Genomic DNA, 55,288 nt, shown 5'->3' with positions numbered 1-55,288 from the left:
CCGGTGCCGTTGAACTTCTCGCCGTCGCCGGTCTGCGCCATGAAGCCGTCCATCACGCGGTGGAACGGCACGTTGTTGTAATAACCCTCGCGCGCGAGCTGCTTGAGGCGCTCGGCGTGCTGCGGCGCCAGATCGGTGCGCAGCTTGATGACGATGCGGCCCTTGGTGGTGTCGATGACGAGCGCGTTGGCCTTGTCGAGGTTCGCCGGCAGTTGCTGCGCCACCGCCGGGACCGCACTGAAGAGCGCGGCAAAAATCGTGGCAAGAATTGCGAGACGACGGATCATGAGAACTCCGGATCAGGTGAGATTGAGGAAGCGCGCCGTTATCCGGCGAATTTGGCCTTGAGCAGGCTTGCTACGAGCGGCGGCACGAAGGTCGAAACATCTCCGCCCATCCCTGCGATCTGGCGCACCAAAGTGGCGGTGATCGGGCGGACCATTGGAGAGGCCGGCAAAAAGACCGTGTGCACCTCCGGCGCCATGGCCTCGTTCATGCCGGCAAGCTGCATCTCGTAGTCGAGGTCGGTGCCGTCGCGCAGGCCCCGAATCATGATGGTCGCGCCAGCTTTGCGCGCCGCAGCCACGGATAGATCGTCAAACGTCACGGCTTCGAGTACGCAGCCGGCCTGGGCCGCTATCGGCCCGCAGACGTCCAGAAGCATCTTCAGCCGCTCCTCGGTCGAGAACAGCGGCTTCTTGCCGGGATGGACACCGACCGCGACCACCAGCCTGTCGCACAGGGGAACGGCATGCCGGACGACGTCCAGATGGCCGTTGGTAATGGGGTCGAAGGAACCCGGATAAAAGGCAATGCGCGGCATAGCCTCCTCCTACCGCGCCCGGCCCGGCCCGGCAAGCCGGGCAGGTTCCTTGTCAGTTTCCTGGTCAGTTTCTTGCCGGTTTTTCCGCCAATCCCTGTCGGAGGGCCCCGAATTGTTTCGTCCTTAGGGCAGCCACGAAACAAACCGGACCGCGAACGAAACCATTTCCCGTATCCGCGAAGACGTCCGGAAACTGGCCATGGTTACTAATCTGCCCAACGAACGACGGGCCGCACACTGGGCGTAGCGGCCGCATCACAGGGGACCGTCAATGATCAAGGCTCTTTCAGCGATCGCAATTGCTGCGTGTGTTGCTGCTGCCCTCACCCTCCTGCCGGGCTTTGCACCGACCGTCGAAGCCAGCGTGCCGCAGCCGCTCGCCAAGGCAGACCGGCTCGACATTCGCACCATCGGCAAGGACTGCTCGCAGCAGGCCTGGCCGAATTTCGAGGCGTCGTGCCTGCGCCGTGCCGGCACCAAGACCAGCACTGTCCGCGAGGCTCGCCTCGTGACCGCCGACCGCACGCCGTAGGCTCTGTCAGTTTCGCGTCAGGTACTTCCCGATATAAACCGCAAGACAGAACCCCAAGACAAACCCCAAGACAAAACCGATGGATATTTGCGACGTCTCGTCGCAGACTGCGTGATGCTCGCGCCCGTCGGAATGGCCCGGCGGGCGCGATCCCATCGGGGGGTTGCCTTTGTCCAGTACGCCCGCAGTCGCTTCCGGCCATCACCCCGATCCGCTGCCGATTGCAATGACCATGGGCGCCCTCGGGGTGGTCTATGGCGATATCGGCACTAGCCCCCTCTACGCCCTGAAGGAAGCCGCCAAGGCGGCCGCCCATGGTGCGACAGTCTCTCCCGAAGCTGTCCTGGGCGTTGCCTCGCTGATCCTCTGGGCCCTGCTGCTGATCATCTCGTTGAAGTACGCGCTGCTGATCCTGCGCGCGGACAACCGCGGCGAAGGCGGCATCGTCGCCCTTCTGGCCCTGCTGCATGCCCGCCACGCCCAGTCCGGCACCTGGCGCGCGCATCTTCTGGTCGTCGGCCTCGTCGGTGCCGCACTGCTTTATGGCGACGGCGCGATCACGCCGGCGATCTCGGTCCTCTCAGCCATCGAAGGTCTCAAGGTCGATGCGCCCTCGCTGGCACCGGTGGTGGTACCGATCACCGTCGCCATCTTGATCGGCCTCTTCATGATGCAGAAGCAGGGCACCGGCTTCATCGGCCGCATCTTCGGACCGGTGATGCTGGCCTGGTTCGGCGTACTGGCCGCGCTCGGCATCCACGGCATCGTCAAGGCGCCGGCAGTGCTCGCGGCGCTCAGTCCGCTCTATGCCTTCGACTTCCTGATCCACCAGGATTTTCACGTCTCCTTCGCGATCCTCGGCGCGGCCTTCCTCGCCGTGACCGGGGGCGAAGCGATGTATGCCGACATGGGTCATTTCGGCCGCTTCCCTATCCGGCTGGCCTGGTTCGCCATCTGCCTGCCCGCGCTGGTGCTGAACTATTTCGGCCAGGCCGCACTCCTGATCACCGATCCCACGATGATCGAAAATCCGTTCTTCCAGCTTTGCCCCGACGCCCTGCACTATCCGCTGGTCGCCTTCTCCGCGGTCGCAACCGTTATCGCCTCGCAGGCGATCATCTCCGGCGTGTTCTCGCTGACCCAGCAATCGATCCAGCTCGGCTTCCTGCCGCGCATGCAGATCCGCCACACCACCAGCGATGCGATCGGCCAGATCTACGTGCCGCTGGTGAACTGGCTGCTGGCTGCCGCAACGCTCGGCGCCGTCCTCAGCTTCGGCACCTCGGAGGCGCTGGCCGGCGCCTATGGCATTGCGGTGTCGCTTCTGATGGCGATCACCACATTGCTGGCGGCCCTCGTCGCGATCCAGTGGGGCTATTCGCCGTGGCTCGTGGTCACCGTGAACGGCTTCTTCTTCGTCATCGACGTCATCTTCTTCTCCGCCAATTCGATCAAGCTGTTCGAGGGCGGCTGGTTTCCGCTCTTGCTGGCAGCCCTCGTCGCCTTCCTGATGCTGACCTGGCGCAGCGGCGTGAAGCTGGTCGAGGCCGCGCGCGGCAAGCTGCGGCAGCCCGAGGAGGATCTGATCGAGACCGCGGTGAACAAGTGCAGCGCCAGGCTGCCGGGCACCGCCGTGTTCCTGGCGTCGGCGCCGAACGGCGTGCCGCTGGCACTGACGCAGTTCGTCAAGCACAACCACGTCCTGCACGAGCGCATCATCCTCGTCACCGTGCTGATCGAGGAATCCCCGCACATCACCGAGACGGACCGCGCCGAGGTGATCGAGATCATCACCGGCATCACCCGCGTGGTCCTGCATTACGGTTTCATGCAGAACCCGACGATCTATGAGGGACTGACGCTCGCCTGCCGCCAGGGCAAGCTGCCCGGCATCGACCTCTCCGACATCACCTATTATGTCGGCCGCGAGACCATCATCCCGCGCGAGGACATCCCGGGCATGTGGGTCTGGCGCGAAGGCCTGTTCGCCTTCCTCCAGCGCAACGCCGAACGCTCCGCCGCGTTCTTCGGCGTGCCGACCAAGCAGGTGGTGGAGTTCGGCACGGAGCTGGAGATTTAGTTCGGCTCCGCCGTGCTATCCGGAGGCGAGCGCCGATGTCGAGCGAAGCGCCGTTGCAACTCAAACCTCGGCTGGCGATCTCGGTCGATCAGGCGCAAGCGATGGTGCGCCGGATATCTCCTAATGCCTCGGTGCTCGGTGTCACCGAGCTGCGCGGCGGCGAGATCAGCACCGTCGTCGAGATCGCGCTCGCGGACGGGCCGACTTGCATCCTTAAGGCCTACCCTGAAGCGCTTCAATGGAAGATGGCGAAGGAGGTCCTCGTGCTGGGTCTGCTGCAGAACCTGGGCACGGCCATTCCAAAAATCCTGCTCGCCGACGACACGCGATCGGTGATCGACCTGAACTATGTGCTCATGACGAGGCTCGACGGCACGGTGCTCGGCCGGCGCGAGGCGGCGCTGTCGGAGGCGGAACTGCTTGCGATCTACGCCGAGATGGGCGCGGCGTTGCGCCGGATCAACGACGTCACCCTCGACAGTTTTGGCTATATCGGCCTCAACGGGGTCTGGACGGCGCATCCGAGCAACCATGCCTACATGTCCGCGCAGCTCGACAGGAAGCTGACGGAGTTTGGCACGCGCGGCGGCGATTCCGTGCTCGCCGCACGCCTCCGCGACCGCGTCACGGCGCAGCAGCATCTGTTTGAGGCAGCCACCGTCCCCCGCCTCTGCCACTACGATTTTCATGCCGGCAATGTTCTGGTGACGTCGCAGGGCGAGCCGCACCTGACGGGCATCGTCGACTTCGAGAACGCGACATCAGGCGATCCGCTGATGGATATCGCGAAGGCGCTGTACTACTTCACTGAAAAGGACGCGCCCAAGCGCGAGGGCTTGCTCGCTGGCTATGGCCCGATCGCGCGCCCCGACTGGCAGCAGACGCTCGACCTTTACCGCATGTATTGCACGCTCGAGCTCTGGTGCTGGATGGCGCAGATCGGCAAGCATGATGCGCTTGCCGATCTGACCCGTGAGCTGGCGAACGGCGTTTAAACGGGGCGTTACTCCCCGTTTGCCTCGCCATTCGCGCCATTCCCGCTCTCGGCCTCTTCCGTGATGTGCTCGACCGAGACCACATGCTCGTCCTCGGCGGTGTCGAATACGATCACGCCCTGGGTCGAGCGGCCGGCGACGCGGATGCCCTCGACCGGGCAGCGGATCAGCTGGCCCTTGTCGGTGACCAGCATGATTTGATCGGCATCCTCCACGGGGAAGGACGCGACCAGGTTGCCATTGCGGTTGTTGACGCTCATGGCGACGATGCCTTTGCCGCCGCGGCCCGTGGTGCGATACTCGTAGGACGAGGTCCGCTTGCCGTAGCCGTTGACGGAGACTGTGAGCACGACCTGCTCGGCCGCCGACATCTCGACATAGCGCTCCGGCGGGAGCTGGAAGCTGCCGGAGCCCTCCTCGCCCTCGGCATCCACCGCGGGTTCTTCGGCCGCGGCTTCGCCGGCGACCGCGCGCCGCATCTTCAGGTAAGCCGAGCGTTCGTCCGAGGTGGTCTCGACATGGCGCAGGATCGCCAGCGAGATCACCTTGTCGCCCGCGCCAAGCGCGATGCCGCGCACGCCCATCGAGGTGCGCCCGGTGAACACGCGCACGTCGGGGACAGGGAAGCGGATGCACTGGCCGGCGGCGCCGGTCAGCAGCACGTCGTCGCGCTCGGTGCAGATCTGCACGTCGACGATCGCTTCATTCTCGTCCAGCTTCATGGCGATGATGCCGGAGCGGCGGACGTCGACGAAATCGGACAGCTTGTTGCGCCGGACGTTGCCGCCCGTCGTGGCGAACATCACGTCGAGGTTGCCCCAGGTGGATTCATCCTCGGGCAGCGGCATGATGGTGGTGATGCGTTCGCCCTGCTCCAGCGGCAGGATGTTGATCAGCGCCTTGCCGCGCGCGTTCGGCGCGGCCATCGGCAGGCGCCAGACCTTTTCCTTGTAGACCTGGCCGCGCGACGAGAAGAACAGCACCGGCGTGTGCGTGGAGGCCACGAACAGGCGCGAGACAAAATCCTCGTCGCGGGTCTGCATGCCGGCGCGGCCCTTGCCGCCGCGGCGCTGCGCCCGATAGGCCGACAGCGGCACGCGCTTGACGTAGCCGGCGTGGGAGACGGTGACGACCATGTCCTCGCGCTGGATCAGGTCCTCGTCCTCGACCTCGCCTTCCTGCTCGATGATGACGGTGCGGCGCGGCGTGGCGAATTCTTCCTTCACCTCGGCGAGCTCGGTCTTGATGATTGTCAGCACACGCTCGCGCGAGCGCAGGATGTCGAGATAATCGGCGATCTCGCCGGCGAGCTTGTCGAGCTCCTCGCGGATTTCGTCGCGGCCGAGTGCGGTGAGGCGCTGCAAACGCAGGTCGAGAATGGCCCTCGCCTGCTCCATCGACAGCCGGATCGTGCCGTCCTCGCTGATGCGGTGGCGCGGATCGTCGATCAGCGTCAGCATATCCTCGACGTCCCGGGCCGGCCAGTCGCGCGACATCAGGGTGTCGCGGGCGGTGGTCGGGTCGGGCGAGGTCCTGATCACGCGGATCATCTCGTCGATATTGGCGACAGCGATGGCGAGACCGACCAAAATATGCGCCCGGTCGCGCGCCTTGGCGAGCAAGTACTTGGTGCGACGCGTGACCACCCGCTCACGGAAGTCGACGAAGATCGCCAGCAGGTCCTTCAGATGCATGATCCGCGGACGGCCGCTGTCGAGCGCCACCATGTTGACGCCGAAACTCGTCTGCAACGGCGTGAATCTGTACAGCTGGTTTAGCACCACGTCCGGCACGGCGTCGCGCTTCAATTCGATGACGACGCGGTAACCGTCGCGATCCGATTCATCGCGCAGGTCGCCGATGCCTTCGATCTTCTTTTCCTTGACCAGCTCGGCGATGCGCTCGACCATCGTCGCCTTGTTCACCTGGTAGGGAATCTCGCTGATGATGATCGCCTCGCGCTCCTTGCGGATGGTCTCGATCACGACCTTGCCGCGCATCACGATCGAGCCGCGGCCGAGGTGATAGGCGGCGCGGATGCCTGCGCGACCGAGAATCACGCCGCCGGTCGGGAAATCCGGTCCCGGCACGATGTTGATGAGCTCCTCGATGGTGAGCGCCGGGTTGTCGATCAACGCGACGCAGGCGTCGATGACCTCGCCGAGATTGTGCGGCGGGATGTTGGTCGCCATGCCGACCGCGATGCCGCCCGCGCCGTTGACGAGAAGGTTCGGGAACTTGGCCGGCAAGACCGACGGTTCGGTCTCGTTGTTGTCGTAGTTCGGCTGGAAATCGACGGTGTCCTTGTCGATGTCGGCTAGCAGCGCCAGCGCCGCCTTCGTCAGCCGCGCTTCGGTGTAACGATAGGCGGCCGGGGGATCGCCGTCGACCGAGCCGAAATTGCCCTGACCGTCGATCAGCGGCACGCGCATCGAGAAGTCCTGCGCCATGCGAACCATGGCGTCGTAGATCGACTGGTCGCCGTGCGGGTGATACTTACCGATGACGTCACCGACCACGCGGGCGGATTTGACGTACTTCTTGTCAGGCGTGTGCCCCTGCTCGTTCATCGAGAACAGGATGCGGCGATGCACCGGCTTCAACCCGTCGCGCGCATCGGGCAGCGCACGCGCCACGATCACGCTCATGGCGTAATCGAGGTACGACTTCTTCATCTCCTCGTAGATGGAAACGGGGCGAATGTCGGAGGGTTGCGCCGGCTGGTCGCCGGGCTTGTCGTCGTCGTCAGCCAAGGGGGAATCCGGTGAGTTTTTGTCTGGGAATCATATAGCGCATCACCCCCCTGATAACCACCCTTGCAAGCCCTAGGGAAGCGCTTTTTCCGACTGTTTTTCCAGAGACTTACGCACTCCGCGCCGCCATCGGGAGCGACCTCGAAATAGCTTGCCGGAAACCGCCCGTCAGGCCCCGAAAATCACCCGGTGCATGATGCGCCCGGGCACCAGTGTGAACAGCCCCGCCACCACCAGCGCGCCGGTGAACAGCAGGATCATGATCCGCCGGTGGTCGGTGACGCGATGGCTGTGCGCCCGCCACACCGCGAGCGGCAGCATCACCAGGGTGAAGATCGACAGCAGATGGATCGGGCTGAACGGGCCGACCAGGCGGATCTGGTGAATCCAGAATGACGATGCAGCCACGATCGCCATCAGCGTCACCCAGATCCAGCCGATCGTCCGGTGCGGCATCGTGCCCTTGGGGGCGGAAAACTGGACGAGACCGAGCACGAAGGCGGCCATGGCGGCAAAGGCATGCAGCGGGATCACTGGAGCGGCGTCAAGCAACGGCGCGAGGCTCATTTGGCGCATTCTCCAGACGGGAACATGTGAATAGGATTAACATAAAGTTAATATCATTCACATCGCGGCCCGTCAAAGGCTTGAGGCGCCACATGAGGCCAGCCCGGAAAAACCAATCCTGCCCGCCAATTGGTAAGAAATCCTGCCGCTTCACGCGAGCAAACAGCCCGACCGGGTTGCCGGTGGCCATTGTTAGAGACGCCCGCCTGCGGCGGGCCCTCAGGATGAGGTCGGTTCCTGCAGCGAGATATCAGACCCTCAGGGTAAGGAGCCCGGCAAAGCGGGCGTCTCGAACCATGCAGGCCGAGCTCATCCGGCAGAACGGGATGTCGAAGACTTCGTCGACTACCAAATGCCGTGGACCTAGAGATTGATCGGACTATTCCACGCCCCTTCCTCTGGAGCAGTCAAGTGACCAACGTCCTCTTCGTCTGCAGTGCCGATCGCCTCCGCAGCCCGACAGCCGAACAAGTCTTTTCGACCTGGCCGGGCATCGAGACCGACTCGGCCGGCATCTCGAACGATGCGGACGTGCTGTTGTCCACCGAACAGGTCGAATGGGCCGATATCGTCTTCGTCATGGAGAAGATCCACCGCAACAAGCTGAACCGGAAATTCCGATCCAGCTTGAACAACAAGCGGGTCATCTGCCTCGACATTCCCGACGACTACGAATTCATGGATCCGGTCTTGATCCGGATGCTCGAAAGCCGCGCGGGCCGCTTTCTGTCCCGACCCGCGCCAGATCGTCCCACCCCGTAGAAGGCCTCGCCTCAGAACGGGATGTCGTCGTCCATGTCGTTGTTGCGGCCACCACCGCCGCCAGCGGCCACGGCGCGGCGCGGCGCGCTGCTGCCGGGACCGGAGGAGCCGAAATCGCCGCCGGGCTCGTCGCCGAAGCTGCCGCCTGCCCCGCCGCCGGCGCGGCCATCGAGCATCGTCAGGGTCGAGTTGAAGCCCTGGAGCACGACCTCGGTGGAATATTTCTCGACGCCGGCCTGGTCGGTCCATTTGCGGGTCTGGAGCGCACCCTCGATGTAAACCTTGGCGCCCTTCTTCAGGTACTGCTCGGCGACCTTGCAGAGCCCTTCATTGAAGATCACGACGCGATGCCACTCGGTCTTTTCCTTGCGCTCGCCACTGTTCTTGTCGCGCCAGGTCTCGGACGTCGCGATGCTCAAATTCGCGATCGGCCGCCCGTCCTGGGTGCGGCGGATTTCCGGATCCTTGCCGAGATTTCCAACCAGAATGACCTTGTTGACGCTTCCCGCCATCGCCGCTCTCCACTCCAAATGCCACTGAATTCACAAGGCCGGGCCCGCTCCCCGCGTTCCTGTGCGACCTCTGTTGAGGCGACCCTATACGCTTGCGGCCGCCGAGCAGCCCGTCACCCCTCAACTTATCCCCATATATAGCATCGACCTCCCGCGTGTTCCAGATTTGTTCTTGCAGGCAAGGGCATCAAATGTGTGAGCCCGATCGGGCTCCTGTCCTCAACAAAGGCTCGCGTCGGACGGACCCCGGCCGGTTCCCGCGGAGGAGAAAAACCGCATAACATTCATCAAGTTGCAACTGCATCAGTCGGCGACCGAGTGTTGCATTTCGGAGACGGACTCCGGCCTTTTGTTCGGCTACGGTCGAGTCGGAGTTAATTTATATGGGCGTCGCGCCTGATCACCGCTTCGGGGACATCAAGAAGCGGACGAAACTGGGGAGACTGCAATGAATAAGATTTTGATTGGTGCAATCGGCGCAGCGGCGCTGGCTCTGTCGGCTCCGGCAAGCGCGGCGGATCTCGCGGCGCGTCCCTACACCAAGGCGCCGCCGCCAATGATCGCCGCCATCTACGACTGGAGCGGCTTCTACATCGGCATCAACGGCGGCGGCGGTTCGAGCCACAAGTGCTGGGACTTCGTCTCGCCGACCCTCGGTACACTCGTCGCTGATGGCTGCCACAACGCGGTCGGCGGCACGGTCGGTGGTCAGGTCGGCTACCGCTGGCAGTCCGCCAATTGGGTGTTCGGCCTCGAAGGCCAGGGCAACTGGGCCGATTTTTCGGGCGACAACATCGGCACGTTCATCGGCGCCCGGCGCGACCGCTCCAAGATCGACGCCTTCGGCCTGATCACGGGCCAGATCGGCTACGCCTGGAACAACGTGCTGTTTTATGTGAAGGGCGGCGGTGCCGTCGTCGCCGACAAGTACAGTGTCTTCATTGCACCCGGCTTCGCCGGTGCCGACACCCTGCTCGCTTCGACCGACGAAACGCGCTGGGGCGGTACGGTCGGCGCCGGCTTCGAGTTCGGATTCGCACCAAACTGGTCGGTCGGCGTCGAGTACGACCACATCTTCCTGGGCCACCGGACCCTGACGTTCAATACGCCAACCGGCGCTACCTTCCAGAGCTACCGCATCGGCCAGGACGTCGATATCGGCTTGGTCCGCGTGAACTATCGCTGGGGCGGTCCGGTGATCGCGAAATACTGATATCTCTCTGATATCATTTGGAGATCAAAGGCCGGCCTCGCGCCGGCCTTTTGCTTTGGTGCCTGGTTTGGAACAATCGGTCAGCGACCATTACGTTTTGTCATTGTTGTGGCTTTTCAGAGACACAACTTGCGGCTTTGCTGGTGTAGGTACGACATCAGTTGGACCACAGCGTCCGATGCCCTTCCCGACCGTGGAAGGCACAACAGAAACTGGGACTGGGATTAGGTTGAAAATGAAGAAGGTTTTGTTGGCTTCGGCCTGTTTGTTCGCACTCGCTGCTCCGGCTTCGGCCGCTGATCTCGCGGCCCGCCCCTACACCAAGGCGCCGGTGGCGGTGGCCTCGGTCTACAACTGGACCGGCTTCTACCTCGGTATCGTCGGGGGCGGCGCTTGGGAGGCTGATTCCGATCCGAAGATGAAGGGCGGCTTCGTCGGCGGCACCGCCGGCTACAACTGGCAGACCGGCAACGTCGTGTTCGGCCTCGAGGCGGATGCCGCCTGGGCTGACGTCAGCGCCTCCGTCGCAGGCGCCGTTCCCGGCCTTGGTCTCGTGAGCGCGAGCTCGAAGACCGACGCGATGGGCACCGTGCGTGGTCGCATCGGCTGGGCCGTCAACAACGTGCTGTTCTACGGCACCGGTGGTTACGCCTGGATCGACAACAAGATCAGCGGCAGCGCGCTCGGCGTGACTGTGTCCGACACCAAGTTCCACTCGGGCTGGACCGTCGGCGCTGGCGTCGAAGCGTTCTTCGCGCCGCAGTGGTCGGTCAAGGGCGAGTACCTCTATCGCAGCCTCGGCAGCGAGACCTACTTCAGCGGTATCGCCCCCGCTTCGTCCGGCACGCTCAACTTCCACACCGTGCAGGTCGGCGTGAACTATCACTTCGGCGCCCCCGTGGTCGCCAAGTACTAAGCTACACTTCAACGCCTAGCGTTACGAAGGGCCGGCCTCGCGCCGGCCTTTTTGTTTGCACGGAACGTTTCAACGCAGTTCCGCCCTCCCTCCTGCTGCCAGATGCCGCCAGCGCGCCAACAATCCGTTGACGATTCGCAAGTCGCACTGGAAATCTGTCCTCGTTCTTCCTACGTTCGCTGACAACCCCATCGGCGCCGATCCCGGTTCCGGACGAAGCGCGCCTCCAGCGCTGGCGCGATCGCGCACCTTTGGGATTCCTTGAGGGCAACCCGGATGGATGAAGTGATCAAGGCGAAGCGCCAACAGCAGAACGCAGGCTCCAGCCGGCACGCAATTACGATCCGCGGCGCGCGCGAGCACAACCTCAAGAACGTCGACGTCGAGATTCCCCGCGACAAGCTCGTGGTGTTCACCGGGCTCTCAGGCTCCGGTAAGTCCTCGCTCGCCTTCGACACCATCTACGCCGAGGGCCAGCGCCGCTACGTCGAGTCGCTGTCGGCGTATGCGCGCCAATTCCTGGAGATGATGCAGAAGCCCGACGTCGACCAGATCGACGGCCTGTCGCCGGCGATCTCGATCGAGCAGAAGACGACCTCGAAGAACCCGCGCTCGACCGTCGGCACCGTCACCGAGATCTACGACTACATGCGCCTCTTGTGGGCGCGCGTCGGCGTGCCCTATTCGCCAGCGACGGGCCTGCCGATCGAGAGCCAGACCGTTTCGCAGATGGTCGACCGCGTGCTCGCGCTGCCCGAAGGCACCCGCCTCTATCTGCTCGCGCCCGTCGTTCGCGGCCGCAAGGGCGAATACAGGAAAGAGCTCGCCGAATGGCTGAAGAAGGGCTTTCAGCGCGTCAAGATCGACGGCAGCTTCCATGAACTGGCGGAAGCGCCTGTTCTCGACAAGAAATTCCCGCACGACATCGACGTCGTCGTCGATCGCATCGTGGTGCGCGCCGATATCGGCCAGCGCCTCGCCGAAAGCTTTGAGACCGCGCTGAAGCTCGCCGAAGGCCTCGCCGTCGTCGAGTTCGCCGACGCGCCCGCGGCGGCACCCGCCGAAGAAAAGAAGAAGACCGCAAAGATCCACGACAAGAGCGGCCCCGAGCGCATCCTGTTCTCGGAAAAATTCGCCTGCCCGGTGTCCGGCTTCACCATCCCCGAGGTCGAGCCGCGCCTGTTCTCGTTCAACAATCCCTATGGCGCCTGCCCCGCGTGCGGCGGTCTCGGCGTCGAGCAGCATGTCGACGAGGACCTCGTCATTCCCGACAAGGAGCTTGCGATCGGCAAGGGCGCGATCGCGCCCTGGGCCAAGTCGTCGTCGCCCTACTACGTGCAGACGCTGACCGCGCTCGGCAAGCACTACAAGTTCACGCTGACCACCAAATGGAAGGATCTGCCGAAGAAGACGCAGAACGCGATCCTCCATGGCTCCGGCGAGGACGAGATCAAGTTCTCCTACGAGGACGGCGTCCGCTCCTACGACACCAAAAAACCGTTCGAAGGCGTCATCACCAACATCAACCGCCGCTATCGCGAGACCGAGAGCGAGTGGGCGCGCGAGGAACTCGCAAAGTATTTCCACGACGTGCCGTGCGGCGGCTGTAACGGTTTCCGGCTGAAGCCGGAGGCGCTCTGCGTCAAGGTCGGCACCAAGCATATCGGCGAGATCTCGGAGCTGTCGGTGAAGAATGCCGGCACCTGGTTCGAGACCGTGCCGGATTCCCTGAACGCGCAGCAGAACGAAATCGCCGGACGCATCCTCAAGGAGATCCGCGAGCGCCTCACCTTCCTGCTGGACGTTGGCCTCAACTATCTCACCCTGTCCCGCTCCTCCGGCACGCTGTCCGGCGGCGAGAGCCAGCGCATCCGCCTGGCCTCGCAGATCGGCTCGGGCCTGACGGGCGTGCTCTACGTGCTCGACGAGCCCTCGATCGGCCTGCACCAGCGCGACAATGCCCGCCTGCTCGACACCCTCAAGCGGCTGCGCGACCTCGGCAACACCGTGATCGTGGTCGAGCATGACGAGGACGCCATTCTCCTCGCCGACTACGTCCTCGACATCGGCCCCGGCGCCGGCATGCATGGCGGCAACATCGTCGCCGAGGGCACGCCCGCCGAGATCATGCGCAACCCGAAATCGCTGACCGGCAAATACCTGACCGGCGAGCTCGAGGTCGAGGTGCCGGAGCGGCGTCCGCCGAACCATCGCCGCACCATCAAGGTGGTCAACGCGCGCGGCAATAACCTCAAGAACGTCACGGCCGAGATTCCGCTCGGCCTGTTCACGGCCGTCACCGGCGTCTCCGGCGGCGGCAAGTCGACGCTGCTGATCGACACGCTCTACAAGGCCATCGCGCGCAAGCTGAACAATGCCAGCGAGGGCGCCGCGCCGCACGACCGCATCGAGGGCCTCGAGCATATCGACAAGATCATCGACATCGACCAGTCACCGATCGGCCGCACCCCGCGCTCGAACCCCGCGACCTATACCGGCGCCTTCACGCCGATCCGGGAATGGTTCGCAGGGCTCCCCGAAGCGAAAGCGCGCGGCTACGAGCCCGGCCGCTTCTCCTTCAACGTCAAGGGCGGCCGCTGCGAGGCCTGCCAGGGCGACGGCGTCATCAAGATCGAGATGCACTTTTTGCCCGACGTCTACGTCACCTGCGACGTCTGCAAGGGCAAGCGCTACAACCGCGAGACGCTCGAAGTCCTGTTCAAGGGCAAGTCCATCGCCGACGTGCTCGACATGACCGTGGAAGAAGCCGCCGAATTCTTCAAGGCCGTCCCGCGTGTGCGCGAGACCTTCCAGACGCTCCATCGCGTCGGCCTCGACTACATCCATGTCGGCCAGCAGGCGACGACCCTGTCAGGCGGCGAAGCCCAGCGCGTCAAGCTCGCAAAAGAACTGTCAAAGCGCGCCACCGGCCGCACGCTCTACATCCTGGACGAGCCGACCACCGGTCTTCACTTTCACGACGTCAAGAAGCTGCTCGAGGTGCTGCACGAGCTGGTCGCGCAGGGCAACACCGTCGTCGTCATCGAGCACAACCTCGAAGTCATCAAGACCGCAGACTGGGTCATCGACCTCGGCCCCGAAGGCGGCGACGGCGGCGGCGAGATCGTCGCCTGGGGTCCGCCCGAGGACATCGCCAAGGCGCCGCGGAGCTATACCGGCAAATTCCTGGAGCCGGTGCTGAAGAAGGCGAGGAAGCCGAAACGGCGGAGCACGAGCGAGGCGGCGGAGTAGAAGCTTTGGATCGAAGCCGTACGGCGGATTAGCGAAGCGTAATCCGCCACTGTTCTTGTCGTAAGACCGGTGGGCCACGCTTTGCTATTCTCGCCCGGCGAACCACGCAGGATCCGGGAAGAACCGACATGTCCGCTGGACTTGTGCAAACCTATCGCGCCTTCGCCCACAATAATGCTTGGGCGAACCATCGCCTGCTCACGGCTTGCGCCGCGCTATCCCAGCCGGAATTCGAGGCCCACCGCACCGGCTTCTTTCCGAGCCTGCAACGTACGCTGAACCACATCTACATCATCGACCTCTTCTACATCGACGCGCTCGAGGGTGGCTGGCTCGGACCGGCGGCCTGGAAGAACGAAGTGCCCTTTCCTTCCCTCACCGCGCTGAAGCCTGCGCAAGCGGCGATGGACAGGCGCCTGATTGCGATCTGCGATGCACTGACGCCCGCGCGGCTTGAGGACGTCGTCAAGATCAACCGCGATACGCGCGTCCAGACGGAACGCCGCGACCGGCTGCTGATGCATCTGTTTCAGCACCAGATCCATCACCGCGGACAGGCGCACGCCATGCTGTCCGAGACGAGCGTCGCACCGCCGCAGCTCGACGAGTTCTTCGCCGAGGGGGAAGCCCCTCTTCGGGCTGCCGAGTTCGCCGAGCTCGGCTGGACCGAGGAGACGGTGTGGAAGTCCTAGCCAAACACGATCAGCCGCCGACCTCGGGTTCTCATGAGTCCGCAATGCCCAGCCGAACCTACACACTCTTCCGCAACGCCATCCTCGCCCAGCAGCAGGTAACCTGCGTCTACGAAGGCCGCTACCGTGAGCTCTGCCCGCACATCATCGGCACCAACAAAACCGGTGAAGAAGCCGTGCTGGCCTGGCAATTTGCCGGCGAGAGCAGCGGGCCGCTGCCGCAATGGCGATGCCTGAAGCTGGCCAATGTCAGTGGCGCCCGGGCGCGCGATGGCCGCTGGCGTGAGGGCGGCTCGCATCGGACGGCACAGACCTGCATCAAGAACATCGATCTCGATATCAATGTTCACGTGCGCAAACTGCGGTAGTCCTCTCCCGATGCGAGGCGACGCTACAAGCGACGGGATCGAAAACGAATCTCGTCAATCACGACATAACGGCCGAAGAGTGCCTGACCGAATTGGTCAACGGCCTCTCGAAGCCGCGCCCGCACCAGTTCCCCGCTCTCCGGATCGATGCGCAGCAAGACCAGGCCTGGAACGACTTGGTTGCGACGAAAGACAAGCTCGCCAAAATCCTTGTCAGCCGTGAGGAGAAGACGTCCTTCCCGGGACGCCACAGCCATGACCTCCCACGTCACTCAGGCTCGCGGCAAACTCAGCGATATAGAGGACGTCATGACCGGCGCCCCGCAGTTCTCGCACCAGGGAGGCTGTGACGCACTCGTCGGCGAGCCAGAGCACGATTCAGCGATAAATGATGTCTTCGTCGGCCAAATAATCGGCCGCGAAGGCCTGCGCCGCCCGAATATCATCCGGCGTAAGCCGCGGATGCTCCAAGATGACGGCCTCGGTGCTCATGCCCGCGCCCAGCTCGCGTAACACCAATTCGACCGGCACACGCGTCCCGCGGATCACAGGCTTGCCGTCCATGATCGCCGGGTTGATTTCAATCCGCTCGTGCCGCATGGCTGTCTCCTAAGTCCGCCCAACATTAGCACGCCGCATCCCGCCTGTCAGCGAACTCGAAAATCCCTTCCATGCCCTATTCCCTCGCCATCTTCGACCTCGACGGCACGCTGGCCGACAGCTTCCCGTGGTTTCTGCGCACCATCAACGATGTCGCCGATCGCTTCGATTTCCGCCGCGTTACGCGTGAGGAGATCGAAGAGCTGCGGCATGCGTCGAGCCGCGAGATCCTCGCCCGGCTTGAGGTGCCCTTGTGGAAGCTGCCGGCGATCGCGCGGCATGCGCGGCGGTTGAAGGCGGAGGCGGCCGGCGAGATCCCGCTGTTTGCGGGCGTCGAGGCGATGCTGCAGACACTGGCTGAAAACGGCGTTCAGCTTGCGCTGGTGTCGTCCGACAGCGAAGCCAATGCGCGTGAGAAGCTCGGCGAGGCAGCGGCGCTGTTTTCACATTACGCCTGCTCGGCATCGCTGTTCGGCAAATCCGCGAAATTCCGCCGGGTCATCCGCCGTGCGGGCGCGGAGCCGGGCAAGGTCATCGCGATCGGCGACGAGGTCCGCGATATCGAGGCGGCGCGGGCTGCGGGCATCGCCTGCGGTGCGGTGTGCTGGGGCTATGCGGCACCGGCGGCGCTACGGGCGCTGGGGCCCGATCTCGTCTTCGAGCGGATCGAGGACATTGCGCCGGCCTTGCTGCCCGGCGCCGTCAATTTGCGCGATCCGACGCCGGCCTAGCGCGGCGGTTCGTGCTTCTCCATCGACAGCGCGATCCGCTCCAGAAAGCCATTCATGCGCCGGGTCTCGGCGACCTGCTGTTCATAGAGCTCGATCAGGGTCACGCCCGACTTGCCGCGCGCCTGCATGCCCTGCCGCCGCGAAAACCAGATCCACAGCACGACCAGCGCGACGAACGGCAACCAGGACATCGCAAGCTCGACCATCCACTTTTCCATCAGCCACGTCTCCATTTCCGCCGCTCGCTGGTCGGCGCATGACAACAATCCTGGATAGCATCTGTCGGGTCGGCGCGACATCCGGTTCGATGGTGGGGCAAACAACGAGTCCGGTGCCGGAGCCCCCTACTCCGTCCTGCGCAAGAACGCCCCGAACGCGCGCGGGCCGTCGCCGGTCTTGACCTCGCCCACGACCTTCAGCTCGGCCGCGTCGATGATATCCAGCGTGTTGCTTTCCCAGCAGGCGACGACGATGCGCTTGCCGTCGGCGGTGGCGGCGATGCCTTCGGGATAGTCGCCGACATTGATGCGCTTGACGGGCTGCAGCGTCGCGAGGTCGAACACGCTGACGGTGCCGCCATATTGATCGGTGACGAAGCCGCGGCCCAGCGTCAGCGCCACCGCATAGGGACGCATGCCGACTGGCACGCGGGCGATCTCGCGCGCCTCCGCAAGGTCGATCACGGAGACGTCGTTGGAGCCGACATTGGCGGTGTAGGCGCGCTTGCCCTCGGCATCGATGGTGACGCCGAACGGGCGGGTGCCGACCTTGATGACCGCCTTGCGCCGGCGCGTCGCGGTGTCCACGACCGAGACGCTGTCGTCGTCGCGGTCGGCCGAGAGCAGAAGTCTGCCATCAGGCGTCACCGCGAGGCCCGATGGCGAAGCGCCAACCGCGATGCTGGCGGTGACGCTGCGGTTTGCCGCGTCGATCACCCGCACTGCGGCCGCGTACCAGTCGGCGACATAGACGGTCCGGCCGTCGGGCGCCACCGCAATGCCGAGCGGCCCGCCGCCGACCTCGATCCGCCCCGCAACCTGCCGCGTTGCGGCGTCCACCACCGTCACCGCCTTGGCATCGGGGCTCGTGACATAGGCAAAGCGCCCGTCCGCGCTGACGGCAACGCCCGCCGGCTTGCCGCCGATCGGGATGGTCGCGACGCTGCGCGCCGTGGCGAGGTCCACGACCATCAGATCGTCGCTGAGCTGGTTGGTGACGAACGCCTCCTCGGCGCACGCGCTGCCGACACCGGCGGCGCAAAGGCTGGCGGCGAGCGCCGCCAGAACCATCGCCCGCACGGTCAGCTTCCGCTCTCGAGCTTCTTCTTCAGCGCTTCGAGCCCGGCCTTGTAGAGCCCGCTCACCGCAGTCTTGGCGGCTTCGTCGCTCAGCTCCGGCGGCGGATCGTTGTTGGGAAAGCCGCGGTAGAACGCGCCGGCCCATTCCAGCGTCGAACTCTTGCCGTCGGCGCTCGGCGTCACCGTCAAGGTCGAGGAATAATTGGTGACCGGCAACACCTTCACGTCCACATTGGTGATCCGGTAGGAATAGGTCATCGCACTGGCGTCGAGCTTGTAGAGCTCCTCGTCGATGGTGGCGCCACTGGTGAGCGTCAGCCTCCGCGTCGCGCCGATCTCGTTGCCCTTGTCGCCCTCGGTCTTGGTGACGGGCGGCAGCCAGTTCATGTCCTGGAAATTGCCGATCACCGCCCACACCTTGGCCGGCGGCGCATTGAGCTCGATGGATTCCCGCACCTTCTGCCGGGTCGGCCCATGCGCCCAAACCGGCGCAAACGCCGCCGTCAAAACCGCCGCGCCCGCAGCACTCAATACCGCGGCCATGGCCGTGCGCCGTCCAATCGTCACCCTCATCTCGTTTCCTCATGCGTCTCGTTGATCGTGCGCGACTTGGGGCGCGCTGGAATCATCGTAGCGCATTTTTTGCCGCTGCCGAAAGATTCTGGATTGCTTCGCTGCGCTCGCAATGACGATTGAGAGAGCCGGCGCCCTCGCCTATTCCCCCAGCGTCGCTTCCACGAACCCGTGCGGATCGTCGCAGAACTCCCGCATCACCCGGTAGTGATCGGTCTGTTCCACCGTCGTCGGCTCCAGGCCGTATTTGCCCAGCCGCAGCAACCGAGCGCCGGGATAGGCCATCAGCATCGGCGCATGGGTCGCCATGATCACCTGGCAGATGCGGGAATCTTCCATACGACGCAGAAGCTTGAGGAATTCAATCTGGCGCGCCGGCGACAGCGCGGATTCCGGTTCGTCGAAGATGAAAATCCCCTGGCGCTGGCAGCGCTCCTCGAAAAAACGCAGAAAACCTTCGCCGTGAGAGTGCGACAGGAAGTCGGGGCCGACCTGGCCGGCGTCGCGCGCAGCCTTGTCCAGGTATCGCGCCACCGAGAAAAAGCTCTCGGCACGGAAGAACCAGCCATTTGTGATCTTCGGCAGCCAGCTTGCGCGCAAGGCCCGGGAAAGTTGACCGCCCATCTTCTCGCGCGCTTCGGAATGGTCGACCGGCATGTAACCCTTGCCGCCACCGGCATCGTCGTAGCCGGCGAGCGCTGCGATCCCCTCGAGGATCGTCGACTTTCCGGTGCCGTTTTCGCCAACGATGATCGTGATGGCGGTCTCGAAGTTGAGCTCGAAATCATCCGGGAAAATCGGCAGGCAGAACGGGTAGGCCCCGCGATCGTGAACTTGCGAGGCGTCGAGCCAGACCCGCTTCAGGTAAGGCGCCGGCAGGTTGATCGTTCGACCGCTTCTTCGGCTCATGCCCGGCTTCCAACCCATTAATCCGATCCATCTCTCGATCGGAACATATCAAGAACACAACCCTCGCGAAAGCTGCATTTGAGAAACATACGGAAACAAATTGAAACAAAGCCGGTGTCCGTCACCGGGTGCAAATTAAGACGACGGAGCTACGGACAGGTTGCTGGCATGAGGCCAGCTCCCACCTCGCGACCCCGGCAATGATTGACGGACGTCCGGGACAGTAAGCCGCGAGGAATGCGCGATGGTATCAACCTATTTCAGTTACAGCTACATCACGCGCAATCTCAAGCAGTCCCTGGCGCGGGTCGAACAGCAGCCGGACGTGGCGCGAGAGGAGGCCTATTACAAGGCCAACATCGGCAAGGTGAAGACCGTCGACGACTTCATGAAGGACTACCGCCTTTATCATTTTGCGACGAAGGCGTATGGCCTGGAAGACATGGCCTACGCCAAGGCCTTCATGAAAAAGGTGCTGGACAGCGACCTCAACGACTCAAACAGCTTCGTCAACAAGCTGGTGGACAAGCGCTACCGGGAATTCGCCGCGGCATTTTCCTTCAAAGGGACAGCGACGCCGGTTGCGCAATCGGAGAACCAGACCGACGAGATGATCGGCCTGTACACGGCGACCAAGAAGAGCCAGGTCGATGCTCTTGCCAGCGACAAGACCTACTACAACTCCAAAATCGGCGGCATCACGAGCGCAGACCAGTTGCTGAACGACGACCGTCTTCGCAACTATGTCTATTCGGCCTTCGGGATCGACGAAAGCAAGTGGCCACGCGACACAATCAGCCAGGTCCTGCGCAGCGACCCATCCGATCCCAACAGCTACGTCAGCACCACTTTCACGTCGCAACTGAGCGGCCTCAACGCCCAGCTCACGCAGGCCAAATCGGACGTGAGCGCCACCAATACGAAGATCGCCGACTACACGGCCCAACTCTCGCAACCGGGCGCGGACGTGGCCCAGCTGAACGTCCAGATCCTGGTCGAGAAATATCACTTGGAGACGTATACGAAGAGCGTTTCCGACCTCGGCAACCAGATCGCGACGATCGGCAACTTTGTAGATCTGGCCGGCGCATTCGAGTTTTCGCCTGACGGATCGCTTCCGCCAGGTGTCTCCGCGCAGACTGCTGCAAATATCACGAACACGACAAAGCGGTTCGACGACAGCAAGGCCGCCGTCTATACGGCAGCAAGCCCGATCTACGAAGCTTTGGCGATCAAGCAGTTCAGAACGGACCTCCTCAAGATCAATTCACTCCAGGCGTTTCTATCGACGCCAAACGTGTATGATTTTGCGCTTGGCGCCGTCGGCCTCGATCCCGCAAAGGTCTCGCAAGATACGATCAAGGCTGTTCTCGAAAGCGACCTCAGCAACCCCAAGAGTTACGTGTATACTCTCAAGGACAATCGATACGTTCAGCTCGCGCACGCCTTCAACTTCGATGCAAAGGGCAATCTGACCACGCCCCTGGTGGCGCAGGACTCCGCTGAAGTCCTCCAGATTGCGAAGGACTACGTCATTCAAGCGGTGAAGAGCGCAAGCACGGCGAGCCCTCAGCAGCAAAAGGCAGTCCGGGCCCAAGCCACCAAGGATGCGACGGAGTATCAGCAGGCGATCGCAGGCATCGACAGCGTTTCCGATCTTCTTGCAAACAGGCCGATGGTCGATTTGATTCTGCTGGCCAAGGGTTTGGACCCCCGGAAAGTCAGCGACAAATATCTCGAGAAGATCTTCGCCTCCGATTTGAACAATCCCAAGAGCTTCGCCAACACCGAGAGCGATCCACGCTTTGCCGAGATCGTTGCGTCGTTCAATTTCGACAGCAAGGGCAACGTCGCGCGCCTGCCGATGATGGGTCCGCAGAAGCGCGATCAATTCCGGGAAACGCAGGCGAACTATGTTCAGCAAAGCCTGGAGCAGCAGCAGGGCGATACCAATCCCGGCGTGCGACTGGCGCTCTATTTCCAGCGAAAAGCGGGGGACATCACCTCCGCATACGACATCCTGGCCGACAAGGCGCTTTCGGAGGTGTTCCGTACCACCTTCAATCTGCCGGATTCGATGGCTGCGATGCCGATCGATCAGCAGGCCAAGTTCGTGGACAAGTTCATGAAGATCAAGGATCTGTCCGATCCCGCGAAGGTCGCGAAGCTGATGAACCGCTTCTCCGCCATGTATGACGTCAAGAACAACCAGATCAACGGCCAGGTTCAATCTCCCCTGCTCAACCTCTTTCAGGGATCGAGCTCGGGGATCAGTGACGCGGCGTACCTGGCCATTGCCAAGTTGCGATGATCGCGCGCCGGTATTCAGCCCAGCACCTCGAGCACCAGCTCCATGGTCATCAGCACGGGATTGTCACCACGGATCAGACGGCCCTCTGCAATGCCACCGGTGTAGTCGATCAGGGCAACGTCGAGCGCAGCCTCCAGCCCGCCGGAGGAGCCAGCTGCGATTGTCCCGGCCGTTATCGCGAGCTCAGTCGCAAACGGCTCGGTCACGCCGCCATGGGTGAAACGCGCACCGATCGTGGAGCCGACGCCGCCGCGAATCTTCGCGCGCGCGATACCGTGCGCGCGGCAAAAGCCCTCGAGGCAACCGGCAAAATCCTGATTGGGCCGCAGCCGCAGTGCGAAGGCGCGGCTGGTCGTGCGCACGCTGGTGCTCGCGGCCGCGACCGGTCCGAACAGCTTGAAGTTCGTCTCCGGATCAGGCTCGGCGGTGAACATCGCGCCATCGAGGCCGAACGCCTCAACTTCGAACGGCTCGGCGACGATGGTCTCGTCCGGCATCATGTGGCCGCCGCCTGCCTTGCCGTCCGCCTCGCTCCACAGCCCATGGCAATGAAAGAACGGCGCACCGTCGCGCATGCCGAGCGTCATGCTGCCGAGCCTCGTGCGCGTCACGCCCGCGGGCCGATACGTATCGCTGTAGAACGCGGCGTTCTCCCCGGTCTTCGACAGTGCCGGCATGACATAGGCGAACGGCCCAAATGCACCGCTGCCGAAGTTCAACACGCCGCCGGCAAATCCCTCGCCCGCAAAGCCGCGGCGCGCAGCTTCGAGCAGCGGCAGGCCTGCTTCAAGCGTGAACGTGAAGGCGCGCCCCCTCGCCTCCACCCATTGGATACGCTCAGTGACGGGCGCGCCCGGCTGCTTGATATTCCGCATGCTCTGCGCTCAGCCCGTCTTGGTCTTGTCGAGATCGAGCAGCCCGCGCGCCTCGAGCTCGTCGCGCACCAGGCGCTTCGGCACCTTGCCATAGCCGGATTTCGGCAGCGCCTCCCAGAAGAAGAACCGTTTTGGCATCTTGTAGCGCGGCACCTTCGGCAACAGAAACGCGGCCATCTCCGCTTCACTCACCGCCTTCTCGCCGTCGCGCGGAACGCAAACGGCAACGCCGACCTCGCCCCAGGTCGCATCGGGCACGCCGAGCACCGCGACCTCGCCGATCGCGGGATGCGTCAAGATCTTCTCCTCGATCTCGCGTGGATAGATGTTGGAGCCGCCGGAGATGTACATGTCGGAGGCCCGTCCGGTGATGTAGACGAAGCCCTCCTCGTCCATGTGGCCGAGATCTCCGGTACGGAACCAGCCGTTGCGGAACGCCTTGGCATTGGCTTCGGGATTGTCGTGGTAGCCGGCGAGCACCGCAGGGCCGATCACGCAGATCTCGCCGCTCTGGTTCGCCCCGAGCTCGCGGCCCTCGTCGTCCTGGATCGAGACCTGCATGCCGGTGCGCTCGAAGCCGCAGGTGCCGATCTTGGCATGCGGGCCGTCCTCGAGATCGTGCAGTGCCGCCGGCAGCACCGTGATGTTGCCGGTGACCTCGCCGAGGCCAAAATACTGCACGATGACCTTGCCGAGCTTCTTCAGCGCGGCCTTCTGGTCCTCGCGATACATCGGCGCCCCGGCATAGATGACGTGACGCAGCGAGGAATGATCGTATTTGTCGACGGCGGGATGCTCGACCATCATCTTCAGAATCGTCGGCACCGTGAAGAGATTGCTGACCCGATGCGCTGCGATCAGGCGGAAAGCCTCGTCGATATCGAATTTTTCCGTCGGCAGCAGCACGGTGCAGACGCCACGCGCGGTCTGCACCAGCTGATGCACGCCGGCGCCATGCGACAGCGGCGCCACCACCAGCGAGGCATCATCCTCAGTGACGCCGGGCGTCAGATCGGCGAGATGATTGGTGACGACAAAACCCATCTGGCCGTGGGTCAGCACCGCGGCCTTGGAACGGCCGGTGGTACCCGAGGTGAAGAAGAACCAGCAGGGATCGTCGTGCTCGACAGCGACATTCTCGACCACGCTGCCAGCGTTCGCGGCGATGGCATCGGCCACCGGGCGCTCGCCGAATGCGGCCTTGCCGTCGATGCTCCAGGTGAACTCCAGTGCCCCGCCGGTCACCGCCGCCGCGTGCTCGGGAAAATCCACGTGGCACAGAAACGCCTTCGCGCCGGAGGCCTCTGCGAGATAGGTGACCTCATCGGGCATCAGACGGAAATTGGTGGGCACCCAGACCGCGCCGAGGCGGAACGCGGCGAACATCGAGACAAACATCTCGTCGCCATTCTTGGAATGGACGAGGATGCGGTCACCCTTGGCGATGCCGCGCGCGGCGAGCGCCGCGGCCAGAGCCGAGACCTGCGCATCGATCTCGCGCCACGTCCAGGATCTGTCACCCCAGACGAAGCCGGGACGCGCCCCATGCCGCCGCGCATTCTGGGTCAGCATGTAGGCGAGATTCATGACGCGGCGGGACATGCGCAGGGGCTGCATGGGGCTTCCTCTTCGGGTGCGGTGGCGTGCGAGCCGTCCGCTCATTGCAGCCCATTTATCGCGATCGCCTCCGGCATCGCAAGGCCGATGGCCGCGCCCCTGCTCTACGGCTGCGAAAACGCAAACGGCGTCGTCGTGATGGCCTTCTGCTTGACACAGGCCTGCGCGCCAAAGCCGCCGCAATAGCTGCCATGCAGATCGAAACGGATGGTCCGCGGGGCGCCGCGCTTCATCGGCGGCGCAACGATCGCGTAGCTGCGGACGTAACCGTCGAATACCTGGCGTACGCTTCTGTCCGGCAGCGTCACCAAGATGGTCATGACACAGCCGCCGGTTCCGCAGTAGGTGGTCTCGCGCTCGCCACATTTGGTGTTGCTGAAATCGACGATGTAGTCGTCGCGGCCATCGCCGGTCAGGTCGATCCTGCGCACCGTATTCGCTGCAAAGCTCACCGCGCCACCACCCTGGCTCTCGCATTCCTCATTGGCGTAGCGCACAGCCTTCTGCACGCCGGGCGGATAATTCGAGAAATTGAACGGATTCGCATCATCGGCACGCGCAGTCGTGGCGAACAGGGCGAGCAGGAGGATCAGATAGCGCATGCGGGTTTGTCGCCAGCACAACTCGTAGCGTTCAGGGAATTTTAAACATGATCGGCGCAACCTTCATCAGTCCCCGCGTACAGAGTGCCGCATCATGGTCAAAGCGCCCGCCTTCCTGCTGTTGTCGCTGGCGCTAGGCGGATGTGCCGTGGCTCCGCAAGCCCATTTCGCCTCGGATCCCGCCTTCAAGCCGACACGCTATGCCTGGGATGGCGCCGGCGAAGATCCCAATCGGCCCGGCGATGCCTCACGCGCAACGCGCGCTGCCGTTGGCTCCGAACGCACCAGGTCGCAAGCCGGACTTCAGCCCTATTCCAGGGAATGGTGGCAGGCGCAGGACGGCATCGAGGCCGAGCGAGACGCCAGGGTCAACCGCTCCCTCGTCATCTGCCAGGGCTGCCTCCGCCCGCAGCCGCAGACGGAAGACGCAAGGCTCGCCAAAGCGAGCGATTGAACCATATCTCCTTGACGGATTCGCTGAAGAGCTGACCGGAGACGACATGAGCGACGTCATCGACAACAGGGCCCATCACCGCTTCGAACTCGAAGTGGAGGGCCATCTCGCAACCGAGCATTATAAGCTCGACGGAAACGTCATCACGTTCGAGCACACGGACGTGCCGAAGGAGCTCGGCGGCAAGGGCGTCGGCTCAAAACTGGTGCAAGGCGCGCTTGACCAGGTCCGCGCCGCCGGCCTGAAGCTGGTCCCGGAGTGCCCGTTCGTGAAGGCGTGGATCGAGAAGCACCCGGATTATGCAGATCTCGTGACGAGATAAGAGCACCACAGGCCCGCCACCCGTAGCCGGCGGGCCTGTCGATATCTACGGCCTATTGTCCATGCTTGAGCATGTCCTGGTCATTCAGATCCCAGTCCTGCCACAGCTGGAGTATGCCGAGCAGCACGACCACCGCGCCGAGGCTCGTGTGATAAACGCGAAGAAAGCCTTCGCCGGAATAGCCGATAACGTAAGGCGAGGCGCTGAGCCACAGCCCGATCAGGATCGTCATCACCTCTTGCCAGCGCTGCAGCGCGACATATTCGAGCTGGCTGAGGCCAAACACGACCAGGCCGACCGCGACTGCATTCAGGATCATCGTCTGGTGCCCGACGATCGTCGGTTGCTCCTGAACGGGAAACCACGGCGAAACGACGATCAGCGCGCCGAGCAGCATCCCGCACCAGTCTTCCCATGTTCTATGAGTATTCAAAAAACCAAAGTCCGACATCGTAACCTCCTACGAAAGAGGCATACGTCTGCGGCTGGCGATCATGACACTCCGAATGTCCAACGAGCCTGCCGGCCGCATTCGGGCGTATGTCCTGTCAAGGACGTGGGAACCACGCGTGGAACTTGCAAGAGCAATGTCGAGGATTATTTGTGGTCACTGCATCATGCTCGCAGAGCGAGGCTTGTCTTCGCACTGCAGCCACGAGGACGCATCGGAGGATCTTGCATGGCGGCATCGGTACGCGACAACAAGGACAGAAGCCGCTTCGAGCTCGATGTCGGCAGCGAGCTTGCCTTCGCCAATTACCGGCTGACGCCGTCGGCCGTGATCATCACCCACACCGAGACGCCGCGCGCGCTGCGCGGCCGCGGCATCGCCTCCGAGCTGGTCAAGGGCGCGCTGGGATTGATCCGACGCGACGGCAGGAAGGTGATCGCCGGCTGCGGTTTCGTCGTCGACTATCTCGACAAGCATCCGGAGGACGCGGACCTCGTCGCCTGACATAAAAGGGCCCGCGCAAGCGCGGGCCCTGGCAACGACCGAGGATCGGTCAGTGCTTGATTTCCGGCGGCAGCTTGCCGCCATTGGCGGCGAGCTTGGACATCACCTGCTTGTGCAGCCAGACGTTCATGCTGGCCGAGTCGTTCATGTCGCCGCTGTAGCCGAGCTCCTTGGCGAGGTCCTTGCGCGCGGCAAGGCTGGAGTCGATCTCGAGCGCCTTCATGAGGTCGACGATCGAGGTGCGCCACTCCAGCTTCTCACCCTTGTGCGCGGCGACGGCCGCGTCGACGATGGCCGCAACGTCCACCGTTGCGGCGGGCGCCGCAGCGGGAGCCGACGACGGCGCCGATCCGCTCGGCGCGGCGCCGGCCGGTGCGCTGCCTGCGGGTGCGGCGGAAGCCGGATGGCTGCCGAAGATCGCGCCCATGATTTTCCCGAAAATGCTCATGTCTGCTCCCCGAAAAGGATCCGTTGGAAGGGCCTTGAGTGGCACTTATAGACGAAGTTACTGCGTTGCGCCCGCGGAGTTCTGCGAACCCACGACCAGCATCAGCTTATCTGCGGCGAAATGACGACCGAATGACACATTGAGGTTGCACCGCGGCATCGAATTTCACCCAAGCGTGAGGGACAGGACTCGGAATTGAGAGTAGCCTTTGCATTCAACTCGCGAGCCCGTCCGGAATTCGCGTCTGGTTGGAATCGCGAAACTCAGAGAAGAGCGGCCGCTTGCGCCGTTTGCCGGCGCCGGATTCGGCTGCCCGGCAAGGGAGCTAGCGACCATGGCCACACTATACCAGGGCAATGTCCCCACTGTAGGCCAGCCCACTGATGCGGCTGGACCTGCGATCCGAACCATCCAACTGTCCGACCTGCACGACGCGCTCAAGCGCGGCTGGGACGATTTCAAGGCGGTTCCGAGCCACGCCATCATCCTCTGCGTGATCTATCCCGTGCTGGGCCTCGTGATCGCGCGCGTAGCGATGGGCTATTCGGTGCTGCCATTGCTGTTTCCACTCGCCGCTGGCTTCGCCCTGATCGGCCCGTTCGCGGCGCTCGGTCTCTACGAGCTCTCCAGCCGTCGCGAACGCTATGAAGAGGCCAGCGCCTGGGACGCCATGGAGGTGCTGCGTTCGCCTTCGTTCGGCGCGATGCTCGGCCTCGGCACGCTGCTGCTCGCTCTGTTCGTGACCTGGGTTGCGACCGCGCAGGCGATCTATGTCGCGGCGTTCGGCTATGAGGGCGCCTCCGGGATCTCGGATTTCACGACGCGCGTGCTGACGACCCGGCAAGGCTGGTGGCTGATCGTGGTCGGCTGCGGCACCGGCTTCCTGTTCGCACTTGCCGCGCTCTGCATCAGCGCCGTGTCGTTCCCGTTGATGCTGGACCGCCATGCCGGCGCGTTCGAGGCGATGGTGACCTCGCTGCGCGTCGTCGCAAAGAACCCGGTGCCGATGGCGGCCTGGGGCCTGATCGTGGCGGTGCTGCTGGCGCTGGGCACCATCCCCGCCTTCCTCGGCCTCGCCGTCGTCATTCCCCTGCTCGGCCACGCCACCTGGCATCTCTACCGCAAGGTGATCGTCTCCGATCCCGGCGCACGTCCGGTGCCGCCCCCGCCGCATCGTCCACGCAAGCCGGCCGCCGACTTCCCCGCCAACCTCTTCCCCTGGCGCAATCGGACGGACGCCTGACGAACTCGTGACAGGCGGTCCTGCCCGGGCTCGGCTTGGGCAGGGTCGTGCGCTGTCATACGCCTTGCTTTGGCCGCGGTTACAATCGACATTGCGCCCGCCGGTCAGATCACTTCACGGAATCCATTTCATCTGATGACCCCGACGATTTCTCGTCTCGCTCTCGCAGCCCTCGCCCTCACCGCATCCATCCTGTCCGCCCAGCCGGCCCTTGCCGCTGTTGCCTGCGGCTCGGGCAATTTCGACGCCTGGCTTGCGGACTTCAAAACCGACGCCGCCGCCAAGGGCATCTCGCAGCAGGCCATTGCAGCGGGGCTTGCCGGCGTAACGCTCGACCAGGGCGTGCTCAACCGTGACAAGTCGCAAAAGGTCTTCACCCAGACTTTTGAAGAGTTCTCCGGCCGCATGGTGCCGCCGCGAATGACGCGCGGCTCCAACATGATGAAGCAATACGGCTCGGTGCTGTCGCGTATCGAGCAGACCTATGGCGTGCCGGGCGAGGTGCTGGTCGCAATCTGGGGTCTCGAGACCGATTTCGGCGTCAACACCGGCAAGTTCGCCACCATCCGCTCGCTCGCCACGCTGGCCTATGACTGCCGCCGCTCCGAGCAGTTTCGCGCGGAGCTGCTGGATGCGCTGCGCATCGTCCAGCGGGGCGATCTCGCGCCCGGCGACATGAAGGGCGCCTGGGCCGGCGAGCTAGGCCAGACCCAGTTCATGCCCTCGTCGTGGATGAAGTATGCTGTCGATTTCGACGGCAACGGCAAGCGCGATCTCCTGCACAACGCGCCCGACGTGCTCGCCTCCACCGCCAATTATCTCGCCGGCTATGGCTGGCAGAAAGGCAAGGACTGGCAGCCTGGCGCTCCGAATTTTGCGGTGCTCCAGCAGTGGAACAAGAGCGAGGTCTACTCCAAGACCATCGCCTATTTCGCCACCCAGCTCGCACGCGCTCCTTAAATAGCGTTCGACCAAACGCGTAGGGCCGATCGCCCGGCGACCGGCCCTCACTTGGATTGCGTTGACCTACCCGTTTACTTGCCCATGGTGGCGTGCATCGCCTTGTTCAGGTGCATGCCGCACGCACCCATTTTGCTGTTGAGCAGCGAGTCCTGCGCCGCCGCGATCTCCTTCTGGGCGACCATCTTGCTGTCGCCGTCGGCCATGTTGTCGATCGCGGTCTCGGTCTTCTCCAGATTGGCCCCGCTGCAGCCGCCCATGGCGTGGTGCTTGGCGGCCTGGGCCGGCGCGACGGCGAATGCGACGGCGGCAATTGCGATAACCCCGAGTAACTTCGTCATGATATTACTTTCCTTCTCTTGTTCTTGGGACAGACTCGGCGACATTGCCGAAATCCGCGACACGACTTTCCTCCGGACGCGGCAACTTGCCGCAATAAATTCCCCGCGAGAATTGCGTGATGTTGCGCGCCGTGCAGAGCCGCATGCGAAAATTCTGATTTTCATTACAACTTGGTAATAAGACGATTGCACGCTCGGCGTGTGTGCGCCGCACCAACGATTCATGCGGTCGATCTCGGGCCAGAACACGCGCGCATCGAGCCTCCATGTATGGCCGACGGCCGTGCGACGGCACACATGCGCCTCGTGGATGGACCGAAATATCCGGCTTCGCCGCGGTCGCTACGATGAATCTCGTCAGCCCCGGTCGGGCGAATCGCGGTTGGCTCCTTCTCCTCGCGAGTCGGAACAGATCCCATGATATGAATATATAATCACTCTTACAATTGGCCGTTCATGCGAATCACGCATGCGAGACTTGGGCTTACAAGCTGCCGCTTCGCCTTGCGGGCCACGAGAACGCAACTTATTTGCACCATCAGCGGAACCGTAGGAATTGTCATAAGGCCGTGATTTCACGGACATTTATTGCAATACACGGGGGCTTCCGCCCAGCTGTTGGGCAGGACTGCCAAGAGGTTAATCGGTCCTTACCGATGCCATGCGCTCACCGCTTAGCTGCATCGCAACATCGGAACTTTCGCACTGCACCACTCCCATCTATATTCATTTCAACGATGAGGCCCGGGCAAGGGTTGAATCGAACTACAGGAGACTACCAATGCTGCTCTCGCTTATCCGTATGGTTCAGGCTTTCCGCGACTATCAGCGCAATGTTGCCGAGCTGTCCCAGCTCAGCGATCGCGAACTGGCCGATATCGGCCTCGATCGCTCGGACATCCCGCGCGTTGCCGCCGGTCAGTACCAGGGCTGATATCGTTCAGCCCTTAACCGGTCGAACCGATAACGCCCGCCTCGTGCGGGCGCTGTCGTTTTCAGTGGCAGAAAATTCGATCTCGGCGATTTCACTGACCGCCGAAAAGCGCTACCTGTCCGCCCCATGACAGGACCCCAATCGAATATTGTGCACGTGATCGGCGCAGGCCTTGCCGGCTCCGAGGCCGCCTGGCAGGTCGCCAAGGCCGGCGTGCCCGTGGTGCTGCACGAGATGCGGCCGGACCGCATGACCGAGGCGCACCGCACCGACGGGCTCGCCGAACTCGTCTGCTCCAACTCGTTCCGCTCGGACGACGCCGCCAACAACGCTGTCGGCCTGCTCCATGCGGAGATGCGCCGGCTCGACTCGCTGATCATGCGCGCGGCCGACGCCAACCAGGTGCCAGCGGGTGGCGCGCTGGCTGTCGACCGCGACGGCTTCTCGGCCGCCGTCACCAAGACGCTGAACGAGCATCCGCTGATCGAGATCGCCCGCGGCGAGGTTTCAGGCCTGCCGCCGGCCGACTGGAGCAACGTCATCGTTGCCACCGGCCCCCTCACCTCCGCAGCCCTCGCGGATGCCATCCGCGAACTGACCGACGAGAACGCGCTCGCCTTCTTCGACGCGATCGCGCCGATCGTGCACCGCGAATCCATCGACATGTCGGTGGCTTGGTTCCAGTCGCGCTACGACAAGGTCGGTCCCGGCGGCACCGGCGCCGACTACATCAACTGCCCCATGACCAAGGAGCAGTACGACGGCTTCGTCGCCGCGCTGATCGCCGGCGAGAAGACCGAGTTCAAGGAGTGGGAGACCAACACGCCTTATTTCGACGGCTGCCTGCCGATCGAGGTGATGGCGGAGCGCGGGCCCGAGACGCTGCGCCACGGCCCCATGAAGCCGGTCGGCTTGACCAACCCGCACGATCCCACCACGAAGGCCTACGCGATCGTGCAGCTGCGCCAGGACAACAAGCTCGGCACGCTCTACAACATCGTCGGCTTCCAGACGAAATTGAAGTACGGCGAGCAGCAGCGCATTTTCCGCACCATTCCGGGGCTGGAGAAGGCCGAGTTCGCGCGCCTCGGCGGCCTGCATCGCAACACCTTCCTCAATTCACCGAAGCTGCTCGACAGCCAACTGCGCCTGCGCGCGCAGCCGCGGCTGCGCTTCGCCGGCCAGATGACGGGCTGCGAGGGATATGTGGAATCCGCCAGCGTCGGCCTGATCGCCGGCCTCTATGCGGTAGCCGACGCGCGCGGCGAAACGCTGGCCAGCCCGCCGGGCACAACGGCCTTGGGCTCTCTGCTCGGCCATATCACCGGCGGCCATATCGAGACCATCGAGCCGGGCACGCGCTCGTTCCAGCCGATGAACATCAATTTCGGCCTGTTCCCGCCGCTTGCGACCGCGCCAACGAAGAAGCCCGACGGCACGCGCCTGCGCGGCAACGAGAAGACGGTGGCCAAGAAGCAGGCGATGAGCGCGCTGGCGCTCGCCGATCTCGATCGCTGGATCGCCGATCATCTGCGCATTGCCGCCGCCGCGTGAGTTTGCGATGAACCTTCCCAAAGACGACGCCGCGACACTCTCGGCGCGCTGGACCGAAGGCGTGCTGCTCAAGCGCGACGTGTTCTCGACCGTCGAGCGCGGCCGCTTTCGCGCCGACAGCGGCGAGGTCGATGCCGTGCTGCGCCGGCTCGACGAAGTGCCGTGGTGGTCATTCCCCCTGGCGCGCCATCTGTTCGCCCGCGAGAAGCACGCACTCGCCCTTGCAAAAGGCCTGAATGTCGGTCCCGAGCTGCTGTGGGCCGGCCGCCGCGCGCTCGCCCGCGGCTTCGTCGACGGCGTCGCGCTGCACCTGGCGAAGCCCCATGGCGACCTCGCCTATTTCCGCTCGGCCAAGGCGGCGCTGCGCCGGTTGCGCCGCGCCGGCATCTGCCACAACGATCTCGCCAAGGAACAGAACTGGCTGGTCGGCCGCGACGGCCGTGCCTATGTGACCGACTTCCAGCTTGCGGCCTGCTTCAACCGCCGCGGCCGGCTCTACCGCATCCTCGCCTATGAGGACCTCCGGCATCTGCTCAAGCACAAGCGCTCCTACGCGCCTGAAGCGCTGACGCCACGCGAGCGAAAAATCCTGGCCAAAAAATCCTTCGCCGCGAGCCTGTGGCTCGCAACCGGCAAGAAGGTCTATCGCGCGATCACGCGCGGCCTGTTCAATTTCACCGACCGCGAAGGCGGCGGCCGCCGGCTGGTCAACGATGCGCCGGTGCTGGCGGAACTGATCCGCAACAATCCGGCGGTGCGCGACACCGCGATCGTCGCGTTTGCCGATCGGCGCTCTGGCGTCGGGCTCTACGCCTTCGTCGAGGCGGATCAGGCCACGCTCGAAGGCCAGCTCCGCAATGAGCTCACCGCCGCCAAGGGCCCGAAGCCGCCGGAACACATCCAGGTCGTCCACGCGCTGCCGCGTGACACCAGCGGCAAGCCGCGCACCGAGATCCTGCAACTGGTCGCCATGAACCAGCTCGACCTGATCGAGCCGATGATGAAGAACGACCAGGACCGCGCCTTCCTCAAGGACATTCTGGAACAGCGCAAGAACCTGCGCGACCGCTTCAATTTCGAGGCGGACCTGCCGGCGGGCTGATGGGCCGCGCCTTGAAGCGTCCACATTGGCGATAGAGAAGCGGGCAAGCATAGGCAGGCTTGGCGGGAGTATGGGCACTCGGGGGACGATGATGCAATGTGTGGCTGGCGGCCTGATCGCCGGCCTCCTGCTGCTGGCCGCTACCCCCGCCAAAGCAGAATCCCCGGCCGAGCAGATCTCCAGCTTCCGCCTCAAGCATGGCGAGGTCCGCGTCGCGCGTGATTCCACCCTCGACCGCATCGCCATGGACCAGGCGAAGGCGATGGCGGCAAAGGACGACCTCAGCCACGACGCCCTCGGCCCATTCAACCGGCGCGTCGCGCCCGCCGGTGCCGGGCGCGCAGCGGAGAACATCGCCTACGGCTACGACAATTTCGAGAAGACGCTGGGACAGTGGATCGACTCCTCCGGCCACCGTAAGAACCTGCTGCTGCACAATGCCTCCCGCGTCGGCATCGCGAGCGCCAAGAATGCCAGCGGCAAGCGCACCTATTGGGCCATGGTGATCGCCGGCGATTACGAGCCCAAAGGCAAGGATAAGGGTAAGGGCAAAGGCAAGAAGGACGCCGAGCCGCTGGTCGCCGTGAAGCGCGAGGTCGCCCCCGCGAGCAAGCCGAAATCCCAATCCAAATCCAGCAATTGCCACATCAGGCTGCTCGGCCTCTGCATCTGATTGCTGCCGGACATCTTGTTCGCATTCCTCAACGCGTCTAATTCATGCATGAAGATCGCGAGGAGCGGAGGCGTTGTTGATCGATATCGACCGAATTCGTGCAGACACGCCGGCCGCCTCCCGACTCGCATATCTCCACAATGCTGGCGCCGCTCTCATGCCGACGCGCGTCATCGCGGCGATGAAAGGGCATATCGATCTGGAGAGCGAGATCGGCGGTTACGCCGCTGCCGACCGCGAGTCCGATCGCCTTGAAGCGGTCTACAGCTCGGTGGCTCGCCTACTCAATGCCGCGCCAGACGAGATCGCCCTCATGGAGAACGCGACGGTTGCCTGGCAAATGGCGTTCTATGCGTTGCCATTTGCCAAGGGCGATCGCATCCTGACCGCCGAGGCGGAATACGCCGCCAACTATGTCGCCTTTCTTCAGGTCGCCAGGCGCACGGGCGCGGTCATCGACGTGGTGCCGAGCGATGCCAGCGGCGAGCTCGACGTCGGCGCGCTCGAACGCATGATCGATACGCGCGTCAAACTGATCGCTATCACCTGGGTTCCGACCAATGGCGGGCTGGTCAATCCCGCAGCGGCCGTCGGCAAGATCGCGCGGGCGCACGGCATCCCCTACCTGCTCGATGCCTGCCAGGCGGTTGGACAGATGGAGGTCGACGTCGCAGCGATCGGCTGTGACATGCTATCGGCGACGGGCCGCAAATTCCTCCGTGGCCCGCGCGGCACCGGTTTTCTCTATGTCCGCCGGGCGCTGCTACAGCAGCTCGAGCCGCCGATGATCGATCACTTCGCGGCGCCCTGGGTCTCGCGGGACACCTATCAACTGCGGGACGATGCCCGCCGCTTCGAGACCTGGGAGAACAATTACGCGGCAAGGCTTGGTCTCGGCGCTGCTGTCGACTATGCCCTTGAGATCGGCCTCGGCCCTATCGAACAGCGCTGCCGGTTGCTTGCAGACCGTCTTCGCAACGGCCTCGCCACCATTCGCGGCGTCACCATTCGCGACCTCGGACGTACGCCAGGCGCCATCGTCAGCTTTACGATGGATGGGTGCGAGGCGAATGCCATTGTCAGCAGCGCTGCCGCCGCCGGCATCACGATCGGCGCGTCACATCCGTCGAGCACGCGCATCGATGCCGAACTTCGCGCGTTGCCGCCGGTCGTGCGGGCGTCCCCGCATTACTACAACACGGAATCCGAAATCGATCGTCTCATCGATCTCCTCGCTGGCTTGGCGCCGCGATAGCGAGACACGCGTACCGCTCAGGTGCAGCGCGCGCTCAATCCGGATGCACTGAGCTTGGCCATGACCTCGTCGAGATGTGCGCTGTCGCGGGTCTCGATGACGAGTTGCAGCAGCGTCGCCTTGGCCGGCAGGTCGGAGAAGGTCCGTTGATGCGAGACCTCGATGATATTGGCGCCGGCTTCGGCGAGCAGCGACGCTACCGCAGCGAGCTGCCCCGGCCTGTCGGGGATATCGAGCGACAGCTGGGTCAGCCGCCCCTCGCGTGCCAGTTCGCGCGTGAGGACGGATGCGATCAGCCGCGTGTCGATGTTGCCGCCGCTCAGCACCAGCCCGACCTTCTGGCCGGCGAAGCGGGAAGGATCTGACATCAGCGCTGCGAGGCCGGCCGCACCGGCGCCCTCGACGACGGTCTTCTCGATCGAGATCAGGGTCGCGAGCGCGCGTTCGAGCTCGGCTTCGTTGACGAGCGCAATGTCGTCGACGAGGCGGCGGACGATTTCGGTGGTGATCTTGCCCGGCGATTTCACCGCGATGCCTTCGGCCAGCGTATCACCCCGCGCCGGCAGAGTGCCGCCATGGATGGCGTTGTACATCGAGGGATAGAGCCAGGCCTCGACGCCGAGAATCCGCAGTGACGGCTTGATCGATTTGGCGGCAATGCCGATGCCGCTGATCAGGCCGCCGCCGCCGATCGGGACGACAAGCGTGTCGAGCTCCGGTACCGCCTTCATGATCTCGAGCCCGACGGTGCCCTGCCCCGCGATGACCAGCGGGTCGTCATAGGGGTGAACGAAGATCATGCCGCGGGCTTCGCCGTGGCTGCGTGCATACGCGGCCGCCTCCTCCAGCGTCGCACCCGTCACCACCACCTCGGCGCCGTGATGCCTGGTGTTCTCGACCTTCACCATGGGCGTGCCGACCGGCATCACGATGGTGGCGGGGATGCCGAGCCGCTTGGCGTGGTAGGCAACGCCCTGCGCGTGGTTGCCCGCGGACATCGCGATCACGCCCCGCGCACGCTCCTCCGGCGCCAGCGCCGTAAGCCGGTTGAGCGCGCCGCGCTCCTTGAACGAGGAGGTGAACTGGAGGTTCTCGAATTTCAGCCAGATGTCGCAGCCGCAGATGTTGCTCAGCGTGCGGCTATAGCTGCAGGGCGTCTCGACGACGGCACCGCGGATGATCTCGGCGGCTGCGTGAATGTCATCCGGTGCGACCGGAAGGCCGCTGAGATCTGAGGAATTGGTTTGGGACAACTCAGCCATAGGACAACATAGAGCATTTGGCAGGCTCTCGCGATAAGCCAACCGCTATTTGGTAAATTCCCGGGAACGTGAAGCCCGCCACAGCGTCCACAGCGTCCGCAGCCGCGACGTCGGCTGCGGCGTAAACGGATTGCGCCCGGGCTGTGACAGGCGCTTGAGGTCGGCCCGCACCTGGCTCAGCGGCAGGAACGCAGGACGCACGGAAGCCGGCACCTCCGCCAGCAGCGACATGGCCGTGGTCAAATGCTGCTGTGCCTCGCCCGCAAGCTGCTCCAGCACGGCACGCAGGTTCGGCGTCGCCTTGCCGGCGAACACGTCTTCCATGTTGCAGCCATGACCCGCCAGCACCTGCTGCGGCAGGAACAGCTGCCGGTGCGCGGCATCGCGCGGCAGATTGGCAATGATCTGAACGATGCCCTGGGCCAAGCCGGCATGGCGGGCAAGATGCTCAGCGGCATCGGCAGGTGCGCCCATGATCCTGGCAGCCAGACCGAACAATGCCGAGGACGTCGCGGCCAGATAGCCCTCCAGCGCCGTCAGCGTCGGCATCGGGTCGTTGTAGAGGTCGAACTGGTGCTCATCGACCAGCAGCGACAGCGGTTCGACCGGCAGGCCGAAATCGCGCACCGCACGCAGCAGCTCGGCTGCGACCGGATTGCCCTCGGCGCTGCCATGGACGAGGCCCGAGAACAGATCAGTCCACCATTGAAAGCGGATCTCGCCGGGCAAGGGCTGGCTGACCTGGTCGCGGACGCGGACGATCTCGACGTTGAAGGCATAGAGCGCCAGCAGCGCACGGCGCTCGGCGGCGGGCGCGAACAGGGTCGCGGCATAGCGCGGAAAATCGTGGCTGCGCACGAGATCGGCGCAGAAGGTCACGGTATCAGGCGGCGGCGAAACGCTGCTCATGGCACGGCGATCAGCGCGGCCGCGACGCGGCGCCGTTCGCCGATCATGATGTTGTAGGTGCGCACGGCGGGGCCGGTCTGCATCGTATCCAGCACCACCCTCACCGCCTTGAGCGCCTGGCGCAGCTGCGGCGGCGGCAGCCAAAGGCCGGTTCCGGTGCCGACCAGGAGCGTGTCGATACTGTTGGCGGCCGCGAACACCCGGTCCAGCGAGTAGCGATCGATCTTGGCCGGGTCGGTCACGTCCCAGGCCCAGATCGCGTCGGGCAGGCACAGCAGCGATCCCCGATGCGACATGCCGGCGAAGGCGAAGCCGCCCTTGCCATAGGCATCGATCGGCGCCGAGCGCGGGAAATGCGGAGCGTTGGGATCGCCGGCCATCAGTGTCGTCCGAATTGGCTTACTGCCCTCGCAAACGTATGCGAGGGCAATGCGGTTCGGATCATGCCTTGTTTTTCTTCGCCGGCGTAGCCGTCTCGACCGCATCCTCGCGATGCTCGCCGACGCCGAGATAGATCAGGATCGGCGCCGCAATGAAGATCGAGGTGTAGGTGCCGACCAGCACCACGCCGAACATCATCACCGCGGTGAAGCTGTGGATGGCATGGCCGCCGAACAGCAGCAGCGCAAGCAGGGCCAGCGTCACGGTGAAGTGGGTGATGATCGAGCGCGACAGCGTCGAGTTGATGGACTCGTTGAGCAGCTGCGGCATCGGCATCTTCTTGTAGCGCCGCAGCATTTCACGGATGCGGTCGTAGATGACGACGGTGTCGTTGAGCGAATAGCCGAGAATGGTTAGAAGTGCGGCGATGCTGGTCAGGTCGAAATCGACCTGGCTGATCGACATGAAGCCGATGGTCAGCACGATGTCGTGCACGTTGGCGATCATGGCGCCGAGCGCGAACTGCCATTCGAAGCGGAACCAGAGATAGATCAGGATCGAGACGATCGCGAGCATCAGGCCCAGCATGCCATAGGCAAGCAGCTCGCCGGCGACGCGCGGACCGAGCACCTCGACGCGGCGATATTCGATAGAATCGCCAAGCGCGTCACGGACCTTCTGCACGGCATCCTGCTGCGCCTTGTCGCCGCCGGGCTGTTCCGCAACGCGGATCAAGACGTTCTCGGGGCCGCCAAACTGCTGCAGCTGGATTTCTCCAAGACGCAAGCCATCCAGCGTCGTCCGCATCGCCGCGATGTCGGCGGCACCGGACTTGGCCCGCACCTCCAGCAGCGTGCCGCCCTTGAAGTCGATGCCGAGGTTGAGGCCATGGGTGAAGAACAGCGTGATGGCGACGATCGACAGCGCCGCCGAGATCGGGAAGCTGATGCGGCGGAAGCGCGTGAAGTCGAAATGCGTATCATCAGGGACAATACGCAGCGACGGCAGCCAACCCATGGCCGCGACCACGGTGAGGATGGCGATGAGGACGCCGAGCCCGATGAGAACGGTGTGAGTCACGATCAGGCTCCTAGATCGGCACGCTCTGCGGCCGCTTCCACCGCACCCACCAGGCGACGATCAGCCGGGTCATGGTGAAGGCGGTGAACACCGTGGTGATGATGCCGATGCCGAGCGTCACGGCGAAGCCGCGCACCGGGCCGGTGCCGATATAGAACAGTACCGCGGCGGCAATGAAGGTGGTGATGTTGGAATCGAGAATGGTCGCGAGCGCCCGTTTGAAGCCGGCATCGATCGCCGAAATCGCGTTGCGGCCACCGCGCAGCTCCTCGCGGATACGCTCGTAGATCAGCACGTTCGAGTCCACCGCGATACCGACGGTGAGCACGATGCCTGCGATGCCGGGCAAGGTCAGCGTGGCGTTGAGCAGCGACAGCAGGCCGAAGATCATGGCAACGTTGATGGCCACCGCGATGTTGGCGAACACGCCGAACAACCGGTAGGTCAGCAGCATGAAGATGATGACCAGGATCGAGCCGACATAGGCCGCAAGCTCACCTTTCTCGATCGAGTCCTGGCCGAGGCCCGGACCGACGGTGCGCTCCTCGACCACGGTCAGCGGCGCCGGCAGCGCGCCGGCGCGCAAGAGGATCGCGAGATCGTTGGCCGACTGCACGGTGAAACTGCCGGAGATCTGGCCCTGCCCGCCAGTGATCGGCTCGCGAATGACGGGCGCCGAGATCACCTTGCCGTCGAGGATGATCGCGAAGGGCACCCCGACATTCTCCTGCGTGGCCTGCGCAAACTTGCGCGCGCCAGAGGTATTGAACTTAAAGCTGACGACCGGCTCATTGGTACGCTGGTCGAAGGTCGCCTGGGCATCGGTCAGATCGCCGCCCGCAACCAGCACCTGCTTCTTGACCACGTAACCGGTCGGCGGCGGCGTGGCGGCCGGCAGGAACTCGGTTTCCGGCGGCAACCCGCCCCGCTGCGCCTGGTCCGGCGGCACCGAGGGATCGACCATGCGGAATTCCATCTTCGCGGTCTTGCCCAGCAACTCCTTTAGACGCGTCGGGTCCTGAAGGCCGGGGACCTGCACCAGGATACGGTCATTGCCCTGACGCTGGATCACAGGCTCGACGGTGCCGAGCTCGTTCACGCGCTTCTCGACGATCTGGATCGATTGCTCGATCGTCTTGCGCATGCGGTCGAGCATCGCAGCCTGCGGGATACTCAGGCGGATCACGCCGCCACCGGCGTCAGTCACCTCGAGGTCGCGCTGGCCGCTGGATCCCATCAGTCCGCCGAGGGGCTGGGCCAACTCGCGCAGCTTGGCGAGCGCCGGCTGAAAATCGGTGTCCTTGGTGATGCGAACCTCGGCCGCATCGTTGCGAATTGTGACGCCGCCGGTGAAGCCGATTTTGGCATCGCGTAGCGTGCGGCGAACGTCGTCGCGGACCTGGTCCAGCCGTTCCTTCTTCACATAGGCGGAATCAACTTCCAGCAGCAGGTAAGAGCCGCCCTGGAGATCGAGGCCGAGCACCAGCCGGCGCTGCGCCCAGGCGGGCCAGGTCTTGACCTGCGCTTCGGGGAAGAAGTTCGGGACCGCGCAGAGGCACACGATCAGCGCCGTCAGGATAATCCCGAGCGCCTTCCACCGCGTGAAATACAACATCGACTGGACCTGTCAGATCAGGAGACTGGAAAGACTCGCGGAAGCACTCACTTCGACGCGGCGTCGTCCTTGGCGGCTTCCTTGGCGCTATCCTTGGATTCCTTGGCCGGTTCGCCCTTGGCGCGCACGCCGGAGACCATCGAGCGCATCTGCCGCACGCGCACGCCATCGGCGATCTCGAATTCGATCTGGTCGTCGTCGACGACCTTGGTGACCTTGCCGACAAGGCCGCCCGAGGTCACGACGGTGTCGCCGCGGCGGATGTTCTTCACGAGATCGGCGTGGTCCTTCACCTTCTTCTGCTGCGGACGCAGAATCAGGAAGTACATGATCACGAAGATCAGGGCGAACGGCAGCAGCGACATCAACATGCTGTTGGTGTCGCCGGCGCCCGCGGCCTGGGCATACGCAGGGGTAATGAACATTCGGACGATCCTCGTGGAAACGGGGGAAAACCGGTCAGGCCCTCGAAGGCGACCGGTTCGGTCAAATTCGCGCGGACTATAGCGGCCATTGCCCCAATTGCAACGCTGCCAGACCGCCGATTTGGCCACCTTGCGGCGCGCGCTCAGGCCCGATAAAGGCTGCATTCTCAGGAACTTCGGACATGCCCAAAAAACCAAGCAAAAGCCCAGCCGGCAAAGGCCCCCGTACCCCTGCCAGGAAGCCCGCCCGCGTCGCGGCAAAACGCCCCACAGCGACCGTCAAGGCAGCCCGCAAGCCCGCTCCGGACCTCTCCCAGGAGCGCATCGTCCGCGCCCTGGAGACCATTGCGGCGCACCTTGCCGCCCAGGGCAACCCCGCCGCCGAACGCGAGTCGTTCAAGCAGGCCGACGCCTATGTCTGGCATCCGGACGGACGCCTTGCGGCGGTGCCGCGGGTCAGCCGCGTCGAGCTGTTCCTGCTGAAGGGCGTCGACCGGATGCGCGACATCCTGATGGAGAACACCGAGCGCTTCACCAATGGGCTCCCCGCCAACAACGCCCTGCTCTGGGGCGCGCGCGGCATGGGCAAGTCATCGCTGGTGAAGGCCGCGCACGCCAGCATCAACGCGGACCGCAAGTCTGCCGACAAGCTCAAGCTGATCGAGATCCACCGCGAGGACATCGAGAGCTTGCCCGCATTGATGGATCAACTGCGCGCCTCCTCGTTCCGCTTCATCGTGTTCTGCGACGACCTCTCCTTCGACGGCAATGATGCCTCGTACAAGTCGCTCAAGGCGGTGCTCGAAGGCGGCATCGAGGGCCGGCCCGAGAACGTCATCCTCTACGCCACCTCCAATCGCCGCCACCTGCTCGCGCGCGAGATGATCGAGAACGAGCGCTCGACCGCGATCAATCCCGGTGAAGCCGTGGAGGAGAAGGTCTCGCTGTCGGATCGCTTCGGCCTCTGGCTCGGCTTCCACCGTTGCAGCCAGGACGAATACCTCGCCATGGTGCGCGGCTATTGCAGCCATTTCGGCATTGAGGTCGATGACGAGGCCTTGGAGCGCGAGGCGCTGGAATGGTCGACCACGCGTGGCTCGCGCTCGGGCCGCGTCGCCTGGCAGTTCGTGCAGGAGCTGGCGGGACGGCTCGGTGTGAGGCTGACCGGGACATAGCGAACGGTTTCGCTCCACCCACAACTGTCATTCCCCGCGCAGGCGGGGAATCCAGTACGCCGCGGCGTCTCGGCTCAACAACAACTGTCTCTGGATACTGGATCGCCCGGTCGAAGCCGGGCGATGACAGCGTGCTTGGAGTGACGGCGTGCTCCGAACCGAAGCCCTAGCCTTACGCCCCGTTCAGGAATTGAAGCGGGTCAACCGGACTCGATCCCTTGCGGATCTCGAAGTGGAGCTGCGGCGACGCCACCTCCCCGGATTGACCCGACTTGGCAATGACCTGACCGCGCTTGATGGTATCGCCGCGCTTCACCATCAGCTCACTCGCATGGGCATATGCGGTGACGTAGCCGTTGGAGTGCCGAACCAGGACCAGATTGCCGTAACCTTTCAGCTCGTTGCCGGAATAGGCAACGACACCGTCTTCAGCCGCCTTGACCGGCGTACCCTCGGGCACCGCGAGATTGATGCCGTCATTGGACTTGCCATTGGTCTTGGCGCCGTAGGTCGTGACCACCTTGCCGCGCACGGGCCAACGGAAGGTCGGCAGCGCGCTGGTGGTCTCCGCAGCTTTCGCCGGAGCCTCAGCAGGCTTCTCTTCGACATTGGTCGTGGCCTGGGCCAGCCGCGCGCTCTGCACGGGCGCGGCGACAGCGGCCAACTTGGTGGCGGGTGCGGGAGCGGCCGCAACGGGCTGAAGCGTCCCGACGACGGGGGCAGCCGCAACCGGCGCTGCAACTGCGGCGGTCCTGGCACCCGGCACCGTCAGCTTGGTGCCGAGCTTGAGCTTGGCTTCCGGCGCGAGGCCGTTGGCGCGAGCCAGCTCAGCCGACGAGATATGGTTCTTGCGCGCAATGCTGGCGAGCGTGTCGCCGCGATTGACGAAGTGCATGCTCGACGGTGCAGCCATGATTGCAACCGGCTTCGCGGCAGGCGCCATCGCGGGAGCTGCCGCGACCGGAGCCATCAACGGCGCGGGCGCAGCCGCAGTTGCGCCCGGATGCGGGATGATGAGCTGCTGGCCGGGCGAGAGCGCGCGCGGGCCCTTGTAGCCGTTGGCGGCGAGGATCGCCTGCGGCGTGACGTGATAGCGCTTGGCGATCACGTCGAGCGTGTCGCTGGTGCCGACGATGATCTTGGTCCCACCCGCCGGCTGGGCAACCGCGACCGAACGCGGCGGCACCGTGGCGGTGGTTTCAAGATGCGGCTGCGCCGGGGGCGCATAGGAGCTGACGCCGCGCCCGCCACCGGACACGCCGCCACCTGCCGCAACGGGATAGGATTGCGGCGCAGACACCGCCGGCGGCGCCAAGGGCTGCGACTGATAATAACCGGGCTGGGTTTGCGGCCGCGAATATTGCGGCAGCTCACGCTGCTGCGGCGGTGCCTGCTGCACCGATCCGGTCTGATCAGACGAGAAGGGATTGGAGAAATTCGACTGGGACAGCCGCGACTGCATGTCGGCGCTGCACCCTGCAAAGCTGAACGAGATCAGCGCCAAGACCGCAACCTGCGGCACGCGGCGCGAGTTAAGCAACTCGGCGACAACAGACATGGTTACTCACTCGTACGCAACAGAACTGATGTTTTAAGTAAACACGCGCCGAGTAAATAACGGCTTAACCCTCCCAATAAGATGTTGGCAGCACAGCTGATCCGGAATTCTACAGCTCTCGCGCCACCCCGGGCAGCGCCGGCACGAAGCGGACCTCCACGAGTTCCTTGCGCTCGATCCCGGTCTCGGTCCTGACGAGCCGGATCAGCGTCTGCACACCATGATGCGGGCCGACCGGGGCGATCAGGATGCCGCCGACCTCGAGCCGCTCGACCAGATTCTCCGGAAGCTGCTCCACCGCGGCGGTGACGATGATGCGGTCGAACGGGCCGATATTGGGCGGCAGATTGAGACCGTCGCCGAGCATCACCTCGACATTGTGACAGTTCAGCTTTTCAAGCCTGGCGCGCGCGGTGTCCGCGAGCTTGCGGTAGCGCTCGACCGTCAGCACCTGGCCTGCCAACCGCGACAGCACCGCCGCCTGATAGCCGGAGCCCGCGCCGATCTCGAGCACGCGATGCTGCCTCCGGAGCTGGAGCTGCTCGGTCATGTAGGCGACGACGAAGGGCTGGCTGATGGTCTGCCCGCAGGCGATCGGCAGCGCGCTATCGCGATAGGCGCCCTCGCGATCGGCCTCGTCGACGAACTCGTCGCGCGGCACCTCCTCCATGGTCCGCAGCACCGCCTGGTCGCTGATGCCCCGACGCCTCAGCGTGAGCTGAAACATCATCTTTTCCGGTGGGTGCTGGCTGGAGATCATCGCTGCTCGTGTCGTCCTTGTCAGGACCCGGATCGTCGCCTGCCTCGCCTGGGCGCGAGGCAAGAATCTTGTTCCTGCTCAGGAACTCATGATAGCCTTAGGTCGCAGTATTTGACCACAAATTGGCTTGCGGCGGACTGGCCGCAAAGGCCAATTTCGGGTGGCCGTTCGCCGAAACGCGCATTGCGTCGATTCGTGTTATCTGCGAACGTTTTCCGCAATGGGCAAGGACTCACCGACAATGACTGCGACAGGGCTTTCCGGCCGCTCTGTATTCCTCGTCGAAGACGAGGTGATGATCAGGATGATGGTCGCGGACATGCTCGAAGAGCTCGGCTACAAGGTCGCAGCCGAGGCCGGCGATATCACCGAGGCGATGCGGCTCGCCCAGGCGACCGAGTTCGACATCGCCATTCTCGACGTCAACGTCAACGGCAAGGTCATCTCGCCGGTCGCCGACGTCATCAAGGCGAAGGGCTGCCCGTTCATCTTCGCCACCGGCTACGGCTCGTCCGGCCTGCCCGAGCAGTACCGCGACCGGCCGGCGCTGCAGAAGCCGTTCCAGCTCGACGCGCTCGGCAAGACCATCGAAGCCGCGCTGCGCGGCAGCCAACCGATTTCTCCGTAGCCCGGATTGCGCTGCGCTCCATCGGGGCTACGACAGCCAGCCCTCACTTCAGCGTCGCGCTCAATTCTTCCGAAAACGCCTCGTTGGTGCGATCGAGCCGGAGCGGTGTGACCGAGACGTAGCGCTCGCGCAGCGCTGCCAGATCCGTGCCATCGGCGGGCGTATCCATCATCGCTGCGCGCTCAAAACCGATCCAGAAATAGGGATTGTTGCGGCCGTCCCGGCGCTCGTCGATCCTGAGGAAGCCGAGATTGCGCTTGCCCTGGCGGGTGACGCGGATGCCGAGCACATCCTCCGGCGCGCAGGCCGGGAAGTTGACGTTGATGACGGTGTCCTTGGGGATGCCGGCCTTGATCACCTTGCGCAGAATGTCGGGCCCGAACTTGAGCGCGGTGTCCCAGAGCGGCCGGTCGCGGGTCTCGACGCTGAACTCCTGCGACAGCGCGAATGACGGCAGCCCCAAAATGGTGCCTTCCAGCGCGCCGGCGATAGTGCCGGAATAGACCACGTCCTCGGCAACGTTGCGGCCCTTGTTGACGCCCGACAGCACGAGATCCGGCGGCTTGGTGCCCAGAATATGCCGCGCGCCCATGATGACGCAGTCGGTCGGCGTACCGCGCACGGCGAAGTGCCGCTCGCCGACCTCGCGCAGGCGCAAGGGGTCGTTCAGCGACAGCGAGTGCGACACGCCGGACTGGTCGAGCTCGGGCGCGACCACCCAGACGTCGTCGGACAGCGCCTTGGCGATCTCCTCCACGACCTTGAGGCCGGGAGCGTGGATGCCGTCGTCATTGGTGCAGAGGATGCGCATGCGAAAGGTCGATTCCTGAAGCCGTTTGAGCCGTATTATCCGGCTGGGGCTCATCAGGCAAACCGGGCGGCGGGGGATGTGGGCAGAGCGCATCTGTGATCTAGCTCATTGCGGCGGCGCAGCACGAAGCCCTATTTTTTGATCCATACGCCGAGGCGACGGGACACCGAATGACCCGCTTTGCTGCCCTCATCTGTGTTGGAGTTACTCTTGGCCTCAGCGCACTCGCGCCTCAGCCGGGGCTGGCACAGGATTCAGGGGCTACGGACCGCTGCTTCCCCTGGCAAGAATTCCGCAACGGCAATTGCGTCGCCAAAGCCCCTCTGGCTTCGGCGCCGGCGGAGACACAGCCCCTGCTCCCAGTCCCCGAGGCCCCGGAGCGCCGGGAAACGGCCACTCCGCCTCCACCAGCCCCACCCCGCGCGCTGATCACCATCACCTGCACCGGTGGCACCGCGAGCAACGGCCAATGCGCCTGCCCGGCCGGCTTCCAGTTGATGCCATCAGGCGCAGATCCCGGCGGCACCTGTGTGCAAACCAATGCGGAGAACTGCCAAGGCGGCGCGTTGACAGTCACCGGCGAATGCCTCTGTAACGGCCAGGTCACGATGTCCGGCCAAGTCTATGACCTCGAATTGTCGCGAGGCAAATGCGTGCCGAAACGCTGTCCGCGCGAGGGTCCTTGCCTCACGGCAGCAACGAAGCCGGAGGGCGAGGCTTCGCCACGGCTGTCATCGGACGAGCCCGAGCGGCCGCGCCATTGCGCCAAAGGCATGGTCGCGACGCGCCACGGCTGCGTGCCGGCACGGCATCGATCGCAGCCGATCAATCCGGGCGCCTACTTCCGGATGACACCGAACTATCCGAGCCCAATGCACTATTGGCGACGGATGCGCCATTGCGGCAGGAAGCGCGCGAGCCTGCCTTCCGCGCGCAGCTGCATCGCCGGAACAACCGGGCTCACGACGGGCGTCTCGATCACGCCAAGCGCCTCCAGTTGTGCGACGATCGGAGCCGAGTCCAGTGTCTGCGGAAAGCGTTCGCGTGCCGTCGTCAGCGCCTTGTCGAAGTCCACGGCGTTCACGCCGGGCTTGGCCCGCCTGCTCTGCACGAGATTGTCGTCCCAGAGCCGCGCGACATCGATGTCGAGCACGCCGCGCAGGCGTTGGTCGACGGCCTGGATGCCGGCACCCGTCACCGCCCACTGTCTGCCAACCCAGAAGATGTCGTGGTGCAAGGCCATGAACGGTGGGTTCGCGTTGTCAGGTAGCCGGCAGGATAACCCGCCGCCCGATCTTCGCAACCAAACGTTTCCGCGTTTCAGGCGGGCAACGCGATTAGTCCCGCGCGACCACCTTCAAGCCGCCCATGTAAGGCTGGAGCACGCTGGGGACTGCGATCGAACCGTCCTCCTGCTGATAGGTCTCCATAACCGCGATCAGCGCGCGGCCGACCGCGGTGCCGGAGCCGTTCAGCGTGTGCACGAAGCGCGGCTTGCCGTCCGGGCCGCGCGACCGCGCATCCATGCGCCGCGCCTGGAAGTCGCCGCAGACCGAGCAGCTCGAGATCTCGCGGAACATGCCGCCGTCGCCCTGCCCGGGCATCCAGACCTCGATGTCATAGGTTTTTTGCGACGAGAAACCCATATCTCCTGCGCAGAGCGTCATCACGCGATAATGCAGGTCGAGCTTCTGCAGCACCTGCTCGGCGCAGGACAGCATCCGCTCCAGCTCGTCCTTGCTCGCCTCCGGCGTCGTGATCGAGACCAGCTCGACCTTGGTGAACTGGTGCTGGCGGATCATACCGCGAGTATCGCGGCCCGCAGCACCAGCCTCCGCACGGAAGCTGGGTGTCAGTGCGGTCAGCCGCATCGGCAACTGCTTCTCGTCGAGGATAGATTCTCGCACGAGGTTCGTGAGCGAAACTTCTGCAGTCGGAATGAGCCAGCGACGATCGGGATTCTGTTTGTACTCAAAGCCCAATACTTCGTGCTTTGCTTCACGTGCAGCTTGAACGCCTTTCTCCTCCGCAAAATTCAAGATGTGTTGCTTAGCAAGGTCAAAATTTACGTAGGCGTTCCGTATTTGATCATCTTCAGTCTCTACTCGGAATTGATCCGCACTAAACTTAGGCAGTTGTGCCGTACCATACATCACTTCGTCGCGGACCATGAGCGGCGGGTTGATCTCGGTGTAGCCGTGCTCGTTGGTGTGCAGGTCGAGCATGAACTGGCCGATCGCGCGTTCGAGACGTGCGAGCCCCTTCTTCAGCACGACGAAGCGCGCGCCGGAGAGCTTTGCCGCCGCCTCGAAATCCATGTAGCCGAGCGCGGTGCCGAGATCGTCATGCAGTTTTGGTGCAAAGCTGTAGTTGCGCTTGTTGCCGAACACATGGTGCTGGACGTTGCCGTGCTCGTCGACGCCATCGGGCACTTCGTCGAACGGAATGTTCGGAATTGCGGACAGCTCTTTCATGAGCTCCTCGTCGGCGGCCTTCGCGGCGGCTTCGAGCTCCGGCATCGTGGTCTTGAGCTCGGCAACCTCGGCCATCAGCTTGGCCGCGCGCGCGTCGTCCTTCGCCTTCTTGGCGTCGCCGATTTCCTTCGAGGCCGCGTTGCGCCGCGCCTGCGCCTGCTCGGAGGCCAGGATCGCCGCGCGCCGCGTCTCGTCGATCGCGAGCAGCGACGCCGACAACGGCTTCAGGCCCCGCCGGGCGAGGCCGGCGTCGAAGGCTTGCGGATTGTCGCGGATCGATTTGATGTCGTGCATGGCTGTGGTCCTGGATCAGCGCGGAAACATACAGCGGAAAAAGTTGTACGTCCGCGCGTTCCCCTAGCACAGCTGACATCGCCCGCGAAAGCGGGCGATCCAGTATTCCAGAGACGGCGGTGATTTCCCGAAAGGGCGCGGCGTACTGGATTCCCCGCTCCAGTGCGCAATTGCGCACAAGGCGGGGAATGACAGCGGGGATGCCGCCCCTACTCCGCCGGATTGGCCGGCGTAGACACGTCGGTGCCGGTGCTGGCCTGCGACGACGCCGCCTTCTTCTCCACGATCCCGACCGCGATGATCGAGCCCTCATAGAGCGCCAGCAAAGGAATTGCCAGCGAGCACTGGCTCAGCACGTCAGGCGGCGTCAGCACCGCGGCGATGACGAAGGCGATGACGATGAAATAGCGGCGCTTCTCGCGCAGCATTTTCGAGGTGACGATACCGATGCGGCCGAGCAGCGTCAGGATCACCGGAAGCTGGAAGGCGATGCCGAAGGCAAAGATCAGCGACATCATCAGCGACAGATATTCGCCGACCTTAGGCAGCAGCTGGATCTGCGCGGTCTCGTCGCTGCCGGCCTGCTGCATGCCGAGCGAGAAGCGGACCAGCATCGGCAGCACGACGAAATAGACCAGCGCCGCGCCGAGCACGAAGAAGAACGGCGTCGCGACCAGATACGGCACGAAGGCGTTCTTCTCATGCTTGTAGAGGCCCGGCGCGACGAATTTGTAGATCTGGGTCGCGACGATCGGGAACGAGATGAAGCCGGCGCCGAACAGCGCGAGCTTGAGCTGGGTGATGAAATATTCCAGCAGCGCCGTGTAGATGAACTTGGAATTCTCCGGACCCGCGACCCACACGAACGGCCAGACCAGCACGTTGTAGATCTGCTTGGCGAAGAAGAAGCACAGGATGAACGCGATGCCAAAGCCAAGCAGCGCCTTGATCAGCCGCGACCGCAGCTCGATCAGATGGTCCATCAATGGGGCTTTGCTGGCCTCGATATCGGCGTCGCTCATGACGCTTTGGCGTCCTTGATCGCCTCGGATGGCGCAGTGTCTTGTGCGACCGCTGCCTGCTCGACCTCACGGGTGATGGCGAGCGGTTCGTTCACGGCCGCATGCGCCTCGGCCTCCACGAAGGTCTCGGGCGTCGGCGCTTCCGGAGTGGTTGGAGTCGCAGGCGGTTCGGCGACAGTTGTCGTCGCGGTCTCCGCCGGCTTGTCCAGCGCATCGACGCGGAGCGCGTCGCTGACGTCCTTCTGGAGCGAGGTCATCAGATTGTTGCCGGCAAAGCCGGACGCCGCTTCCTTGACCTCGTCAAAACTCTTCTTGAGGTCGGCCATCTCGGCCTCGCGCATCGCTTCCTGGAACTGGCCCTGGAATTCGGCGGCCATCTTGCGGGCCTTGCCCATCCACTGCCCAACCATGCGCAGCACGCCCGGCAGCTCCTTCGGGCCGATGGCGATCAGGGCCACGACCCCGATCAGAACCAGTTCACTCCACCCGATGTCGAACATGAGGTCTTCCGTTCACGCGAAGCCACGACCGGCCCAATCCCCCACGCGCAGGATCAGGGCCGCTATCCGCGTCTCGCGTGCTCCTGGCTCAGACGGCCTTGCTGCCGACGTCGGACCGTGCCGCGGTCGGCGCGGCATTGTGCTCGAGGGACTTCGACGGCTCGGGCTTGTCGGCGACCTTGTCGTCGTCCTGCATGCCCTTCTTGAAGGCCTTGATGCCCTGCGCGACGTCGCCCATCAGATCCGAAATCTTGCCGCGGCCGAACAGCAGCAGGACGACTGCGATCACCAGGATCCAGTGCCAAATGCTAAGCGAACCCATCCTGCAACCCTCCAAACACACGTGGCCGGGGACCCGACCGATCTTCCCCGAAACCTAGGCGCGGCAGGCCTCAAAAACAAGGACCAAGGCAGCGCCAATTCGCTGTTGGCGCTACGTAATCTTGCTAAGCGTTAACTGGTCGCAGGGCGCCGGTAAAAGCGCGGGACGTCAGTCCTCGCTGCCGCCCTCGCCGCCCTCATTGCCGCCTTCCGGCGCAGCTTCCGGCGTCTCGGGCTCGACTGCAGGCGCCAGCGCCAGATCGAGGTCCTCGCCGGGTTCCAGCGGATCCTCGTCCTCGCGCAACTGCGGGTCATCGGACGGCGTCGGCACGCTGAATCCGGTCGGCAGACGCGAATCCAACAGGCCCGTGCCCTTCAGCTCTTCCAGGCCCGGCAGATCGCCGAGCTGTTCCAGCGTGAACTGCGACAGGAAGTCCTCGGTGGTTCCGAAGGTCAGCGGACGGCCCGGCGTCTTGCGACGGCCGCGCGGCTTGATCCAGCCGGTCTCCAAGAGCACGTCGAGCGTGCCCTTTGAGGTGATGACGCCGCGGATCTCCTCGATCTCGGCGCGCGTCACCGGCTGGTGATAGGCGATGATCGCCAGCACCTCGATCGCAGCGCGCGACAGGCGGCGGGTCTCGGTGCTCTCCCGCGTCATCAGCCAGGCGAGATCGCCGGCGGTGCGGAAGGTCCATTTGTTGGCGACGCGCACGAGGTTCACGCCGCGTAAGGCATAGTCGGCCTGGAGCTGTTCGAGCGCAGCCTTGACGTCGACGCCCTCAGGCATGCGCTTGGCCAGCGTCGCGGTATCCAGCGGTTCGTTCGAAGCAAACAGCAGCGCTTCCAGCAGCCGCAATTCTTCGGGACGTGCCTGGGACTCGTTCTCCATCGGCTCGGCCTCTTCTACCCGCACTTCAGCCAGGCTTGCCATGGCAGATTCTCCTTGTTGCACTTAAGCGACCGGCGCATCGGGCGCAGGAGCTGCGTCCATGACCGGCTTGGGGCGACCCTTCCGGAAATAGATGGGCGCAAACGCTTCTTTCTGGTTCAGCTCGAGCTGACCTTCACGCACCAGCTCGAGCGCGGCGGCAAAGCTTGAGGCGAGCACCGTCGCGCGCTGGGTCGGATCGGCGACGTGCCGGAGCAGATAGTCGTCGAGAACGCCCCAGTCGTCCTGCTCGCTGATGCTGCCGACCAGCCGCTCCAGCGTGGCGCGCGCCTCGGCGAGCGACCACACGGTGCGCTTGGCCAGATGCACGCTCGCCAGCACGCGCGACTGGCGCTGCGAGGCATAGGCGGTGAGCAAATCGTACAGCGTCGCGGTGTATTTCGGATGCCTGATCTCGGCGATCTGCTCGGGCTCGCCGCGCGGAAAAATATCGCGCTGCAATTGCGGCCGGTTCATCAGCCGGTTGGCAGCTTCGCGGATGGCTTCGAGACGGCGCAGGCGGTTGGCGAGCGCGGTTGCCATCTCTTCGGCGCTCGGACCTTCCGCGCTCGGCGGCTCCGGCAGCAGCAGGCGCGATTTAAGAAAGGCGAGCCACGCCGCCATCACGAGATAGTCGGCGGCTAACTCCAGCCGGATTTTTCGCGCGGCTTCGATGAAGTGGAGGTACTGGTCGGCCAGCGCCAGGATCGAGATCTTGGCGAGATCGACCTTCTGGTTGCGAGCAAGCGCGAGCAACAGGTCGAGCGGGCCCTCATAGCCCTCGACGTCCACCACCAACGCCGGTTCATCCTCGGCGAGCTCTGCGGGCCGCCCGGTTTCGAACGATAGGATTTCTGCGGTCATGCGGATGCCGTGTTTGCCCGTGCGATCAATGCGTCCAGCTCAGTGCGAGCGGCCGCGCGGTCGAATGGCTGCGGTGCCTTGCGTGCGACAAGCGCAGCCTTCGCGCGCTCAAGCGCCCTATCAGACAATTCAGGCGTCTGGGCAGCGACTTCGCGCATCTCCTCGACGTTTCCGTTGCAATGCAGGACGACGTCGCAACCGGCCGCGAAGATGGCGCGGGTCCGTTCGGCGATATTCCCCGACAGCGCGTTCATCGACACGTCATCACTCATTAACAAACCCTGGAACCCGATCACGCCGCGAATCACCTGAGCAATCATTGTCGCAGAAGTCGTCGCCGGATGGGCGGGGTCGACCGCGCTAAACACAACATGTGCAGTCATGGCCATCGGCAGATCGGCCAGCGGCTTGAACGCGGCGAAGTCGGTTCGTTCCAGTTCATCCCTCGGCGTATCGACCATCGGCAGCTTGAAATGGGTGTCGGCGGTGGCTCGGCCATGGCCGGGAACGTGCTTGAGCACCGGCAGCACACCACCCTGCTCCAGGCCCTCGGTGACCGCCCGCGCGATCGCGGCGACCTTGCCAGGGTCGGTGCCATAGGCCCGGTTCCCGATGACGGCATCGGCGCCTTGCACCGGCACATCGGCCAGCGGCAAGCAATCCACGGTAATGCCGAGATCGGCGAGATCGGCCGCGATCAGCCGGGCGCTGAGGCGCGCGGCGGTGAGCCCGAGCGCCGAATCAATATCGTACAGGGTCGAGAACACGGCGCCCGGCGGATAGGCCTGCCAGTGCGGCGGACCCAGCCGCTGCACCCGTCCGCCCTCCTGATCGATCAGAACGGGCGCGTCGGGGGCACTCGCAACCACCCGCAATTCCGCAACCAATGCAGCAACTTGAGCCGGGGTCGCGACATTGCGCTTGAACAGGATGAAGCCCCATGGGCGCTCATTGCGGATAAACTCCCGCTCGGCGGCGGTCAGTTCCGTTCCGGAAACGCCTGTTATGAAGGCCCGCGTGCTCATAACGGCCGATTAACCCTGCCCCGGCAGAGGGTCAAGGAATCGGCCGATAATACTACGGGATAAAGCACTGCCCGCCGGCGGCCATCAGTTCCTTACAGAACTGCGAGGCCTCCTGGCGCGTCCGATAAGGACCGACCAGCGCGCGGTACTTGACCTTGCCGTCGGACAATTCGGTCCGCCTGATCACCGCCGAGCGCGAGCCCAGAACCGACGGATACTTGCCTTGGGTCACGCGATACGACTCCTTGGCCGCCGCTTCGGTATCCTGAGACGAAACCGACACCATGACGCCCTGGCTCTCGGGCGGGGCGCTTGGCGCGATCTGGGTCGGATTGGTGGCAGCCATCCGCTGCGGCGGCTCGGCGGGCGAGGCCTGCGGCGCCAGCGAGAGCGGCTGGTTGGCGCTGGCGTTGGCCGAGGTCGGCGGCGTACGCGGCGCGGCGGGTGCTGCCACCGGCTTCGGCTGAGCTGCCGGCTTGGCCGCCGATTGCGGCATGGCGCTATCGGTCTGATCGCCCTTCACGGCAACAGTCCGGACCGGGCGCGGCGTGGTGGCCGGCATCGTGCCGTTGCTCGGGACCGGACCTGCGCTTGGCGGCAAATTGGACGACGACACGCTCGCCACCGGCGGCGGGTTCGCATTCGGGTTCAGCGGCGGGAATACGACGCGGGGACCGCTCGCCCTGGCGTTGACATCGACGGGCGCTTCCTCGCGCGGCACGATCTTCTCGGTGCCGTCACCGGTGACCATGCGATCCGGCACCTTGGCCGAGGAATCCGTCGGCGCCGGCACGACCTTGGTCGGGGTGTTGTCGGCCTTGATGATCGGCGGCTCGCCGCTGCGGGGCGAGCCCACATAGGTCTTGTAGGCAAAGGCCGCGCCCGTCCCGACCACCGCAAGTGCGAGGATCGCCGCGACCGTCATCATGCCACCGCGCGACTTCTTCGGCTCGTCGAGATCGGCTTCGGGATAGTCGCTCTGGAATGCATAGGGGTCATCAGGATAGGCGGGATCGCGCTGATAGTCCTGCTCGCCCGCTTCAAGCCGTCCATAGAGCGCATCGTCGTAGCGCGACGGGTCGGGCTGCTGATGCGGTTCCTGATAGGCTTGGTCCTGGTACGCCTGATCGTGCTGCTGGTAAGCCTGATCCTGGTAGGCTTGCGCCTGGTAGGCGTGCTCCTGATAGGCCTGCGGCTGATGAAAATCAGGCTCGGGAGCGGTCGGCTGGGCTGAATAGCGATGCAATGGATGAACCGGGTTTGCTGAAACGGGGTAGTCGGGCTCCGGCGCGGGGGCCGGCTGCGGCTGCACGTTGGCGCGTCGCATCCATGAGGGCGGCCCGGGCGGAGCCGGCGAGGCCTGCTCGGCATAGTCCTGCTGATAGTCGTCCTGCGGATAGTCCTGATCCTGATAACTCTGAGCGGGCGCTGCCGGCGGCTGCGCACTCGGCCGTCCCTGCGCTGCGAATGGATCGGTCTGTCCAATCAGGCGGGCGAGTTCGGCCAAGGGATCATTGTCCGCCTTGCCATGCTGGTCGCCACCGCGACCATAGTCATCGGAAGGAAACGGTCTGTCCTGATATCGTTCGGCCATCGTAATGATGCGTCCCTTCGGGAAAGCCGCGCGCCCCTCGACCAAGGCACGGCTTTCGACCCACAAGACTTTCAACCAAGTCTAAGCGATCCGGCTTCTGCCGGTTACCCCCAAAAATTCCCCTTAAGTAGTTCGCCCCAAACTACCGCATCTCGTCCGGGGCATGGACGCCGAGGATGGCGAGGCCCGATGCCAGAACCGAGACGACGCCCTGGACCATGGCCAGTCGCGCCTTCGTTAGATCTGCATCATTATTGATAATGAAGCGTAAATAGGGCAAATCGCGCCCCTTCGTCCAAAGTGCGTGAAATTCACTCGCTAAGTCATAGAGGTAGAAGGCAATTCGGTGCGGCTCGTGGGCCGCGGCGGCAGCCTCCAGCATGCGCGGAAAAATTGCGAGGCGCTTGAGAAGATCAAGCTCCACCGGGTCTGACAGCCGCT

Annotated in this window: 59 protein-coding genes (2 of these 59 cut by a window edge); 23 read left to right on the top strand and 36 right to left on the bottom strand. The window is 64.2% G+C overall.

Translation table 11 applies throughout. The features are described from left to right. Together B5V03_RS18080 and coaD are read right to left on the bottom strand one after the other, a co-directional pair. Window positions 1–287: the start of a peptidylprolyl isomerase gene (locus B5V03_RS18080; protein WP_129271758.1), read on the bottom strand. The gene continues 289 nt to the left of window position 1, outside the view; 287 of the gene's 576 nt are visible here — the first part of the coding sequence; its start codon is at window positions 285–287; the stop codon falls past the left edge of the window. A gap of 38 nt (window positions 288–325) precedes the next feature. Next, window positions 326–823, bottom strand: coding sequence for a pantetheine-phosphate adenylyltransferase (coaD, locus tag B5V03_RS18075; protein WP_129271757.1), 498 nt, complete (start codon window positions 821–823; stop codon window positions 326–328). Between the two features lie 271 nt (window positions 824–1,094). Between coaD and B5V03_RS18070 the strand changes: the two genes are divergently transcribed. From B5V03_RS18070 to B5V03_RS18060, 3 genes are all read left to right on the top strand, one after another. Beyond that, window positions 1,095–1,355 carry a hypothetical protein gene (locus tag B5V03_RS18070; RefSeq protein ID WP_129271756.1) on the top strand — a complete coding sequence of 87 codons (261 nt, stop codon included), beginning with the start codon at window positions 1,095–1,097 and terminating at the stop codon, window positions 1,353–1,355. Between the two features lie 226 nt (window positions 1,356–1,581). Beyond that, complete coding sequence (locus tag B5V03_RS18065) at window positions 1,582–3,435, top strand: potassium transporter Kup (RefSeq protein WP_129271793.1); 1,854 nt, start codon at window positions 1,582–1,584, stop codon at window positions 3,433–3,435. Between the two features lie 35 nt (window positions 3,436–3,470). Continuing rightward, a complete protein-coding gene (locus B5V03_RS18060) occupies window positions 3,471–4,430 on the top strand; it encodes a phosphotransferase family protein (protein WP_129271755.1) in 960 nt (319 codons plus the stop codon). Window positions 4,431–4,438: 8 nt separating this feature from the next. On the opposite strand, the gene gyrA is transcribed toward B5V03_RS18060, so the two are convergent. Together gyrA and B5V03_RS18050 are read right to left on the bottom strand one after the other, a co-directional pair. After that, window positions 4,439–7,183, bottom strand: coding sequence for a DNA gyrase subunit A (gyrA, locus tag B5V03_RS18055; protein ID WP_129271754.1), 2,745 nt, complete (start codon window positions 7,181–7,183; stop codon window positions 4,439–4,441). A 168-nt stretch (window positions 7,184–7,351) separates the two neighbouring features. Beyond that, a complete protein-coding gene (locus B5V03_RS18050) occupies window positions 7,352–7,750 on the bottom strand; it encodes a DUF2306 domain-containing protein (protein WP_129271753.1) in 399 nt (132 codons plus the stop codon). Between the two features lie 411 nt (window positions 7,751–8,161). Between B5V03_RS18050 and B5V03_RS18045 the strand changes: the two genes are divergently transcribed. Beyond that, window positions 8,162–8,512 (top strand): low molecular weight protein tyrosine phosphatase family protein, encoded by a 351-nt coding sequence (locus tag B5V03_RS18045; RefSeq protein WP_129271752.1) that lies wholly within the window; start codon window positions 8,162–8,164, stop codon window positions 8,510–8,512. Between the two features lie 11 nt (window positions 8,513–8,523). On the opposite strand, the gene B5V03_RS18040 is transcribed toward B5V03_RS18045, so the two are convergent. Continuing rightward, entirely contained in the window at window positions 8,524–9,024 is a 501-nt protein-coding gene (locus B5V03_RS18040; RefSeq protein ID WP_129271751.1) for a single-stranded DNA-binding protein, read from the bottom strand. Window positions 9,025–9,472: 448 nt separating this feature from the next. Here B5V03_RS18040 and B5V03_RS18035 point away from each other — a divergent pair, with 448 nt between their 5' ends. The 5 genes from B5V03_RS18035 (at window position 9,473) to B5V03_RS18015 (ending at window position 15,465) form a co-directional block, all read left to right on the top strand. Then, a complete protein-coding gene (locus B5V03_RS18035; protein WP_129271750.1) occupies window positions 9,473–10,237 on the top strand; it encodes an outer membrane protein in 765 nt (254 codons plus the stop codon). A 235-nt stretch (window positions 10,238–10,472) separates the two neighbouring features. Further along, the gene (locus B5V03_RS18030; protein ID WP_129271749.1) at window positions 10,473–11,153 is read left to right on the top strand and encodes an outer membrane protein; all 681 of its coding nucleotides are present in this window, start codon (window positions 10,473–10,475) and stop codon (window positions 11,151–11,153) included. A 276-nt stretch (window positions 11,154–11,429) separates the two neighbouring features. After that, window positions 11,430–14,405, top strand: coding sequence for an excinuclease ABC subunit UvrA (gene uvrA, locus B5V03_RS18025; protein WP_129271748.1), 2,976 nt, complete (start codon window positions 11,430–11,432; stop codon window positions 14,403–14,405). A 128-nt stretch (window positions 14,406–14,533) separates the two neighbouring features. Next, window positions 14,534–15,097, top strand: a complete 564-nt coding sequence (locus B5V03_RS18020; protein WP_129271747.1) for a DinB family protein — start codon at window positions 14,534–14,536, stop codon at window positions 15,095–15,097. A gap of 44 nt (window positions 15,098–15,141) precedes the next feature. Next, window positions 15,142–15,465 carry a hypothetical protein gene (locus tag B5V03_RS18015; RefSeq protein WP_129271746.1) on the top strand — a complete coding sequence of 108 codons (324 nt, stop codon included), beginning with the start codon at window positions 15,142–15,144 and terminating at the stop codon, window positions 15,463–15,465. A gap of 23 nt (window positions 15,466–15,488) precedes the next feature. Here B5V03_RS18015 and B5V03_RS18010 read toward each other — a convergent pair whose 3' ends face one another. Together B5V03_RS18010 and B5V03_RS18005 are read right to left on the bottom strand one after the other, a co-directional pair. Next, window positions 15,489–15,722 carry a DUF5615 family PIN-like protein gene (locus B5V03_RS18010; protein ID WP_245502253.1) on the bottom strand — a complete coding sequence of 78 codons (234 nt, stop codon included), beginning with the start codon at window positions 15,720–15,722 and terminating at the stop codon, window positions 15,489–15,491. Window positions 15,723–15,843: 121 nt separating this feature from the next. Next, on the bottom strand, window positions 15,844–16,065 hold the full coding sequence (locus tag B5V03_RS18005; RefSeq protein ID WP_129271745.1) for a DUF433 domain-containing protein: 222 nt from the start codon (window positions 16,063–16,065) through the stop codon (window positions 15,844–15,846). Window positions 16,066–16,136: 71 nt separating this feature from the next. On the opposite strand from B5V03_RS18005, the gene B5V03_RS18000 reads away from it, so the two are divergent. Beyond that, the gene (locus tag B5V03_RS18000; RefSeq protein ID WP_129271744.1) at window positions 16,137–16,796 is read left to right on the top strand and encodes an HAD-IA family hydrolase; all 660 of its coding nucleotides are present in this window, start codon (window positions 16,137–16,139) and stop codon (window positions 16,794–16,796) included. Here the strand turns inward: B5V03_RS18000 and B5V03_RS17995 are convergent. The 4 genes from B5V03_RS17995 to B5V03_RS17980 form a co-directional block, all read right to left on the bottom strand. Continuing rightward, on the bottom strand, window positions 16,793–17,014 hold the full coding sequence (locus tag B5V03_RS17995) for a hypothetical protein (protein ID WP_129271743.1): 222 nt from the start codon (window positions 17,012–17,014) through the stop codon (window positions 16,793–16,795). The genes B5V03_RS18000 and B5V03_RS17995 overlap by 4 nt on opposite strands. 126 nt (window positions 17,015–17,140) lie before the next feature. Continuing rightward, window positions 17,141–18,094, bottom strand: a complete 954-nt coding sequence (locus B5V03_RS17990; protein ID WP_129271742.1) for a cytochrome D1 domain-containing protein — start codon at window positions 18,092–18,094, stop codon at window positions 17,141–17,143. 2 nt (window positions 18,095–18,096) lie between these two features. Further along, window positions 18,097–18,666 carry an SRPBCC family protein gene (locus B5V03_RS17985; RefSeq protein ID WP_129271741.1) on the bottom strand — a complete coding sequence of 190 codons (570 nt, stop codon included), beginning with the start codon at window positions 18,664–18,666 and terminating at the stop codon, window positions 18,097–18,099. A 141-nt stretch (window positions 18,667–18,807) separates the two neighbouring features. Beyond that, window positions 18,808–19,575, bottom strand: coding sequence for an AAA family ATPase (locus tag B5V03_RS17980; protein ID WP_129271740.1), 768 nt, complete (start codon window positions 19,573–19,575; stop codon window positions 18,808–18,810). Window positions 19,576–19,819: 244 nt separating this feature from the next. Here B5V03_RS17980 and B5V03_RS17975 point away from each other — a divergent pair, with 244 nt between their 5' ends. Continuing rightward, entirely contained in the window at window positions 19,820–21,886 is a 2,067-nt protein-coding gene (locus B5V03_RS17975; protein WP_129271739.1) for a DUF1217 domain-containing protein, read from the top strand. 14 nt (window positions 21,887–21,900) lie between these two features. Here the strand turns inward: B5V03_RS17975 and B5V03_RS17970 are convergent, their stop codons facing one another. The 3 genes from B5V03_RS17970 to B5V03_RS17960 form a co-directional block, all read right to left on the bottom strand. Further along, a complete protein-coding gene (locus tag B5V03_RS17970; RefSeq protein WP_129271738.1) occupies window positions 21,901–22,761 on the bottom strand; it encodes a PCC domain-containing protein in 861 nt (286 codons plus the stop codon). A gap of 9 nt (window positions 22,762–22,770) precedes the next feature. Further along, window positions 22,771–24,378, bottom strand: coding sequence for an acyl-CoA synthetase (locus tag B5V03_RS17965; RefSeq protein ID WP_129271737.1), 1,608 nt, complete (start codon window positions 24,376–24,378; stop codon window positions 22,771–22,773). Between the two features lie 104 nt (window positions 24,379–24,482). Continuing rightward, complete coding sequence (locus B5V03_RS17960) at window positions 24,483–24,980, bottom strand: hypothetical protein (protein WP_129271736.1); 498 nt, start codon at window positions 24,978–24,980, stop codon at window positions 24,483–24,485. 94 nt (window positions 24,981–25,074) lie between these two features. On the opposite strand from B5V03_RS17960, the gene B5V03_RS17955 reads away from it, so the two are divergent. Continuing rightward, window positions 25,075–25,434, top strand: coding sequence for a hypothetical protein (locus tag B5V03_RS17955; protein WP_129271735.1), 360 nt, complete (start codon window positions 25,075–25,077; stop codon window positions 25,432–25,434). A gap of 46 nt (window positions 25,435–25,480) precedes the next feature. Further along, on the top strand, window positions 25,481–25,756 hold the full coding sequence (locus B5V03_RS17950) for a GNAT family N-acetyltransferase (RefSeq protein ID WP_129271734.1): 276 nt from the start codon (window positions 25,481–25,483) through the stop codon (window positions 25,754–25,756). 52 nt (window positions 25,757–25,808) lie between these two features. Here the strand turns inward: B5V03_RS17950 and B5V03_RS17945 are convergent, their stop codons facing one another. Next, entirely contained in the window at window positions 25,809–26,207 is a 399-nt protein-coding gene (locus B5V03_RS17945; RefSeq protein ID WP_129271733.1) for an SPW repeat protein, read from the bottom strand. A 228-nt stretch (window positions 26,208–26,435) separates the two neighbouring features. On the opposite strand from B5V03_RS17945, the gene B5V03_RS17940 reads away from it, so the two are divergent. Continuing rightward, a complete protein-coding gene (locus B5V03_RS17940; protein ID WP_129271732.1) occupies window positions 26,436–26,711 on the top strand; it encodes a GNAT family N-acetyltransferase in 276 nt (91 codons plus the stop codon). Between the two features lie 49 nt (window positions 26,712–26,760). Here the strand turns inward: B5V03_RS17940 and B5V03_RS17935 are convergent, their stop codons facing one another. Continuing rightward, window positions 26,761–27,159, bottom strand: coding sequence for a DUF3597 domain-containing protein (locus tag B5V03_RS17935; protein WP_164988101.1), 399 nt, complete (start codon window positions 27,157–27,159; stop codon window positions 26,761–26,763). A 334-nt stretch (window positions 27,160–27,493) separates the two neighbouring features. Here B5V03_RS17935 and B5V03_RS17930 point away from each other — a divergent pair, with 334 nt between their 5' ends. Continuing rightward, complete coding sequence (locus tag B5V03_RS17930; RefSeq protein WP_129271730.1) at window positions 27,494–28,402, top strand: DUF2189 domain-containing protein; 909 nt, start codon at window positions 27,494–27,496, stop codon at window positions 28,400–28,402. Between the two features lie 135 nt (window positions 28,403–28,537). Further along, a complete protein-coding gene (locus B5V03_RS17925; RefSeq protein WP_129271729.1) occupies window positions 28,538–29,362 on the top strand; it encodes a lytic murein transglycosylase in 825 nt (274 codons plus the stop codon). A 74-nt stretch (window positions 29,363–29,436) separates the two neighbouring features. Here B5V03_RS17925 and B5V03_RS17920 read toward each other — a convergent pair whose 3' ends face one another. Further along, a complete protein-coding gene (locus B5V03_RS17920) occupies window positions 29,437–29,766 on the bottom strand; it encodes a hypothetical protein (RefSeq protein ID WP_164988100.1) in 330 nt (109 codons plus the stop codon). A 718-nt stretch (window positions 29,767–30,484) separates the two neighbouring features. On the opposite strand from B5V03_RS17920, the gene B5V03_RS17915 reads away from it, so the two are divergent. From B5V03_RS17915 to B5V03_RS17895, 5 genes are all read left to right on the top strand, one after another. Continuing rightward, window positions 30,485–30,637, top strand: coding sequence for a DUF1127 domain-containing protein (locus B5V03_RS17915; protein ID WP_092028666.1), 153 nt, complete (start codon window positions 30,485–30,487; stop codon window positions 30,635–30,637). A 126-nt stretch (window positions 30,638–30,763) separates the two neighbouring features. Continuing rightward, a complete protein-coding gene (gene trmFO / locus B5V03_RS17910; protein WP_129271728.1) occupies window positions 30,764–32,191 on the top strand; it encodes a methylenetetrahydrofolate--tRNA-(uracil(54)-C(5))-methyltransferase (FADH(2)-oxidizing) TrmFO in 1,428 nt (475 codons plus the stop codon). 7 nt (window positions 32,192–32,198) lie between these two features. Further along, window positions 32,199–33,293, top strand: a complete 1,095-nt coding sequence (locus B5V03_RS17905) for a serine/threonine protein kinase (RefSeq protein ID WP_164988099.1) — start codon at window positions 32,199–32,201, stop codon at window positions 33,291–33,293. Between the two features lie 91 nt (window positions 33,294–33,384). After that, window positions 33,385–33,966: a CAP domain-containing protein gene (locus B5V03_RS17900; RefSeq protein WP_164988098.1), complete on the top strand. Its 582-nt coding sequence runs from the start codon at window positions 33,385–33,387 to the stop codon at window positions 33,964–33,966. Window positions 33,967–34,042: 76 nt separating this feature from the next. Then, entirely contained in the window at window positions 34,043–35,221 is a 1,179-nt protein-coding gene (locus B5V03_RS17895; RefSeq protein WP_129271725.1) for an aminotransferase class V-fold PLP-dependent enzyme, read from the top strand. 17 nt (window positions 35,222–35,238) lie between these two features. Here B5V03_RS17895 and B5V03_RS17890 read toward each other — a convergent pair whose 3' ends face one another. The 6 genes from B5V03_RS17890 to yajC form a co-directional block, all read right to left on the bottom strand. Further along, window positions 35,239–36,483: a threonine ammonia-lyase gene (locus B5V03_RS17890; RefSeq protein ID WP_129271724.1), complete on the bottom strand. Its 1,245-nt coding sequence runs from the start codon at window positions 36,481–36,483 to the stop codon at window positions 35,239–35,241. Window positions 36,484–36,528: 45 nt separating this feature from the next. Beyond that, a complete protein-coding gene (locus B5V03_RS17885) occupies window positions 36,529–37,392 on the bottom strand; it encodes a phytoene/squalene synthase family protein (RefSeq protein ID WP_129271723.1) in 864 nt (287 codons plus the stop codon). Next, a complete protein-coding gene (locus B5V03_RS17880) occupies window positions 37,389–37,772 on the bottom strand; it encodes an Mth938-like domain-containing protein (protein WP_129271722.1) in 384 nt (127 codons plus the stop codon). Before B5V03_RS17880 ends, B5V03_RS17885 begins: the two co-directional genes overlap by 4 nt. Before the next feature lie 61 nt (window positions 37,773–37,833). Further along, window positions 37,834–38,853 carry a protein translocase subunit SecF gene (secF, locus tag B5V03_RS17875; RefSeq protein ID WP_129271721.1) on the bottom strand — a complete coding sequence of 340 codons (1,020 nt, stop codon included), beginning with the start codon at window positions 38,851–38,853 and terminating at the stop codon, window positions 37,834–37,836. Window positions 38,854–38,863: 10 nt separating this feature from the next. Beyond that, complete coding sequence (gene secD, locus B5V03_RS17870; protein ID WP_129271720.1) at window positions 38,864–40,468, bottom strand: protein translocase subunit SecD; 1,605 nt, start codon at window positions 40,466–40,468, stop codon at window positions 38,864–38,866. 47 nt (window positions 40,469–40,515) lie between these two features. Next, window positions 40,516–40,893, bottom strand: a complete 378-nt coding sequence (gene yajC, locus B5V03_RS17865) for a preprotein translocase subunit YajC (RefSeq protein ID WP_129271719.1) — start codon at window positions 40,891–40,893, stop codon at window positions 40,516–40,518. Between the two features lie 182 nt (window positions 40,894–41,075). On the opposite strand from yajC, the gene B5V03_RS17860 reads away from it, so the two are divergent. After that, entirely contained in the window at window positions 41,076–42,068 is a 993-nt protein-coding gene (locus B5V03_RS17860; protein WP_129271718.1) for an ATP-binding protein, read from the top strand. Window positions 42,069–42,240: 172 nt separating this feature from the next. On the opposite strand, the gene B5V03_RS17855 is transcribed toward B5V03_RS17860, so the two are convergent. Next, the gene (locus B5V03_RS17855; protein WP_129271717.1) at window positions 42,241–43,626 is read right to left on the bottom strand and encodes a LysM peptidoglycan-binding domain-containing M23 family metallopeptidase; all 1,386 of its coding nucleotides are present in this window, start codon (window positions 43,624–43,626) and stop codon (window positions 42,241–42,243) included. 109 nt (window positions 43,627–43,735) lie between these two features. Beyond that, the gene (locus tag B5V03_RS17850; RefSeq protein WP_129271716.1) at window positions 43,736–44,386 is read right to left on the bottom strand and encodes a protein-L-isoaspartate(D-aspartate) O-methyltransferase; all 651 of its coding nucleotides are present in this window, start codon (window positions 44,384–44,386) and stop codon (window positions 43,736–43,738) included. 241 nt (window positions 44,387–44,627) lie between these two features. On the opposite strand from B5V03_RS17850, the gene B5V03_RS17845 reads away from it, so the two are divergent. Continuing rightward, window positions 44,628–45,014: a response regulator gene (locus B5V03_RS17845; protein ID WP_129271715.1), complete on the top strand. Its 387-nt coding sequence runs from the start codon at window positions 44,628–44,630 to the stop codon at window positions 45,012–45,014. Between the two features lie 43 nt (window positions 45,015–45,057). On the opposite strand, the gene surE is transcribed toward B5V03_RS17845, so the two are convergent. The 11 genes from surE to argS form a co-directional block, all read right to left on the bottom strand. Beyond that, on the bottom strand, window positions 45,058–45,825 hold the full coding sequence (surE, locus tag B5V03_RS17840) for a 5'/3'-nucleotidase SurE (RefSeq protein ID WP_164988097.1): 768 nt from the start codon (window positions 45,823–45,825) through the stop codon (window positions 45,058–45,060). 877 nt (window positions 45,826–46,702) lie between these two features. Further along, a complete protein-coding gene (locus tag B5V03_RS17835) occupies window positions 46,703–47,068 on the bottom strand; it encodes a hypothetical protein (protein WP_129271713.1) in 366 nt (121 codons plus the stop codon). Between the two features lie 94 nt (window positions 47,069–47,162). Then, window positions 47,163–48,593: a serine--tRNA ligase gene (locus B5V03_RS17830; RefSeq protein WP_129271712.1), complete on the bottom strand. Its 1,431-nt coding sequence runs from the start codon at window positions 48,591–48,593 to the stop codon at window positions 47,163–47,165. A 209-nt stretch (window positions 48,594–48,802) separates the two neighbouring features. Beyond that, the gene (tatC, locus tag B5V03_RS17825; protein WP_129271711.1) at window positions 48,803–49,615 is read right to left on the bottom strand and encodes a twin-arginine translocase subunit TatC; all 813 of its coding nucleotides are present in this window, start codon (window positions 49,613–49,615) and stop codon (window positions 48,803–48,805) included. Beyond that, entirely contained in the window at window positions 49,612–50,115 is a 504-nt protein-coding gene (tatB, locus tag B5V03_RS17820) for a Sec-independent protein translocase protein TatB (protein ID WP_129271710.1), read from the bottom strand. Before tatB ends, tatC begins: the two co-directional genes overlap by 4 nt. An 88-nt stretch (window positions 50,116–50,203) precedes the next feature. Further along, window positions 50,204–50,437, bottom strand: coding sequence for a twin-arginine translocase TatA/TatE family subunit (locus B5V03_RS17815; RefSeq protein ID WP_129271709.1), 234 nt, complete (start codon window positions 50,435–50,437; stop codon window positions 50,204–50,206). 168 nt (window positions 50,438–50,605) lie between these two features. Continuing rightward, entirely contained in the window at window positions 50,606–51,367 is a 762-nt protein-coding gene (gene scpB / locus B5V03_RS17810) for an SMC-Scp complex subunit ScpB (protein WP_164988096.1), read from the bottom strand. A 21-nt stretch (window positions 51,368–51,388) separates the two neighbouring features. After that, window positions 51,389–52,228 carry a segregation and condensation protein A gene (locus B5V03_RS17805; protein WP_129271707.1) on the bottom strand — a complete coding sequence of 280 codons (840 nt, stop codon included), beginning with the start codon at window positions 52,226–52,228 and terminating at the stop codon, window positions 51,389–51,391. Beyond that, window positions 52,225–53,253, bottom strand: coding sequence for a beta-N-acetylhexosaminidase (nagZ, locus tag B5V03_RS17800; protein ID WP_129271706.1), 1,029 nt, complete (start codon window positions 53,251–53,253; stop codon window positions 52,225–52,227). The genes B5V03_RS17805 and nagZ overlap by 4 nt, the downstream gene beginning before the upstream one ends. A gap of 52 nt (window positions 53,254–53,305) precedes the next feature. Then, entirely contained in the window at window positions 53,306–54,847 is a 1,542-nt protein-coding gene (locus B5V03_RS17795; protein WP_129271705.1) for an SPOR domain-containing protein, read from the bottom strand. Window positions 54,848–54,989: 142 nt separating this feature from the next. Next, on the bottom strand, window positions 54,990–55,288 hold the 3' portion of the coding sequence (argS, locus tag B5V03_RS17790; protein WP_129271704.1) for an arginine--tRNA ligase. The gene runs 1,492 nt beyond the window's last position; 299 of the gene's 1,791 nt are visible here — the last part of the coding sequence; the start codon falls outside the window, past its right edge — the gene reads right to left on this strand; it ends in the stop codon at window positions 54,990–54,992.

The organism is Bradyrhizobium betae, assembly GCF_004123905.1.
Classification (GTDB): Bacteria; Pseudomonadota; Alphaproteobacteria; order Rhizobiales; family Xanthobacteraceae; genus Bradyrhizobium; species Bradyrhizobium betae_A.
Note: the sequence above shows the minus strand (reverse complement) of the source record. Positions and strands in the feature narration are given on the sequence as shown.

Bases quoted from the DNA above. Each gene is read 5' to 3' on its own strand.
- coaD (WP_129271757.1), bottom strand. From the start codon at position 823: ATGCCGCGCATTGCCTTTTATCCGGGTTCCTTCGACCCCATTACCAAC.
- B5V03_RS18070 (WP_129271756.1), top strand. From the start codon at position 1,095: ATGATCAAGGCTCTTTCAGCGATCGCAATTGCTGCGTGTGTTGCTGCT.
- B5V03_RS18065 (WP_129271793.1), top strand. From the start codon at position 1,582: ATGACCATGGGCGCCCTCGGGGTGGTCTATGGCGATATCGGCACTAGC.
- B5V03_RS18060 (WP_129271755.1), top strand. From the start codon at position 3,471: ATGTCGAGCGAAGCGCCGTTGCAACTCAAACCTCGGCTGGCGATCTCG.
- B5V03_RS18050 (WP_129271753.1), bottom strand. From the start codon at position 7,750: ATGAGCCTCGCGCCGTTGCTTGACGCCGCTCCAGTGATCCCGCTGCAT.
- B5V03_RS18040 (WP_129271751.1), bottom strand. From the start codon at position 9,024: ATGGCGGGAAGCGTCAACAAGGTCATTCTGGTTGGAAATCTCGGCAAG.
- B5V03_RS18035 (WP_129271750.1), top strand. From the start codon at position 9,473: ATGAATAAGATTTTGATTGGTGCAATCGGCGCAGCGGCGCTGGCTCTG.
- B5V03_RS18030 (WP_129271749.1), top strand. From the start codon at position 10,473: ATGAAGAAGGTTTTGTTGGCTTCGGCCTGTTTGTTCGCACTCGCTGCT.
- uvrA (WP_129271748.1), top strand. From the start codon at position 11,430: ATGGATGAAGTGATCAAGGCGAAGCGCCAACAGCAGAACGCAGGCTCC.
- B5V03_RS18020 (WP_129271747.1), top strand. From the start codon at position 14,534: ATGTCCGCTGGACTTGTGCAAACCTATCGCGCCTTCGCCCACAATAAT.
- B5V03_RS18015 (WP_129271746.1), top strand. From the start codon at position 15,142: ATGCCCAGCCGAACCTACACACTCTTCCGCAACGCCATCCTCGCCCAG.
- B5V03_RS18010 (WP_245502253.1), bottom strand. From the start codon at position 15,722: ATGGCTGTGGCGTCCCGGGAAGGACGTCTTCTCCTCACGGCTGACAAG.
- B5V03_RS18005 (WP_129271745.1), bottom strand. From the start codon at position 16,065: ATGCGGCACGAGCGGATTGAAATCAACCCGGCGATCATGGACGGCAAG.
- B5V03_RS18000 (WP_129271744.1), top strand. From the start codon at position 16,137: ATGCCCTATTCCCTCGCCATCTTCGACCTCGACGGCACGCTGGCCGAC.
- B5V03_RS17995 (WP_129271743.1), bottom strand. From the start codon at position 17,014: ATGGAAAAGTGGATGGTCGAGCTTGCGATGTCCTGGTTGCCGTTCGTC.
- B5V03_RS17985 (WP_129271741.1), bottom strand. From the start codon at position 18,666: ATGAGGGTGACGATTGGACGGCGCACGGCCATGGCCGCGGTATTGAGT.
- B5V03_RS17980 (WP_129271740.1), bottom strand. From the start codon at position 19,575: ATGAGCCGAAGAAGCGGTCGAACGATCAACCTGCCGGCGCCTTACCTG.
- B5V03_RS17975 (WP_129271739.1), top strand. From the start codon at position 19,820: ATGGTATCAACCTATTTCAGTTACAGCTACATCACGCGCAATCTCAAG.
- B5V03_RS17970 (WP_129271738.1), bottom strand. From the start codon at position 22,761: ATGCGGAATATCAAGCAGCCGGGCGCGCCCGTCACTGAGCGTATCCAA.
- B5V03_RS17965 (WP_129271737.1), bottom strand. From the start codon at position 24,378: ATGCAGCCCCTGCGCATGTCCCGCCGCGTCATGAATCTCGCCTACATG.
- B5V03_RS17960 (WP_129271736.1), bottom strand. From the start codon at position 24,980: ATGCGCTATCTGATCCTCCTGCTCGCCCTGTTCGCCACGACTGCGCGT.
- B5V03_RS17955 (WP_129271735.1), top strand. From the start codon at position 25,075: ATGGTCAAAGCGCCCGCCTTCCTGCTGTTGTCGCTGGCGCTAGGCGGA.
- B5V03_RS17950 (WP_129271734.1), top strand. From the start codon at position 25,481: ATGAGCGACGTCATCGACAACAGGGCCCATCACCGCTTCGAACTCGAA.
- B5V03_RS17945 (WP_129271733.1), bottom strand. From the start codon at position 26,207: ATGTCGGACTTTGGTTTTTTGAATACTCATAGAACATGGGAAGACTGG.
- B5V03_RS17940 (WP_129271732.1), top strand. From the start codon at position 26,436: ATGGCGGCATCGGTACGCGACAACAAGGACAGAAGCCGCTTCGAGCTC.
- B5V03_RS17935 (WP_164988101.1), bottom strand. From the start codon at position 27,159: ATGAGCATTTTCGGGAAAATCATGGGCGCGATCTTCGGCAGCCATCCG.
- B5V03_RS17930 (WP_129271730.1), top strand. From the start codon at position 27,494: ATGGCCACACTATACCAGGGCAATGTCCCCACTGTAGGCCAGCCCACT.
- B5V03_RS17925 (WP_129271729.1), top strand. From the start codon at position 28,538: ATGACCCCGACGATTTCTCGTCTCGCTCTCGCAGCCCTCGCCCTCACC.
- B5V03_RS17915 (WP_092028666.1), top strand. From the start codon at position 30,485: ATGCTGCTCTCGCTTATCCGTATGGTTCAGGCTTTCCGCGACTATCAG.
- trmFO (WP_129271728.1), top strand. From the start codon at position 30,764: ATGACAGGACCCCAATCGAATATTGTGCACGTGATCGGCGCAGGCCTT.
- B5V03_RS17905 (WP_164988099.1), top strand. From the start codon at position 32,199: ATGAACCTTCCCAAAGACGACGCCGCGACACTCTCGGCGCGCTGGACC.
- B5V03_RS17900 (WP_164988098.1), top strand. From the start codon at position 33,385: ATGCAATGTGTGGCTGGCGGCCTGATCGCCGGCCTCCTGCTGCTGGCC.
- B5V03_RS17890 (WP_129271724.1), bottom strand. From the start codon at position 36,483: ATGGCTGAGTTGTCCCAAACCAATTCCTCAGATCTCAGCGGCCTTCCG.
- B5V03_RS17885 (WP_129271723.1), bottom strand. From the start codon at position 37,392: ATGAGCAGCGTTTCGCCGCCGCCTGATACCGTGACCTTCTGCGCCGAT.
- B5V03_RS17880 (WP_129271722.1), bottom strand. From the start codon at position 37,772: ATGGCCGGCGATCCCAACGCTCCGCATTTCCCGCGCTCGGCGCCGATC.
- secD (WP_129271720.1), bottom strand. From the start codon at position 40,468: ATGTTGTATTTCACGCGGTGGAAGGCGCTCGGGATTATCCTGACGGCG.
- yajC (WP_129271719.1), bottom strand. From the start codon at position 40,893: ATGTTCATTACCCCTGCGTATGCCCAGGCCGCGGGCGCCGGCGACACC.
- B5V03_RS17860 (WP_129271718.1), top strand. From the start codon at position 41,076: ATGCCCAAAAAACCAAGCAAAAGCCCAGCCGGCAAAGGCCCCCGTACC.
- B5V03_RS17855 (WP_129271717.1), bottom strand. From the start codon at position 43,626: ATGTCTGTTGTCGCCGAGTTGCTTAACTCGCGCCGCGTGCCGCAGGTT.
- B5V03_RS17850 (WP_129271716.1), bottom strand. From the start codon at position 44,386: ATGATCTCCAGCCAGCACCCACCGGAAAAGATGATGTTTCAGCTCACG.
- B5V03_RS17845 (WP_129271715.1), top strand. From the start codon at position 44,628: ATGACTGCGACAGGGCTTTCCGGCCGCTCTGTATTCCTCGTCGAAGAC.
- surE (WP_164988097.1), bottom strand. From the start codon at position 45,825: ATGCGCATCCTCTGCACCAATGACGACGGCATCCACGCTCCCGGCCTC.
- B5V03_RS17835 (WP_129271713.1), bottom strand. From the start codon at position 47,068: ATGGCCTTGCACCACGACATCTTCTGGGTTGGCAGACAGTGGGCGGTG.
- B5V03_RS17830 (WP_129271712.1), bottom strand. From the start codon at position 48,593: ATGCACGACATCAAATCGATCCGCGACAATCCGCAAGCCTTCGACGCC.
- tatC (WP_129271711.1), bottom strand. From the start codon at position 49,615: ATGAGCGACGCCGATATCGAGGCCAGCAAAGCCCCATTGATGGACCAT.
- tatB (WP_129271710.1), bottom strand. From the start codon at position 50,115: ATGTTCGACATCGGGTGGAGTGAACTGGTTCTGATCGGGGTCGTGGCC.
- B5V03_RS17815 (WP_129271709.1), bottom strand. From the start codon at position 50,437: ATGGGTTCGCTTAGCATTTGGCACTGGATCCTGGTGATCGCAGTCGTC.
- scpB (WP_164988096.1), bottom strand. From the start codon at position 51,367: ATGGCAAGCCTGGCTGAAGTGCGGGTAGAAGAGGCCGAGCCGATGGAG.
- B5V03_RS17805 (WP_129271707.1), bottom strand. From the start codon at position 52,228: ATGACCGCAGAAATCCTATCGTTCGAAACCGGGCGGCCCGCAGAGCTC.
- nagZ (WP_129271706.1), bottom strand. From the start codon at position 53,253: ATGAGCACGCGGGCCTTCATAACAGGCGTTTCCGGAACGGAACTGACC.
- B5V03_RS17795 (WP_129271705.1), bottom strand. From the start codon at position 54,847: ATGGCCGAACGATATCAGGACAGACCGTTTCCTTCCGATGACTATGGT.